Raw genomic sequence first — 55,400 nt, 5'->3', positions numbered from 1 at the left:
TTAACGAAAAAGGACAAAAAAACAGGACAAACCCCATTTCAATATGAATTGAAATGGGGTTTGTCTACGGTCTGAACTAGATGTCTTTTTATATTTGATTTCAATAGCAACAATTTTTGTGAAAAAGAACAACGTAAAAGAGTCCGGATCGACGATTGCTTGGTAACCGAAGATACAGACTCTTAGTGCATATTGATTCATATTTAAGTACAGTGCTTTAAATTAATGATTTCCTCAAATTTCGCAAATAGCGATGTCTGATCATAAAAAAATAGATGAGTTGGGCCGTCAGGAAGCCTGCTAGCACGACAGCGACCTGACCTGCGATGGAAAGGCTGAAAAAGCTTTGCAGAGCCGAGAACGCGAAAGCGCTATGGACGAAGGCTGCGGCAATTGGGACGAAGAAAAGTAATGCAATCTGCTTTGTCACAATTCCGTTAAGCTCATTGTCAGTCAAACCTACTTTTTTAATGGTCTGATAGAGGCGGATATCATACTCTAGGTCTGCATAAAGGCGGAAGTACAGGAAACTGCCTGCGGCTACGAAGAAGACTGCGCCAATCAGCAAGGCTACAAACAGAAGTGCACTGTACAGCTTCATCATTTGGTCGGCGAGTGTTCCGCTCACCGTCATCGAGTAAGGTGATTTTTCGTAGAATCTTACAATGCCATCTTTTGCGAGGCCATTAAGCATACCTTTTGTCTCTTCCATATTGGGCGTGAAAAAGCCCGTAAATTCTTGTGTGGATGCAGGTTTGATCTGTTGGTACAGTTCGTCGCTGACAACCAAGCCCTCATTGTCAATCAGTTCCCTTGGCATGGCGACATGTTTTGTAGAGGCAGCTGCATTCACACTCAGTTTTGCTTGTTTGAAGGTATACATGTGCGGCGCAAACGTTTCTGTGGAAGACGTTTTCATCTTCAATACCTGTTTGCCGGTAAGCGATTCCTCGGTTATGTCATTGCCTGATTTTTGCCGAATTGCTTTATATGCGCTGAAAGACATGACCGGCATGCTTTTAGGAGCATATTTATCGTCGGACGATGTGACATTCAAAATTTTAAGTGTTGTTTGATAAGTCGTATACTTCAGTTTTTCTTGCTTCAATGCATTGTTAATTTTATTCAGGTTCTCCTTGTGAAGCGGCTGTTGATCTCTTGCAATATAGCTGATCTCAGCAGCATAGTCCTCGTCGAATTGCTTGGAAAGTGTTTTCATCGATGAAAGTGATCCAACCGCACAAAAGGCCACAGTAGAGACGATACAAACCATGAAGAACATTCTGGCATTATCTTTGAGCCGATAAGATAAGCTTGAAATGGTAATGATGTTTGTTTTCTTCCAGAACAGAAAGCGTTTTTTCTGAAGTGACCGCATGATAAAGACGGAAAGCTGAGTGAAGAAAAAATACGATCCAACGATTGTCATTACGATGACAGGCACCATTCTGATCATTAATGAATTCATAGTTGCCGTTGCAGCGAGATAATAGCTTGCCAGCAGAAGAACCGCAGACAATAGCGAAAGAAGAACGGATACTTTCGGTTCTTTCTTAGGCTTCTGGCCTGATTGAAACAGGCTGATCAGCGAGTTCGTCCTGACAAGAAAAGCAGTAAATACAGAAATCAGGAGAAAGAGTCCGAGAAACGCCCCGATCGTCAGTACGACCGCTTTCCATGACAGATAGAACGGCAGTGAATGAATATCAAGCAGCTGAGCAGCGACCAAAAAAAATAATTTTGCGGTCAGGATCCCGGCCGCGATTCCGATCAGGATGGCACCGGTTCCGATCATCATATTTTCCATAAAAACCATAATGTTCAACTGGGTTTTCGTCATACCATGCATCATCAGAATGCCGAATTCTTTTTTTCGAGTTTTAAGGAAGGTACTGACAGAGTACAAGACAAAGAAAAAAGCAAAGAAGTACATGACAAATTCAGCCATGACCATGAGCTGGATCGCCAGGCTCTGAGTCAGCCCTTTTTTGATTCCAGGATGGAAAATAAAAAGAGCGTAAACAAAGAAAATCATGACAGAGAAGGAGCTGCTCAGAAAATACGCGGCATACGTTCTTTTGCTGCGAAGCACATTTCTAAAGGCGAACTGTGGAAAGGTCATGGCTGTCACCTCCAAGCAATGCTAGCATATCGATGATTTTCTGGAAGAAGGCCTGTCGGTTATCGCCCCGATAGATCTCATTGTACAGGTGGCCATCCTTGATAAAGATCACCCTGTGGCAATAGCTCGCCGCCACGGCATCGTGCGTCACCATCAAAGCGGTTGCGCCTTCATTTCTATTAATCGCGGACAGGGTTTCCATCACATCCCTGGATGATTTGGAATCAAGATTTCCTGTCGGCTCATCAGCCAGTATGAGGGAAGGATCATGTATGATCGCACGGGCGATGGCGGTACGCTGCATTTGTCCTCCGGATATCTCATACGTTCTTTTTTTGACGATAGAGTCAATTCCTAGTTTCTTGGTAACGGTTTGAAGCTTTCTTTCCATCTCTCTAACCGGTTCTCCATCAAGGGTAAGCGGAAGCACAATGTTTTCTTCCACCGTTAATGTGTCCAGCAGATTAAAGTTCTGAAAGACAAAGCCAAGCTCATGACGCCTGAAGAGTGCTGTTTCTTTACGGTTTAACTGATGGGGATTGCGGTTGTTGATAATCACGTCTCCGGATGTTGGCGAATCGATTGTCGCAATGAGATTCAGCAGCGTTGTTTTTCCGCTTCCTGAAGGTCCCATAATTCCGACAAATTCTCCTTTTTCAATCGAAAAGTTTATGTTTTCCAAAGCTTTATGGGAGGCTTTGCCTTCGTAGACTTTGGTAAGGTGTTTCACATTTAAAATCGGCATCTATATCACTCCTGTTCTTTTTCTGTTTTTATTGTAGCTCGGAGCAAACAGATGCTGCCATTTGGTTAGCTTACAGAAAGCTTACAGTTTTGTAAGGTTAAAACAGGATTCTAACCGTTGTGCCAGAGCCGGGAGATGAATCGATCTCAATGCGATGTCCTAGCTTCTCGCATATCTGCCTGGCAAGATACAGGCCCATTCCTGTTGATTCTTGAAAGCTCCGTCCGTTCTCTCCCGTAAAATAAGGATCAAATACACGAGGCAGGTCGCTCTTGGGAATTCCAACTCCTCGGTCAATCACTTCGATTCCTGTCCGCCCATCCTGTCTAAATGAACGGAAGGTCACTTTTTCTCCTGGTGTTTGGGTGTAACGCACCGCATTGGTGACCAGTTGGTTGAGGACGAAAGAGAACCATTTATCATCAGTAGTCACTGTCAGGCCTTGTTCTATCATTAGCTCTGGATAGACACGATTCCGTATGAACAGCCGTTTCTGGCTCGAGGCTGCTTTTTTTACGAGCAGCGAGAGATCTAGGCGCTCAGCATAAAAGTCACGGTCAAATGTATCGAGGCGTGATGTATACAATACCATTTCCAGCCCCTTTTTTAGCCGGTCGAGTTCATCCTCAATGGATTGAGAAAATTCATCGTCACGGTCCTGGACCATAAGATGGATCACGGACAACGGTGTTTTCATCTGATGCACCCACTGGTTGATGAACTGAACGTGATGATCCAACCTGTGCTTGTAGTTGTACAAGTCTTTTTTGTAGTGGCGGATCATCTCCTTTTGAAAGTTTTCAAGGCTTTCGGGCAGCGGTGAATCCTGCTGATTGTATGGTAGATCATCAAGTGAAGCAAGGGGTATCGTCAGCCTGTGATAAAACGAACGGTGGGAAAAGTACCTGTAGGTCAGATAACCCGCCAACAGACAGGAGCTCAATAAACAGGCATACAGAGTAATTTTCCAATCGGTATGACCGTCCAACCGGTAAATGGCAATGATCACCGCGAGCTGTATAAGGTAGACAAAACACAGCAATAAGTGTTCTCTAATAAAAAGCTTCATTGGCCGCTCCAATTTGGCGTAAACCGGTAACCCTGTCCGCGGATGGTCTGGATGGCATCGGTGATGTCAAGCGCTGTCATTTTCTTGCGAACCCTCGTGATATATACATTCAACGTGTTATCATCAACAAAAGTTTGGTCGTCCCAGATTTTTTCTAAGAGACGGTCGCGGCTTACGATCCGTTCAGATTTTCTCATGAGTTCATCGAGAATTTTGGCTTCTGTATGGCTGAGTTCGATCTGTCTGGACTCATACTGGACAGACAGGCGTTCTACATCAAGGGTTAAGCCATCAATCTCAACCGTGCGGCTGTTTTGACTCGAAGCATACGTGCCATAGACTCTTCTGAGCAGACTGTTGATTTTGGCCAATAGAATCTCATAGTCAAACGGTTTCGTGATATAATCATCGGCTCCGTTCTCAAGAGCCATCACCTGATCCATCTTTCCGTCTCTGGCAGATACGAACAGGACAGGGCATGTCGAAAATGTACGGATTTGCCTGCACCAATAGAAGCCATCAAACTTTGGGAGATTGACATCCAAGAGACAGAGATGTGGACTGAACTCCTCAAAATGAAGGGCAACAGCATCAAAGTCTTTGACAGCATAGGTGTCAAATCCATATTTCCGCAAAAAGTTTTCAAGCAAAGAGACAAGACGGATGTCATCTTCAACGATAAAGATTTTAAACATAGGTACTCTCCTTAAGTGATGTATAGTTAAAAGTTTACTAGAAGAAACAAAAAATTCCAAAGCATTAAATTAAAAAATCCGGATGGCGAGTGTCTTTTGATTTGTTATAATGTTCAACATATAATAAGTAAAGCGAGTGATTGGAATGGATGCGAAAGAACGAGAACTGCTGCAGCTCATTGAAAAAAATGGCCGGCTGGAAACAGCGACGATCGCCAGGCTGATGGGCATTTCAGAAGAAGAAACCATACAAATGATTGAAAAGCTTGAACATGAAAAGGTTATACTAGGCTATTCAGCCATTATCAACTGGACAAAAGGGACAGATGAAGGCGCAGTAACGGCCATGATCGATGTCAAGGTTACACCGAAGCGAGGAGTCGGATTTGATAAAGTAGCTGAGCGCATTTATCGTTTCCCTGAAGTGAAAGCGGTCTACCTCATGTCAGGTGTCTATGACTTATCCGTATCGATTGAAGGGAAATCGATGGCTGAAGTGGGGCGTTTTGTTTCTGAGAAACTATCAACCATTGATTCTGTCATCTCGACCACCACTCATTTTATACTGAAAAAATACAAGCATGACGGTCTTGTTTTCAGTGAAGATGAGGAAGATAAACGAATTGTGGTGTCGCCATGATTACAGAACAACGTTCTAAATACCTTTCTGAAACGGTAAAATCCATTAAGCCGTCCGGCATCCGCCGTTTTTTCGACCTGGCGTCATCCATGGAGAACGTTATATCACTCGGGGTTGGCGAACCGGATTTTGTGACCCCATGGAACGTGATTGAGGCAAGCTATCATTCTCTTGAACAGGGATACACTGCATATACTGCAAATGCAGGACTCCCGGAACTAAGAAAAGAGATTTCCCGCTATATGCGAAGACGGTTTGGGGTATCCTACCGGGCAGAGGACGAAATGATTGTTACGGTCGGCGCTTCACAGGCGATCGATATAGCGCTCCGTGCGATCCTTAATCCCGGTGAGGAAGTCATAGTGGTTGAACCTAGCTTCGTTTCGTATGCGCCAACGGTCACTCTCGCCGGCGGAGTTCCGGTTCCGGTTCATACGTACAGCCAGGATGAGTTCAAGCTGCAGCCTGAACACATTGAGTCGGCGGTCACCGAACGGACAAAAGCGATTCTTTTGTGCAGCCCGAACAATCCGACAGGCACCGTTCTGTCCAAGAACGACTTAGTTAAAATTGCTGAAGTGGTTGAAAAGTATGATCTGCTCGTCATTTCCGATGAGATTTATGCCGAGTTGACGTATGATGAGCCGTATACAAGTTTTTCTTCGATAGAGAGTATGCGCGACCGTACGATCCTGATTTCCGGTTTTTCGAAAGCATTTGCGATGACAGGGTGGAGGCTTGGCTTTGCCTGCGGTCCAAAAGAGATCCTCCAGGCCATGCTGAAAATTCATCAGTACACGATGATGTGTGCGCCGACGATGGCCCAGCATGCCGCGCTGGAAGCCTTGGTGAACGGACAGAAGGACGTGATCAAAATGAAGGAAAGCTACCGTCAGCGCCGCAGTCTCGTAACTCACGCCCTGGAGGAAATGGGCCTTTCCTGCCATATCCCCGGGGGTGCTTTCTACGTCTTTCCATCCATTGAAAAAACAGGCTTAAGTTCTGAAGAATTTGCCGAACAGCTCTTAATGCAAGAGAAAGTCGCTGTCGTGCCGGGAAGTGTGTTTGGAGAGAGCGGAGAAGGCCATGTGAGATGCTCGTATGCAACCTCCATACAAAAACTGGAGGAAGCGATGCGCCGAATCGACCGGTTTCTAAAGACGTTATAAAAAGGAGCTGGACAGTGGAAGCAATATCCATGTCCAGCTTTTTTGTGACTATTTTTGAGGGGGGCGCAAAAATTCATAGATCGCGGAAAAGTCTTCTTTTCCCAGGCCGTACTGGTTTGCCAGGCTGTAAATTTCTTTTGTCAGGTTGGCGATCGGCAGGGAACTGTGGTTTTGATACGCTTCACCGGTCACCAGGTTTAGGTCCTTTTGTATGTGCTCCAATGGAAATTCCACGGTGTACTCATTCGTTAGGAGCTTCTTCTTTTTGCCGGCTAGAAAAGCACCTGTGGTGGGACCGCCGATCAGTGTTTCCAGTATGGCTTCTTTCTCGAGTCCAAGAGCCTCTCCAAAGCTAACGGCTTCTGCAAATACAGCCATCGACTGTGCGAGCATCAAGTTGACAACAAGCTTCATGGACGTCCCGCTGCCGTGCCCGCCCTGATGGTGAATGGCTTTCCCCATGGCTTCTAAATACGGACGGACCTCAACGAGAGCATCCGCGTTACCGCCTACATGAAACACGAGCTCTCCGCGTTCAGCAGGAATTAACGAGCCGGCAACCGGTGCATCCAGAAATCGGATGTCATGCATGCTCGCTTCTTCTGCCATATGCTCGAGAACGTGGGATTCACCGTGCTGCAATCTACCCAGATGGATCCTTTGGGGAGATGCTTTAAAAAGCCATCTTCACCCAGGGCCACGCTTTCCACCGCTTGAGGGTTGGTGAGCATTGTAATAAGAACATCGGAATGCTTGGCCGTTTCTTTCGGTGTTTCTCCCCATTGAGCGCCCATGGCCAGTACATCCTCAGCTTTTTGCTTCGTCCGATTATACACAGTAAGCTCATGGCTTTTCGCCAGCAGGTTGCCTGCCATACGGCTGCCCATGATGCCCAATCCGATAAATCCAATCATATGATCCCTCCTTGTTTCCTCAATTCTAAACGCCATCTCGGGCAATCTCCACTCCGACGCTTTGAATCGTTTCGTCCTTTATAAAAAAAGCCTCCCTTTGTACTGGAAGGCTTTCTTTGTCTATCTATTCGACAAGCTTATTGGCTAGAAACAATATTTTCTGTTTTCTTCACTAAAAATTGCAGAGTCTGATCATACTCGCGCTTAAGGCTATCGATGATCTGCTGAACAGGGGCCACTTCCTTAACCCTGTTGACTCCTTGTCCGGCCGACCAAATATCTTTCCATGCCCTGGCATCAGAGGAATCCAGGTGGGACACATCTACGGCTTCTTTTTTCTTCAGCCGGTCAGGATCGAGTCCGGCATTACGGATACTCGAAACGAGATAGTTGGCGTTTACACCGCTGAACGCATCCGTATAAATAAGATCCTCGAAGGAGGCTTCGATCAGCATTTCTTTATATTCATTGCTGGCAAAGCTTTCAGAGGCGGCAATAAAGCGGGTACCCATGTATGCGAGATCGGCTCCGAGTGCCTCGGCTGCCAGAATATCCTGCCCGTTATTAATACATCCGGCAAGGATGGTGATTCCATCCCAAAACTCTTTTACCGCACCGATAAAGGCGATGGGATTGATGGTACCCGCATGTCCGCCGGCCCCGTTGCAGACCAGAATCAGCCCGTCAACACCGGTTTTGGCAGCTTTTTTCGCATGAACCAGATGGATGACATCCGAGAATACCAGACCTCCGTATTCGTGAACGATCTCAACCACTTCACCCGGATGACCGAGAGAGGTGATGACAACAGGAGGCTTATGTTTCCGGATAAGCTGTAAATCTTGCTTATACCTCTTATTTGTTTTATGTACGATGATGTTTACAGCCCATGGAGCAATCTTGCGTTCTGGATCCTGGGCTTTTGCTTGCTTTAATTCTTCCGTGATGCGGAGCATCCATTCATCCAGTATCTCATTCGTTCGCGCATTGAGCAGCGGAAAAGAACCGATGATGCCTGATTTGCACCCTTCAATAACGAGTTCCGGGCTTGAAACGAGAAACATGGGGGCAGAAATGACTGGCAGTTCAAGCTGATTGACGAAATGTTCCGGTAATTTCGCGGACATTGATATTCCCCTCTCTTTCATTAGCTGAAATAAATGAATGAACTCTCATTCATTTTCACAAAGCAAAACTGGCGATTTCTTATATATTTAAAGTACTTTACCCCTCGTGTTCGGTCAAGAGTAAACGGTTACAAAATTTCCAGAAATCCATTCTATGATAGAATGGGAATAAATACTAACCGAAAAAGGAATGGCCATAAAATGAGAACATTTAAACATTGCCAAAGCTGTGGAATGCCTTTCACAAGAGATGAAAAAGGAGGAGGGACAGAACGAAACGGTGAAAAAAGCAGAATGTATTGCAGTCATTGTTACGAGAATGGAAGTTTTGTAAACCCTGATCTTACTGCCGAAGAGATGAAACAGAGGGTACAGGGGAAGATTGTGGAGTTTGGTGCCCCTCGTTTTATGGCAAAGTTCTTTACAAGAAAGCTTCATCAATTGGAAAGATGGAAATCAAACTGAATCCATTCCGGAAGGGGATGATAGGATGTCCTTGGCAGGAGGCTCAGGGTTTCTGGGTGAATCTTTAGCTCGGTTTTTACTGAAAAAGAGCTATAAGGTAATTATTTTATCTAGAAAACCAACCCGGTCTGAAAATGGGCTTCGTTATGTTCAATGGGACGGCCAGCAGATTGGGGAATGGTCTGCAGAAGTGGATGGATCCTACGCGGTGATCAATTTCACCGGGAAAAGTATGAATTGCATTTATACAAAGAAAAACAGGCAAGAAATCGTTTCGTCTCGTTTGGATTCGGTAAAGGTGCTTCGGGAAGCGGTTAAGCAGTGCGGCTCTCCTCCCCAAGTTCTTATTCAAGCAGGATCACTTGCCATCTTTGGCGACACAGCACTCTTAGGTGATGAAGACTCGCCGCATGGAACAGGATTCTCAGTTGGAGTCTGTAAGCAGTGGGAAGCTGAATTCTTTAAAGAACCGATGTATGGAACAAGGCAGGTACTGCTGAGGATTGGATTTGCCTTAGGAAAAAACGGGGGGGCACTCGAACCGCTTCAGAAGCTTGTGTCTTTAAACCTGGGCGGTACCGTGGGTTCGGGAAAGCAATATATCAGCTGGCTGCATGTGGATGATTTGAACGCCATGTTTTTAGAAGCGATGGAATCGGATCGTTATTCAGGAATCTATAATGCAACCGGCCCCCATCCGGTCACGAACAAGGCGTTCATGAAAACGTTGAGGAAAGCCATGGGAAAAGGCTGGGCTCCTCCAGCACCGTCACCTTTTGTCTGGTTGGGCGCTTATACGGTTATGCGAACCGAACCAAGCCTTGCATTAACCGGCCGGAATTGCGTGCCGAGAAGGCTGCAGGAAAATGGTTTTCAATTTACATATACCGATCTGGAAGAAGCGCTGCGGGACCTCGTATAAAAAACCCGCTAAAAATCTTCGGCGGGTATAAGACGCTCTTCGAAGATTTATTATTTAAAATTAAAACAATATGACATTTGTCACCTTTAACTCATGACATATACGACTGATCATTCGCAGGCAATCCTCGTAAAATAATGCCATACAAGTGGAGGTGGCCTTACATGAGTGAAGTCGTTTCATTGAGCCGTGACACAAAATCATTTAAAAACCAAATAGCAGTTGTTGTATCATTCACGATTCATAAAGGAGAAATCGTTGCCATCCTTGGTCCGAACGGCGCAGGGAAACGACAACCATTCTCATGATGCTTGGATTGATGGAAACGGAAAGCGGTGTAGTGCTTTTTAATAGGGACCCGAGGGAAAAAAACGGAAAGAGAGAAGTTAGGAGCGATACTTCAAGCTTCAAGCTTCAAGTGAAAATCGGATTGAGGCAACGCTGAAGATAAAGGCTGGATATAAAAAAGCGACCCGAATTAAAACTTGGGTTGCTTTTTTTGATGGAATGGATTAAATCGGGGAAAGTAATCCTTCAATCTTCGCTTTTGCTTCTTCAGGTGCTACTAATTCCAGTACGATTTTCTTGAACTCAAAGCCTTCTAGATCTAAGATCAGAACATTTTTGTGGTTTGAATAGGAAAGAAACACCCATTCATTGTCATATAGGAAACGGCCGTGCTTTACGTTTTTGCCGATACCGGACGTCCCCACACGAAAGGCTAGCGGATTGATCTTAAATTCATCTATTTTTACACTTTGGATGGCTGAGAGGGGAACCTTAATTTCTTTTTTCAACGATGCCGCAGCCGTCATGCCTGTAAAATGGATAATGAGTTTATCATTCAAATACTCAATATATTTGCTCATAGTTTGAAAAACCTCCTTTTATAAGTTTGACGTTTAAAGTAGAAATATCGTTCGAAAAAAAATATTTTTTAAGTATAAAAAACAGATGCTCGTAATGTATACGGCACCTGTTTTTATCGTTTAGCTTGCTTTCTTGTCAATCCCAGCCACAAGCCTCTTTTAACTTCACTTGGACAACCACAGGATCATGATCACTCGCACGGCCATGCTGTTCCATGAACTGTGAGTTGATGTGGACGATGTCTACATTCGTGTCCTTTTTCAGGTTGTTGGTCACGAGGATGTGGTCAAGCACTTGGGCATTGCCTTGGTATGAATAAGTGTAGCGTTCCTTGTATGGAACTTCCTGAATCATATCGGAAAGTTCTTTTCCTTTTAGTTTTTCCAGAGCAGGTGTAAATTCAAAGTCATTAAAATCGCCAAGCAGTACGACATTCGCTTTCGGATCATCGGCTTTAATGCTTTTTACGAAGTTGTTGACGATGCCTGAAATCTGCAAACGCTGGAGCTCACTGTTCAATACAGGAGGCTGATTTTTGCCGAACAGCGGTTGGTCTCCGCCTTTTGAATTAAAATGATTGGCGATCACGGTTACTTTTTCTCCATTAAACATAAATTGTGCAGCCAGTGGCTTACGGCTGTTCTCAAAAGCAGGGTTGGCCGGATCGATACGCCCTGGGTTGAGTGACAGCTTGCCATTCTTGTATTGAACAGCCTCAGTCGGTGTCCCTTTCGTTCCTGGGGCAAGGGATACACGCTCAGGATTATAAATAAAGGCAACCCGGATATTTCCGCCGGGAATTCCTCCGTCCTTGTCATCGATTGGAGCAATGTCGGTGTATTGATAAGCAGGACCGCCTTTTGCTTTAATTTCATCGATGAGACGCTCTGCGCTTTCCTTTGCATCGGTTCTGCCGTCATCTACTGGCCCGTCTCCATCTTGCATTTCGATTAAACCTACAATGTCTGGGGCATTCAGATTATGAACGATGGAGCCGGCGACCCGTCCTGCTTTTTCATCGCTCGTCCCGTCTTTTCCACCTTCATTGGCAGAGAAGTTCTCTACGTTAAAGCTCGCGATCGTTAATTTCTTATGCTTTCCATGCAATTTTGTGGTTTCAGGCTTTGTTTTACCTTCCACAAGGGCAGGGAGCTGGTCTTTGTCCGTCAGTACTTTAAAGTTGCTGAAGCTGTAGCTCATGACTCCGGTAATATTGCCTTTGAAGTAATCGCCGGACTTAGCAACAAAGCTGGTGTCGTTAATGTCCACGAAGATTCGTTCAGGGTTGTAGTCTGTTTCTGAGATATTAATCGCTCCTGATGTATTAAACGGTGTATTTCCTTTGTTTTTGGTCACGACTGCGAGTTCCCCGTAGTTTTGTGGTGCAACGATTTTCGGTGTTTCCACTTCGACTCGCATGCCTTCCACACTCTCATAGAAATCGATTCCGTCTTCTTTAGGGTCAAAACGTCCAAAATTGTCATTATCAATGATGTGTGTCGGAATATGCCTCCCGTGATCTCCAAGGACCACAGGATCTGGAAGGGCATGACCACTATGCATGATAGAAACAGAGCCCCCGTTTTCAGCGTTTATTTCCGTCACGGCAAGGTCGGTTTTCAATTTCTCCGCATATCCGTCAAGCACCCACTCTTTTACCTGGCCCGTCGTTTTTACTAGATCCCCGCTTTTTAAGCCATGGTTCTTTTTATAAACCAGGATGCCTTCAGAAGTTTTCTCATCAAGGTCGGGGACAGTGTCCTGCATATAGAAGTTGTTGGCATCAACTACGTGAGTAACAACACCCTCTACATCTGCAGCCGATTGATTCGCAAATGGCGACTGGTGGGAAGCCCCTTGAATGTCGTGGATTCGAAGTCCAGTTAATGCAACCGTATATTTAAAAGTAGAGACCTCGCTATTTTTAAGCCCTTCTTTGATCGCGATCGCTTTTACCGTTGTATCCTTATTTATGGTAAGTGGTTCACTGTATCGGCTGCTGCTGGAAGTCGGATTGCTTCCGTCCAGTGTGTAATAAATCGCAGCATTTTCGGTAGCTGTGGATAATGCTGCTTTTGTTCCGCTTTTCACTAAACCTGAATCAGGTGAAGCAGTAACTGGCTCAGCTTGAGGTTCTGATGGCGTATCTCCTTGAAAAGAGAAGCTTTTGGCGTTCTTATGGCCCGGAACAGAGAAGTAGGCCATTAAATCACCCGTAATCTGCACTTTTTTGCCCAGGTTTTCCGGGTGGACTTTAAGATTTAATCCATCTCTCACCGCACCGGCCGGCAGCTGTACAGGGAGGATTTTTGCTTTGTCGGTTTCAGAAGGAGAATCCGCGATTGCAAGATTTGTGTCTTGCGAGAAAGGAGAAGAATGCTGATAAGAAATCGATGCTCCGCTTCCTCCTTTTACCGTACCGACAATGTATCCTTCAACGGTTTTATGGGATCCGGTATTATGGGAAATGGCATCGGCTACTGTGACCACATCGGCAGCAATGGCTTTACTGGAAACTATTGGAGAAAGCATGCTGGCGATGAAGAGCAGTACCATGGAAAGGCTAAACACCTTATTCAAGCTTTTTGTCTTCATGAACGTTCACCCTTTGCTTCATATTTTAAAAGCACTTTACACCCCATTGAAAAAGAGGGCGATTATTGTAAATATATCATGTAAAAAAGGTTACAAATGGCTTATAAGGAAAAATGAGGAATTATACCTTGGTTTAGAATTTGTATTAGTAATATTTACCTAATAAGTATAGACTTGGCCATAACCCTGTAGGGCGATGGGAAGAGATGGATATATTACGGAAAATTCAGTATTTGTACTAAAGAACATCTTGTATAACCCGGCTGTCTCCTTTATGCTAATAGGAACTTGAAGTTAAGAAAGGGGAATTCCCATTAAAGACCTTCATTCTTTTGGATGGTACGCTTCGCGTATTACTCCGCATCTTTCAAAAGATTTTTTTAAACCTGTACCTGCCCGCCTTTGGGGAGGATTTGCCTATCTGCTCGTGGTAGTGGCTGGATTGTTAGCCATTGGGCTTTTTGATCTGCACATCATTATCAATATCGTAATAGCAGGAGTGCTCGGTGCGAGTTTTGCAGCCATGGGTTTTCTTGGCCATGAAATTCTCCATGGTACAGTGGTGAAAACGGCATGGCTTCGAAATTTTTTGGGGGCTGTAGCCTTTTGGCCGCTGAGTACAGGGCCAAGATTGTGGAGAAAATGGCATAATATGAACCATCATGTCCATACACAGCATGATGAAAAGGATCCAGATGCCTGGCCTAATCATGAAAAATGGATACAAAATTCGCTTCTTCGTACGATCTATCGTTTACCGTTTGGAGTTCGAGCGTTTTTTAGCTTTCTGTCGTTAAGTGTCCAATTTTCAATGCATGGTTTAAAGATGTTCATCGAGTACATAAAGGACTTTAACCCCAAAAACCGTCCGGCTGTTTTGCTGCAGACGGTTTTGCCATGGGCGACATGGATAGGGATTATGTTTTGGATGGGGCCGGTTAAGTGGTTGTTTGCCTTCGTATTTCCGCTATTGATCGCCAATTTTATTGTGATGAGCTATATTTCTACCAACCACAGGCTTAACCCGCTGACCCCTGTGAATGATCCGCTCGCTAACAGTTTGACTGTTACGGTTCCTAAATGGGTGGATGTGCTGCATTTCAATTTTTCGTATCATACTGAGCATCATTTATTTCCTAGTATGAGCCCGAAATATTATCCAATTATTAAGCAGCATATTAAAAAGATGTGGCCTGAGCGTTATCACGAAATGAAAATGAGCAATGCGATGAAAGCTCTTTGGAATACACCTAGAATCTATTATAAAGATAATGAATTGATTGATCCTCATAAGAAGAATACATTCGGCACACTGGGCAACGGCCTGGATGGGGCAAAACAATCTAATCCTGAAGTGATGAAAAAAACGGTATGAATCCAAAAAAAGACCTTGGCTGCTGCGGCAGCCAAGGTCTTTTGTGATAACCATTTTGAGGTGCTGATTTCTCTCCGTTTTCTCTTTGTACAACTTTTGGTATGGAGGTAGGATAGTGTCATCAGGAGGCTGAAAACCAATGGTTCTTTTCGTTCGCCGCTATATAATAAATGACATTACCAATAAAGGAACGGCCATTTGTTGAATGTGCATGCAAACACTCCTCATCTGACATTCTTTAAGTCTCATTAACTTGAAGTATATCACTCTATTTTTAAAGTCAACTACCCACTTTTTTTGTATATGTTTTTGAAATAATAAAATAGGGTGTAGTTGTTAGTTGAAAATGAATTGTTATCTCGTTGTAATCCTCATGTCATAATGTGTTGTTAGAATTGGCTAGGAATTCATTAAACAGGAGGATGTTATTTTGAAAAAATTAGTTTCGGGAATTATTGTAGCAGGTGTACTTGCCGTGAATCCAGTAGCAGGCCATGCAGCACTTGGAGACAACACGCTTAAACCAGAAACCCATGATTCAGACGTTCAGGACCTCCAGGCTTTGTTGAAAAAGAAAGGTTATTTTACATATCATGAAACTACGAACTACTATGGACCATACACAGAGTCAGCAGTAAAGAAGCTGCAGAAAGATAAGGGAATCCAAGTTGATGGAGTCGCAGGAAATTCTGTGTATAAAGCTCTTGGTGTATTCAGCAAGCAGGCGATTGTGGATGAAGCAGAAAAATACCGCGGAACACCCTATGAGTGGGGCGGAGAAACGCCCGATGGATTTGATTGCAGCGGGTATTTAAACTACATCTTCGATAAAGCAGCAAATATAGATCTTCCACGTACCGTGAAAGAAATTCATACAGAAGGAACCTCGGTAGATTCTCCTCATGTTGGAGATATTGTCTTCTTTGATATCGAAGGGGACGGAAATCTTTCTCATGCCGGAGTTTATGTAGGGGATGGAAAATTCATGCATGCTTCATTTTCAAAGGGAGTAACAACGGCAGAATTGGACAGCTCTTACTGGGCTCCTAAATACGAAGGCGCAAAGCGGTATAGATAATATTTTGTGATCGGTGCCAGGCACCGCAATTACACAAGTGTGTAATCGTGGTGCCTGGCACCATTTTTTATCTCTGCTTAAGAAAAAGTTAAGGAAATCCTTTTATACTGGATGTATGAAAGGATAGGAATGATGTTTTCCGCCTGAATATCGCTGCTCCTGGAGCTGAACATCAGTGAAATCCTGTTGGCAGATTTGTGCAGTAGATGCCACATCCTTTAAAATAGCAGGTGTGCCGGCTTCCAATGGCGGATCCATGGATTGAAGCGGTAATGATGTTATTGTCATGCCGTGATGCATGGCCTCTGGTATAAATAAGTTTATGTGAAATGAGGGAAAGGCGTGCTCCGTATTTTAGTCGTTGAAGATAACTTGGCATTGCTTGATTCTATTGTTGAAATTCTGTCTGATGAATTTAAGGTGGACCGTGCGGCGAACGGGGAAGATGGACTTTATGAAGCCATGCAGAACATCTATGATGCCATAGTGCTTGATGTCATGCTTCCTGAAATTAATGGTTTTCAAATGATTCAGCGGATGCGGAAAGAGAATATTAATACCCCAGTCCTGTTTTTAACAGCAAGGGATTCGTTAGAAGACCGGGTGAAGGGCTTGGACTTTGGCGGAGATGATTATCTGGTGAAACCTTTTGAGTCTTCAGAACTGAAAGCAAGGCTTCGTGCCATTTTGCGGAGAAGCGGGAGCTTGACGTTAAAACAGACTCTTCGTTACAGGGGAATTGAACTGCTGGGGCCGGAGCATGACATCCTGGTTGATGGGCATGCGATTAAACTGACGATCAAGCAGTAAGAGCTGTTGGAATATATGATCCAGAACAGCGGAACAATCTTAACCAAAGAACAGATCTATGACCGGGTGTGGGGGGGTGATTCAGAAACCACCATTGCGATCGTGGAAGTGTTCATGCACCACCTTCGCAAAAAACTTGAACCATACCCGTATCAGAAAGATATTAGGACCATTCGCGGTGTAGGCTACATGCTCAAGGGGCAGTAAGGGGATATCAAAATGTTTCAACGCACACATAACAGACTGACTCTTTTGAACTCCATGTGTTTATCATTTTATTAAGCTTGCTTGGGACACTCGTATACTCCTATACAAGGATCAGTCTGTACAATGCTGCTGACCAATCCATCGATGAGGAATTGGAACATCTGCCCGGAAAAGATCACCATGAGCACCGGCCAGAGCCGAAAGACAGGGATTTTATGGCGAGGGATTCAAGGGTAACCATTTTGATTTGGGATCAGAATCACGAGCTTCTCGACGTTCCCCGTCCGCCATTCTTTGTTATGGATAACGTAGATCAGTATCGTCAGAAGAAGTTGAACAAGCTGGAATTCATCTATACGGACGAGGCGACATACCGGACCAAGTCGATTAAAGAAGAGCTTCCTCTCGTCGGAACGGTCACGGTTCAAGCGATTCGAAACGTGAAGAAGGAGGAAGAGCTGCTTCATAAACTGCTTCTTGTCATTATTGCAGGCTGTTTGTTCGGGGGAATATGTGCCATAGGGGGCGGCTACTTTCTTGCAGGCCGTGCGCTGATTCCTATAAAAAAGGCATGGGACATGCAGCAGAAGTTTGTATCGGATGCCTCACATGAACTGAGAACTCCGCTGTCCGTTATTCAGGCGAAGACCGATCTCTTATTCCGGTCTCCATCTGCTACCATTGAGGAAAAAAGCTTGGACATCTCAGCCATTTCAAAAGAGAGCAGGCGGCTGACAAAACTGGTCAGCCAGCTTTTATTGCTCGCCCGGTCAGATTCCAATCAAGTCGAATTAAAGAAGCAGACGTTTCAGCTAGATCAATTACTGAGGGAGATTGCAGATCATTACGGTGAAATTGCCTCTTACCAACGAAAAAATATCTCGCTTAACTCATCCGATCCGATCACCTTTTTGGCAGACAGAGAGCAATTCATCAGCTGATCGTTATACTGCTGGATAATGCCATGAAACATACGGGGCAAGGAAATCAAATCCTGTTAGCAGCAAAAGATGCGGCCGTTTCAATCGAACTGATGGTGAGGGATAACGGACCTGGAATCGCAGAAAGTGAAAGAGAGCGAATCTTTGACCGATTCTATCAGAGTGATAAAGCAAGATCTGATGAAGAAGGGCTTGGACTTGGTCTATCTATAGCCCAATGGATCATTGAAAAGCATAACGGCAAGGTCAGGGTTGAGAGTGAACTGGGAAAAGGGACGGCGTTCATCGTTACGTTTCCAAAATAAAAACGAAGGGCAGCTGCCCTTCGTTGTTGTATTTGTCTATTATATCGCCCAATTCCCTTTGGTGAACAAAGGGATACGTTTTCCATCCTGGTATTCAGCTTCAATTTCAAGATCAGCAGAACCAATCATAAAGTCGGTGTGCCCATGGCTGTGATTGACTCCTTTGGCTTCAAGCTCTTCTTTGCTTAACTGATCTGCTCCAGGGATATTCATAGTGATCGTGTTGCCCAATGCGAGGTGGCAGGATGCATTTTCATCAAATAAGGTGTTGTTGAACACAATTCCTGAGTTAGAAATAGGGGAGTCAAACGGAACAAGAGCAACTTCACCAAGATACTTCATTCCTTCATCGATGTTGAGGAGTTGTTTGAGCGTATCCTCGCCTTTTTCTGCCTTAACATCCACCACTTTTCCTTTTTCAAAGGTTAAGCTGAAGTTCTCGATGATGTTCCCCATGGCAGATAACGGCTTCTTGCTTGCTACGGTTCCGTTAACTCCTTCTTTAAGCGGAGCGGTAAATACTTCTTCTGTGGGCATATTTGGTATGTAAAACGTGTTGAAGGTTGAATGATGCCCCCCGCCGATCCATACATGTTCAGGATGGAGATCAATGCTGAGATCAGTGCCTTCTGATTTATAGTACAGTGTTTTAAATTTCTGCTCATTCAAATAATTAACCTTACTCAGCAGCGTTTCCCCATGCTCTCTCCATGCTGTCACTGGGTCTGGCTGATCAACACGAACCGTTTGGAAAATCGCTTCCCAAAGGGCTGCAATGGCATCGTTTTCATCTTTATCCGGAAAAACACTCTTTGCCCAGCCAGCAGTAGGAGCTCCAGCGATCAGCCACGGAACATCACCTGCAAGTCTTGCATTTGTGAATTTTTCAAGCCGTTCACCTGCGTTCTTTTGCACAAGCAATAATCGCTCGGACGGAACTCCCTGAAAGGCATTTGGATCATTGCCGGTAACCATCAGCATGCAATCATTGTTCTCGAGCAAGCTGTCATACATGCCGAGCTGCCATTGAGGAATATTATCCTTTAAAACCTCTTCGGAAGCCCCGTTTAAGTGTATTCGGCTCGTTTCTGTGTCTGTCCATTCGACAAAGACACGCTTGCATCCGTTCTTATACGCATGTTCCGTTACTTTGCGGGTGAATGGAGCGGCTTCTATATTAGAATTAATAAGCAACCGCTGCCCTTCTTGAAGATTCAGACCCACTTTAACAACCAGTTCCGCGTATTGATCCAACTTTTCTTCAAACGTTTTCATCGTATCCCTCCTATACTTTGATTTTACTACAGGTGAGGAATAACGTGGTATTATGAACCATCCAGTTTATAATATTTTGTATCGAGGCGTCTTTCTTAGGTATACTAGTTCACTAGGAAGGAGTGTCCAAACATGAAATTGGATCATACCGGAATTGCGGTGCGAAGAATAAATGAAGCGATCGATTTATACACATCTATTCTTGGTGGAAAGCTGGTCCGACAGTATACAAGCGAGAAACCAGGAGTAGAAACACATATCGCCGTTATTGAAATGGACAATCAAATCATAGAGCTTTTAGAACCCACGGGTAAAACTTCCCCGATAGAACGGTTCATCCGCCAAAAAGGAAAAGGTGTCCACCATCTTGCTTATGAGGTGGACAACCTTGAAGAAACGATAAGAGAATATGAGGATCGTGGAATCACTTTTTTAAAAGACACCTATCGGATCAATCCTTATGGAAGGAGGCTGATTTACATTAATCCGGTGCACACGCAGGGTACAATCATCGAGTTATGTGATTATATAAAAAGCAATGATTAATGCGTTTTGAAAGGCCGGATACTCTGGGAAAAACAAAAAACATTAAAGGGATCATAATGGGTTTTTACTTCTCTTAAGCGTTCGTAGTTCTTGCCATAGTAGGCATGCTCCCAATTTTTAATGTTTCGGTCCGGCCAGTTCACGTAATCTCCCTTTGTATAAGGAGAAAGAGCTTTTCGAACATGCTTCACCCAGCAGCGGTTTTCTTGCTCTTCATCACGGCGATCCCAGGAGGTGTTATATTCTTGGGCGATAATGGCGTGCCGATGGTAATAGGCAGTTTCATCTGGTTCATAGTTGTCCACAGCTCCGCCAAGCGCCTGCTGCCAAATCGTTGTGTTATTGTTCGGTGCCTTCTCCAAATAGTGTTTCATCGTTTTTATGGCTTCAGTCGGCAGGGGCTTGTACACAAAAGAGCCGGAACGTTTAAAGGGAAGGGGACGGTTTCCTTGAGAGGAATTAAAAAAGCTCACAGCTTCAATAAATGGAACACGCTCAAGCTGCTTATCTGTCGGGGATCCTGTTTGGAGAAGGGGTTCGATGAACTTTACCAATTCTTTAGGTGTACCAATGAATTGGACGGATGCTGTAATGATGCCTTTTTGTTTTGCCGAGAGTTCAATCTGTGAGGTAAGCCGCTTATCTGTAAAAGGGGCCCAGTGCTGCCATGTATCATATGCTTCTTTGAAATCGTCCCACCCCCATGTTACGGGTGCACTCTGAAAGTGAAAGCGGTAACGATGCCAAAATTTCCCTCGCCTCCTCCGCGGCATGCCCAGAACAGTTCACTGTTTTCAACCCTGTTGGCATAGATGATTTTTGCGCCGCACTTGCACGAAGGAACGACAATCTCTACTTCTTCTAAGCTGTCACAGGTTAAGCCAAATTGTCGAGTAAGCATGCCTATTCCTCCTCCGAGAGCAAGTCCGCTTAATCCTACATTGTATACGGTGCCTGCTGGAAGGGTCACCCGATCTTCCCAAAGCTGCCCATACACCAAGCCAAGTTCAGCACCGGCTTGAATCATAGCTGTTTGCTTGTCTTGGCGGTAGTGAATCCCTTTCATCTCACTCACATCAATAATGAGCCCCCTATTGACCAGGGAAAAGTTTTCGTAGCTGTGCCTGCCGCTTCTTACCCGAAAGGGGACTTGTTTTTCTCTGGCCCATCGCAGAGCATTCTTTATATCTTCCCGGTTCTGGCAAAAGACAATGATGCAAGGATACTTCTGGATGCTCAAATTTAAATTTTCTCTCGCACTGTCATAGGCCGTGTTATTTGGGGTAACAATCCGACCTGTAAGTTTAGCTTTTTTCAAAGACTTTCTCCTGTTCAAAGAATAATAGTGCAGAGTAGCTTGTCATAGTTTATGTGAACAGGAGTCAAAAGGATTGGACATAAAAACAGCAAGCCGGGCTCCGGCTTACTGTTAGAGTCAGTCAATGACCTGAATACCATTTCGGTCTTTTTCTTTGTTCAATTGATATAAACGGTACGTATGGCTGACGATGACCTTAAGCAGGGCGTAAAACGGAACAGCCAGGATCATCCCTAGGAAACCGCCCATATTGCCGGCGACAAGAAGAATCAGGATAACCGTTAATGGATGAACATCCAGCTTTCTGCCCATAATCAGCGGAGAAGTCACGTTTCCGTCAATTTGCTGGACCACGATGACCACAATGGCTACTTTTAAGGCCATGAGCGGTGACATGATCAAGCCGATGATAAAAGCGGGTATAAAGGCAATAAATGCACCTAGAAATGGAATGATATTGGTAATCATAGCGACGATGGCAAGAATTAAAGAATAATCGAGACCGATAATACTGTATCCGATATACATCATCACACCCACTAAAAAGGCTGCGGTCGCTTGACCCTGAATATAGGAGCTCAGCGCTTCGTCCATATCTTTTAAAATGCGCTTCGCTTCCGCTGCTTTTAAATAGGGAAGGAAGTTTTCTACTCTGTTGCCAAGTCCTTCGCTGTCCTTCAGCAAATAAAATACGATAAACGGAACCGTAACAATAACAGTAGCAACACTTGTAATGACTCCGATCAGGCTGCCGATTTTCGTGCCGATATTGCTTGCGAAATCCTTGGCATAATCACTTGCCTTTGAGGTAAGGCTGTCGATGGTTATATAATCGTTTTGCTGAAAACGCGAGAGCCATTCATTCTGCTTCAGGCTATTCACTTTATCGTTAAGTGAGTCAATAATTTGCGGTGCATTGTTGATCAAGCTTTTAAACTGACTCTGCAGCTGAGGCCCTAAGAGAAAGACAAGTAACGTCCCAAGCCCGATGAAAAGCAGATAGATGATCAGGATCGACAGCACTTTCGGTATTTTTCGGCGATCTAAATAATAGACGATCGGCCGTAATAAATAAAAAATAACGCCGCCGATCAAGAACGGGAAGAATAAGGTCGTAAAAATGATTTCCACGGGGCGAAAGATAAAATCCACCTTGGATGAAAGTAAAACAATGAGTAATATAATGATAATCGCATAGCCTATGCGAAAAGCTTTTGAGTTTGGCATAACATCACCTCAGATTGGATTGTTTGCAGTATGAAAGCTAGGTATGATTTTTTAGTTTTAAATATTCTCATCTTCTCTGGCCTGGCCGTTGGCACCGTATTTCTTTATTGGATGGCTCGTTTCCGATTTCCGCAGTTTTACACGCCCGTGACGCAGAATCTCACTATTATTCGTTTCTTCTAAAAGAACGCACGTTCCCCTCGCGTGGCACGGTATCGATCTGGATGCTTGCAAAAATCGATTGTTCTGAAATCTAAATCATAATCAAATGCCAATCTCACCGCCTCCTTAATACCTTATTGTTCCCTATATTGGCAGGTCTTAAAACGACAATATCAGGCCGCCGAACATATCTCCTTTTCTACGAAACAAAAAATGCAGGAAGGCTTAGGTGCCTTCCTGCTATTTAGGAGTTAAAACGGACGAAGAGGAATGAAAATCTAAACCACCAATAGAGCATAAATGAGTAGCCAATTAGAATAATGGCGGCCCATGGAGAACCGCTCACCATGCCAGTGATCAGTTGATCCCATTCCGTGTTGCCTTTAGGACGGCCCAGGGCAAACATAAAACTGATTACAGGAGTTGCGATAACAAAGCAAGATTAATAATAGTAGCTTTTATATGTACTTTTTTCAGCAGATTTATGATGGTTGCCAATAAAGTCAGCCCTATAAATGAGTAAAATAGCAGCCAGAGCCAATCAGGAAGAGTTTCATGCGCCATACAGCGTCCCCCATTAGTCAATATTCTTTCATACCCCATCTGTATCCTAAAGGAGAAAAGAAAAAATTGCATAAGAACTTTTTACAATTTTTTACAAATAATAGAGACGATTTTTGCTTTTATTGTAACTTTTTGTGAACTATAGCCTCCGGTTACTTGGCAATTTCCTCTCCGTCAATTACCATTAGTTATGAATAGGAGTATGGAAAGAGGGATGACTTTGGGATATATTGTGACAGCCGTTATTGCAGGTTTGATCGTAACAGGGCTTACCGTTGCTATTGGTCTTCAAAAGGATGAAAAATACGGGTCCTCAACGAAAAATAATCTCAGCAGGCTGACGGCCATTTACGTTGTTTTAATTATCTGTTGTATCATCGGTTTAGGCATTTATATTGGGAATCGTTAATCGAACAGAAGATGAAAAAATGAAGAGAGGGAAAAACATGAAATCTGTCATTCTTGATGTAGATACGGGAATTGATGATGCGTTGGCGATCGCTTATGCGGTCCATTCTCCGGAATTAAACATCCTCGGTATTACAACGGGTTTTGGGAATGTATCTGCTGAGGAAGCAACAAGGAATACACTCCAGGTTCTTCAATTATTAAATAGAGCAGATATTCCTGTTTATCGAGGTGCAGAACGGCCGTTTCGCAGAGAAAGCACCCGTCACAGAGCGTACGATGTGCATGGGCAGGATGGTTTGGGGAACATTCAGCTGCCGCCGCCTGAACTCTTATCATCAGGGCTGCATGCCAGTGATTTTATCATTTCGATGGTGAAAAAATATCCTCATGAGATCACTCTTATTACGGTAGGTACTCAGACCAACCTGGCTCTTGCTCTGGAAAAAGAGCCTTCCATTATAGATTTGGTGAAGGAAGTCATTATCATGGGCGGCGCAGTCACCGTCCCGGGAAATGTTACACCTGCTGCAGAAGCGAATTTTTATGCGGACGCAGAAGGGGCGGATTTTGTGCTTCAATCAGGGCTTCCGATTACACTTGTCGGTCTTGATGTGACGATGAAGACTCTTTTACAGAGACGGACTTTGGCAGATTGGGGAAGCTGCGGATTGAAAACGGGTGAAATCTTTGCTGAAATGTGCAGCTTTTATATGGATTTTTATGAAAGCAAGAATCCGGGGCTCGGCGGATGTGCTCTTCATGATCCATTAGCTGTTGGGGTCGCAGTCGATCCCTCTTTTATTATAACAACATCAATGGGCGTCCGAATTTCAAAAGAACCGGAGAACCTGGGGCAGAGTATAGGTGTGGCAGCAGATAAAGGAATCTCTGTAGGTCTTGAAGTCGATGCAGAGCGATTCAGGGCACACTTCCTCAATCGCATCCTTCCTGCCGGAAAAAAGGGGAGTCATCATGCTTGACATTAAAGAGATCTCCGCTGAACAAACGTATGAGATTAGACATAAAGTGCTTCGTCCCAATCAAACGCTGGATGAATGCCAGTTTCCGGGTGACAATGATCAGGGGACGTTCCATCTTGGGGCATATCAGGGGGATAAACTTATTTCAATCGCCTCTTTTTATCGAGAGAGTCATCCGGATATTACAGGCAGTGTGCAGTACCGCCTGCGCGGAATGGCCACCCTTGAAGATTACAGGAAAGAAAAGGCGGGAGGCAGTCTTCTGTTGCGAGCCGAAGACAGGCTGAGAAAGCAGAATGCTGATTCCTGGTGGTGCAATGCAAGAGAGGGAGTTGCCGGTTATTATAAGAAGCTCGGTCTGCGTGAATGCGGTGATGTTTTTGACCTCCCGCCGATCGGTCCGCATATCGTAATGTTTAAAATGTTAACGTAAAACGAATTTTAAGAATAGGATAAAACAAGCCAGAATATAGTGTATCAAGTGAAAACATCACTATACCTCTGCTGATCAGACATGCTGAAGGCCCACTCTTTATTCCAAAAGAAGTGAGCCTTTTTTATTTTTTTGAAAAGCAGAGGGAATTCTAAAGGAGGGAAGAAAGATGACTGTCTTTTTAGTCATTGTGAACATTGCAGTGCTATTGCTGCTTGCTGGCGGGTTGTATTGCCTTCAGCGAAGGCACGTATCCTTTTCAAAACGTGTCTTTGCGGCTTTAGCTGTGGGTATCGTGTTTGGTCTTATCCTTCATTTTATTTATGAACCTTCTTCCAAGGTGTTGGCCAGCTCGGCCGACTGGTATTCCATCATCGGAGGCGGGTATGTAAAGTTCCTCCAGATGGCCGTCATGCCGCTCGTTTTTGTTTCCATCCTGTCGGCGTTTACTAAATTGAAGCTCACGAACAACGTCGGAAAAATCAGCGGCTCGGTCATAGGCATTTTGCTCGGAACCACAGCCATCGCTGCTGCGATCGGCATTGCAGCAGCATTGTCATTTCATCTCGATGCGGTCCAGATCACGAAAGGCGCTCCTGAGCTCGCACGTGCAACAGAGCTTCAGACGACGTTTGAAGGAATCAAAGACAAGACATTGCCTCAGCAGGTGCTTGACCTCCTTCCTGCCAATCCGTTCCTTGATTTTACAGGAGCCAGGCCGACTTCCACCATCGCAATCGTGATATTTGCTGCCTTCGTAGGGATTGCCTATCTAGGGGTCAAACGAAAACAAGCGGAACAGGCAGCTTTATTTGAAAATATCGTGGAAGCCGTTCATGCTGTTGTCATGCGAGTTGTGACATTGATTCTCCGATTAACACCTTATGGAGTTCTGGCACTGATGACCAAGACGGTAGCTCTAAGTGATTTGGATGCCATCGCTAAACTTGGAAAATTTGTAATCGCCTCCTATGTCGCCCTTGCGCTCATGTTTATCATTCACTTGCTGTTTATTGCATTCTCGGGATTAAGTCCTCTCACGTATATCCGCAAGTCCATTCCTGTTCTTTCGTTTGCCTTTACTTCAAGAACGAGTGCAGGTGCACTTCCACTTAATATCAGCACACAAAAGAGCCTTGGTGTGCCTGAAGGAATCGCCAACTTTGCAGGTTCGTTCGGTCTTACGATCGGGCAGAATGGCTGCGCAGGTATCTACCCGGCCATGCTCGCCGTAATGATTGCGCCCTCGGCGGGTATTGATCCGCTGACACCCTCTTTCATAATAAGCCTGATTGTTATCGTCGTAATCAGTTCATTTGGAATTGCCGGCGTAGGAGGCGGCGCAACTTTTGCAGCACTCCTCGTTCTTTCTTCCATGAACCTTCCTGTCGCATTGGCGGGTCTGCTCATCTCTGTTGAACCGCTGATTGATATGGGAAGAACTGCACTGAATGTGAGCGGCTCAATGACCGCTGGAATCCTGACGAGTAAGGCGAGAAAAGAGCTCGATACGGAGTTGTACAACGCACCGATTATAGAACTTAAAGCAGAGGTTTAAAGCTTTAAGGCCGATTGGAGGTTCGAAGAGAACAGCAGAAAAAGCAGACGGGGGTAAGAATGCTCACCCCTGTCTGCTTTTTTTGCATATGGCTGTCTCGTTTTCTAATTAAATATAATTTGGGGTGTATATACCAGATCTGAAACTTCCTCCACGATGGAATCCTCACTGCTTTGTGAGTCAAATCCATTCCATTTCTCAAAGAGCTGAATCCTGCCGTCTGGAAGGGTTTTAGGGGTGGAGGTGCATTTGCCGGTTTTAATTTCATGTTTCTGATTGATATGGCTGTAAGTAAAATCAATGCTGCCGTCACTTTTAACAATGCCGATCATATTTCCCTTTATCACATCTCCTCCTGAATATGTAGCACTTAAGATGTCATCGTCCTGCTTATACGTAAAATACGTTTTTGAAGCCGCACCATTCTCTGAACTTTTCACGGATACAAAACGCCGACCATTATAGTTGACCATTCAACGCGTCCTCCCTTTAAAGTTTTAAAGACAATGATAGCAAAAGAATATGATTTTGAAAACAGAAAATTCTGTTTTTTTTATAAAAAAGTAAAAACAGATGTCAAAATCTTTAAGAAGGAGGAAATACTTTACTTCTGGCTGTCCTTCCTGGGTGCAGTTGTTTATAATAGATGATGGATAACTATGAAAAATGAAAGGGCAGGATGATAGAATGATAGGAAGAAACAGATTCGGAATCCGCGCTAAAATATTTGCGGGGTATCTAGTGATTATTCTTTGTCTGGTCGTTTCAATATTATCAGTCAATAATCAGATTGCCTCGATGCAAAAAGAGCGGAATTTTATTATTAACCATGACATTGAAGTGCATTCACTGACAAACGAAATTGATAAGCAGGTCCTCGACATGGAAAACGGCCAGCGTGGCTTTATCCTTACTGGGGATGAGAGTTATCTTAAACCGTATGACCGTGCTGCAGATAACTGGGAAAGCAATTATAACCGGTTAAGTGAACTGATATCCGATAAACCAACACAGCAAAAAAGACTAGCAGATATTAAAACTTCTATTCAGAACTGGATTCAATATACAGGAGAACCGTCCATTCAATTGAAGAGGGAAAACAAAGATAAAGAAGTTGTATCCTTCCTTAAAAAAGACGCTGGCAGCAAGAGCGTCGAACAGATCCGGAGCCAGTTTGACACGTTCCGGACGACTGAAAAAGGCCTTACAAAAGAAAGGGCGGACAAGCTTGACGAACAGAACAAGTTTTTGAAAACGGGGCTTTATTCTCTGTTGGTGATCGTCGTAGCAGTCTCGGCTTTCATTGCATTCTTTGTTTCTGGCTCTATTCTGAATACGATTAAAGCAGTCGTGCGTTCGTTGACAGCGATGTCTTCAGACGGTGACCTTTCCCAGCGCATTCACGTGAAAACGAGAGATGAAATACGGGAGCTTGCAGAAGCAACGAACGAACTTCTAAATAAAATAGAGCGGAGAGAATGGCTTCAGTCCAGCACAAACCAGGTGGTCGAACGATATCAGGGGACTTCGACCATTAAAGTGCTGGGAGAGAAATTTGTTACTGGTGTTGCCCATTTAACTGGAGCTTCCATGGGCGCTCTCTATATCCGGGAAGGAAACGGGGAAAAATCGGTTTTCTCAAAAAAAGGATCATTTTCAGAACCTATGGGAGAAGCAGGACGCGAGACGTTCAAGCCGGGGGAAGGCCTTGTGGGGCAATGTGTATTTGAAAAACGTATTCTCGTAATGGAAAGACTGCCAGAAAATTATCAAGTCATCGGAACGGGGCTAGGAGAGGTACGGCCGAGAAGCTTGCTGATTGCTCCGGTTTCTAACGAGCAGGAAGTGATTGCCGTTCTGGAACTGGCTTCACTTGAAGCATTCACCGAACAGCATATTGAATTGATAGAAAACGTAACCAAAACATTTGGCCTCACCATCGACAGTGTTCTTGGACGAATGGAAATTGTTCGCCTTCTGAAAGAATCCCAGGCGATGACGGAAGAACTTCAAGCGCAGTCGGAAGAGCTTCAAACACAATCGGAAGAGCTTCAGATGCAGTCAGAAGAACTTCGAATGATTAATGAACAGCTTGAACAGCGCACCTTAGAAGCAGAAGATCGATCAGCAGAACTTCAGAACGCAAAAATCCAGCTTGAAGAAAAAGCCAAGCAGCTGACCTTGAGTTCCCGTTACAAATCAGAATTCCTTGCAAACATGTCACATGAGCTGAGAACGCCTCTGAACAGCATCCTCATCCTTTCGGAGATGCTTGCTGAGAATTCTTCCAAAGGGCTTTCTTCTGAAGACGAGGAGTTTGCAAGGGTGATTCACTCCTCGGGACAGGACCTTCTAAACCTGATTAATGATATTCTTGATCTATCCAAGGTGGAAGCCGGTAAGCTTGAAATGCATTTCAGCGAGATGAACATGAGCGAGCTTCCATCACAGCTTGAGCGCAACTTTGGACACATCGCTGATCAGAAGAACCTTAAATTTGAGATCATTAAAGAACGAGATGTCCCAGATATCTTCTATACGGATGAGAAGAGATTTCAGCAGATCATCAAAAATCTTCTTTCCAACGCCTTCAAATTCACAGAAGAAGGAAAGGTTGTTTTGCATATTGAAAAGGAATCTGGTGTTCCGCTTGCTGACGGAGCGGATCACTGGCTTAAAATCACTGTTAAAGATACGGGAATAGGGATCTCCAAAAATAAACATGATCTGATTTTTGAGGCCTTCCAGCAAGGGGATGGAGCGACCGTCCGCAAGTATGGCGGTACAGGGCTAGGGCTGTCCATTTCTCTTGAATTTGTTAAATTGCTGGGCGGACGACTGGAACTGGAGAGTGAAGAAGGAGAAGGAAGCACATTCATTTTATATATTCCAAGCCTTCCGAACGGTATTGTCCCTGTCCAGGAGATGGATGAAGCAGTAAGTGAGGCTGCAGCAGCCCTATCACCATATATTAAGGAAGAAAATCAAATGATGGAGGAGCCTGGCGGCAATAACCTGCCGGTCCATGAACAGGCAAGAGCCGATATCAGTTCCTTTCAAGGAAAAACCGTACTGATTGTAGATGACGACTATCGTAACATCTTTGCTTTAAAAACAGCACTGGAAAATGAAAAAATGAATGTCATCACAGCTTCGAACGGCAATGAATGTCTTGAACTGCTGCAAAAGGAACATAACATCGATATGATCCTGATGGACATCATGATGCCGGTTATGGATGGGTATGAAACGATGAGGAGAATCCGAGAGAACGAGGAGAACTCCAGAATTCCGATTATCGCACTCACTGCAAAAGCAATGAAAAGCGACAGAGAAAAGTGTCTCGAGGCAGGGGCAACCGATTATATCAGTAAACCTTTAAAAATTGAGCAGCTGTTTTCGGTGATGAGGGTTTGGATTACGAACAAGTAAGGAAGAATAATATGAATAATCAAATGATTGTAACGGATGACGAACTCGAAATTGGATATGTGGAAAATCTGGAAGCAGACCTTTTATTGGAAGCCATCTTTCGGCTATCCGGTTTTGATTTCAGAAAATACATGAGGGCCTCGATTATCCGCCGGATTCAGAATAGAATGCGGCTGGAACGCATTCCAACGATAACAAGGCTTCATGAGAAAGTGGTTCATGAGAAAGGTTTTCTTGAAAAAATGCTCAATGACTTTTCGATCAACGTGACCGAGATGTTTCGGGATCCAGAATTCTTTAAAGCTTTCCGCCAACATGTCGTTCCTGAGCTTAGGAAGCTTCCGGAGATCCGGGTATGGCATGCAGGCTGTGCGACAGGGGAAGAAGTCTATTCGATGGCCATCTTGCTTGAGGAAGAAGGATTATCAGAAAAAACCACAATCTATGCTACTGACATGAACGAAAAAGTATTGGAGAAGGCCAAACAAGGAACTTTTTCTTTAATGAAGATGCAGACTTACACAAAGAACTATATTCAGGCTGGCGGCAAAGAGGCGTTTTCGGAATATTATAGCGCGGATGAGCATTTTGCCTATTTTCATCCTTCGCTTTTACGGAATATTAGTTTTGCTCAGCATAATCTGGTCACCGATTCTTCCTTCAATGAGTTCCATGTCATCATTTGCAGGAACGTGCTGATTTACTTTACGGCAGAACTACAAAATCAGGTTCAGGGATTGTTTTACGAGAGCCTTTGTCCGAGAGGATTCCTTGGCCTCGGTAATAAAGAATCTCTTCGTTTTTCCGAAAAAACCCCTTACTATAACGAGTTTGCTGCTGCTGATAAAATTTATAGAAAACGATAAAAAAGACGGGCGATCCTTTCGCCCGTCTTTTAGCTTTATATCCAATTATATGGCAGAGGGCACTTTGGTTCCTTCTGCCTGGATCATAAGAATACACATGTCGTCCTGCTGATTTCCAAGTTCCTCTTCAGGGATGACCAAATGGATCGGCGATTTGATGGTTTGATTCCATTTTTGCGAAGCGATGAACTGCAGTTTATCGAGCAGGATGTTCTCGTCCTCGTTCGCTTCAATGACACCGTCAGTAAAAAGAAGAAGCTGAATATCTTTTTCAAAATGAATCGTAGATTTTTTAACTTCCATTTGATCAAAAAAACCTACGGCACAGCTGCCGCGTTCCAATAAGCATTGTTCTTCCCCATCTACCAGCACGAAGCCAGGTGGATGACCCGCATTCACATATTCAACGGTTTTCCTTTGGGTATCAATGATCAAATAAATGCAGGTAAAGTAATAATTGTAAAAGTTTTTCTGATTGTATAAGAGAGCCATATACCGGTTGAGTTCTTTTATTACCCGTTCAGGATCTTCGAGTATCTTGATGGCATCTCTCATGACAGAAGATATGTACATGCAAACAAGGGATGAGGAAAGCCCGTGGCCCATCATATCAAGCAGGATAACACCATACCGGTGATCATTAAAGCGGTGCCAGTAGTACATGTCCCCGGCAAGTTTAAAGGAGGGAAGATGTGAGACATTAATCTGGATATTTTCTTGCTGAAGAGGGGGATTTAAAAGGCTCCGCTGAACCTGCATGGCAAGGTCGAGCTCATCCCTGATTTTTTTTTCTTGCTCCATATGCCAGTCTTTTTCATACTTCAACCGCAGCGCTACACGTATACGGGCAAGCAGTTCAACTTTATTTATCGGTTTTGTAATATAGTCCATCCCGCCTACATCAAGTGCTTCGGCAAGTTTGTTCGTATCCTCGAGGGCGGTGATGAAAATGATCGGAATATCTTTTAGCCGCTCAACCTTTTGAATACGTCTGCAAGCTTCAATTCCATCGATTTCAGGCATCATGATGTCCAAAAGAATCAAGTCAACATCACTTTTTTTCGGCTGCGGATTCCCCATTTCAAGGTAATCGAACAATTCGCTGGCGGATGAAAGGGAGACCGTACTCTCATAACCGGCACCTTTTAATATTTTTTCAATAACAAATAGATTTACGGAATTATCATCTACCATAAGAATAGACATGTATTCTTTTCTCCTTCAACTGGGTATGTGAAATATACTATTCTATCATTATACTGAAAACGGGCTGGGAAGGTATAATTTAATGACTATAATACCCACCTGTGCAAAATAAGTGAGGGACCAGCCAAGAATGGTTACAATAAAAAAGAGAATTCGAGAGGAGCTGATCATATGGCACTGCATTCTTTTCATTTGAAAGCAAGCTGGCCGGGTTTGCGAAATGATGTAGGTGAAATGGAAACAGGAAACCTGAAAACGAAGATCTCGATCCCTCATGAAATGGATGGACCGGGAGTGGGGACAAACCCTGATGAGATGCTGCTAGGAGCAGCGGCTACCTGTTATATTATTACGCTGGCTGCCATGATGGAGAGAAGCAAGCTGCAGAAAGAAAATCTTACAATGGAATCCGAAGGCATCGTAGACGTTACAAAAGGTGTGATTACCTACAAGAAAATTATCCATCGCCCTGTTATAGCCTTAAAAAGCGATGCGACAGAGGCGGACAAACAGCTTGCTAAAAAGCTGGCCGAAAAAGCGGAAACCTCCTGCATGATCACAAGGGCCATACAAGGAAATGTTATGGTGGAATTGGAAGCGAGCATCACAAAAGCATAACCAAAACCAGAATGCAAAGGAATGCATTCTGGTTTTTTTGCGCGTTGTTATTGATTGTCTGTCCATTCGTGTTCTAAAATGCTGAAGAGCAGAGAGTTTCTCCAACCGTTTTGCATTTTAAGATCTTCTCTGAGCACTCCCTCTTTTGTCATTCCTAATTTTTGGAGTACCTGTACAGATCCTTCATTGTCAGGGTGGCATGTAGCATAGATCCGGTGCAGATTGAGAACGGTATAGCCTAAATGGAGCAGATGCCTTCCTGCCTCTGTGGCATAGCCCCGGCCCCAGTAAGCGGGGTGTATAACATAGCCGATCTCTCCGATTTTGTTGGTGAAATCCCTGATGTTCAACTCCGCTACCCCAATTAATAACTCATCTTTTTCTTCAATGACAGCAAAAGCAAAGCGGGTTCGGGGATTGAGTTTCGTATCTTTGATGACCTGGCTTATGAATTCAAGCGTTTCTTCCTCAGTATTTGGCCCCCAAGGCTGAAAACGGCATGTGATCTCCTGGGAAGCATAGGAATGGACATCCTGCCAGTCGGTTTTTCTTAATTCGCGTAATCGGATTCTCTGATAGGTTTGTTTTTCCGTCATACAGCTTTCCTCCAATGTTAAGTGACGTGCATTAAGGTTATTCTTCCTCCATAACAGATTTTCCTTGTTTTGTAAGATGAATGGTCAATCCATGCAGGAAGATCCCCGTACTTTATCGAAGGTCTACTATAAACATAAACCAACAAAAAAAGGAGAATCGATATATGGAAAATCAAGCATTGAAATGGATGGATTATCATCTCTGGGCGAATAAGAAATGGTTTGAACATTTGAAAATGCTTCCAGAAGAAAAGGTAAAGCAAGAAATTAAAAGTGTGTTTCCTAGCTTGATGGATACATTGGTCCATATGCTGAAAACCGATCTGATCTGGCTTTGGACAATTACCGGACGAACGTACGAGGAAACGATTCATTCGCTCAATGAATGGAATGAAAAGCTGGAAGGTGTAACGTTAATTGAGATTGAAAAGTTATTTATGGAAATATCCAGTGATTATAAACGCTATTTAAACGGGATAGGGGATCCTCTTCAGATGGTCACGATTTCTCATCCGAAATTTGGAGAAGCAAAAGCGCCTCTGCAGGATTTTATTTTGCATGTTGTTAACCATGGAACCTATCATAGAGGGAACCTGACGGCGATGCTCAGACAGATGGGAGAGGCAGGCGCATCTACCGATTACATTTTTTACCTGTATGAAGAACAGAAGCTTTTTGCACGAAGCGGGGAAACGAACGTATAAGAACATATCTATTCCTTGAAGGGAATGGTATAATGAAAAGGAGTACAAATGTTCGAATCTCTGCTTCAAGGAGTGAACCATGAAACTTATTATTGCTGAAAAACCATCCCAGGCCCAAGCACTTGCAGGGCCTTTTTCTAAGGTTAAAAAACAAAAGGGCTACTATGAGATTCCGCCTCAGGAAATACTTCCTAAAGGGGCATATTTAACGTGGTGTGTTGGGCATCTGCTGGAACTCGTGCCGCCAAAGGACTATAAACCGGAATGGGAAAAATGGAAACTTGAAACTCTCCCGATGATGCCTGACCGTTTCAAATATAAAGTCTCTTCCTCAAAATGGGATCAATTTCAAATTATAAAAAAACTGGCATTTGATCCGGGAGTCACCGAGATCATAGGTGCTACCGATGCGGGGCGTGAAGGGGAGCTCATCTACAAATCGCTCCTCCTCAATATGAACTGCAGGAAGCCGGTCAAACGATTATGGATTTCCTCGTTAACGAAAAAGGCCGTCAAGGATGGATTTAACAACCTGAAAGATGGCAAGGAAACACTTCCGGTCTTTTTTGAAGCATACTCAAGAGCGTGTGCGGATTGGCTTGTCGGTCTGAACACCACAAGGGCATACACGCTCTTGATGCAGAAAAAAGGAATCAGAGAGACGTTTCCAACGGGAAGAGTGATGACACCGACAGTAGCGCTGGTCGTAAAGCGCGAGGATGAGATCGAGAAGTTTAAACCAGAACCATTTTTTGAAGTGATCGGTTCATTTGATGTTAACGGCAAGAAGTATAGCGGCAAATGGCATGACAAAGACAGCAGCCGCCTCAAAACGAGAAAAGAGGCAGAAGCCATAAAGCTGAGGACAGAAAGCAAGTCTTGCACGGTAACGGGTATTAAAAAGGAGAGAAAGGAATACCAACCACCGATGCTGTTCAACCTTTCAGCTCTCCAGGCTAAAGCAAACCAAGTGTACAAATACTCGCCGGAAAGAACACTGAACATTACGAGTGATCTTTACCTGAAAAAGATTGTCAGCTACCCACGGTCGGACAGTCCATATATTACTGAAGAAGAGGCAAAAATGATGCCGGGCATATTGGACAAGCTGGGTGGCCTTGAAGAGTATAAACATCTGCTTCCTTCACCGAAGCGATCCATCATTGGGAATGCACGTTTTGTTAATCCAGCGAAGGTATCGGACCACTATGCCATCATCCCAACGGAAAACGTAGTGAATCCCGCAAAGCTGAACAGAGACGAGCGAAACATTTACGATTTGATTGTGAGAAGCGTAATTGCCGCACATTATGACAAGGCGATCATGGACACGACAACGATCGTTACACAAGTCAATGATCGGGACGAGTTTGTGTCAAAGGGGAAACTTGTTATACAAGAAGGATGGCGCAAGGTTCTTTTTGAAAACAAGAAAAAAGAAGATAAAAAAGAGGATGATGACAACACGCTTCTCCCGGATGTAGCTGAATCTGACCAGGGAAGAGTTGAGAGCATCACGGTTCGTGAAGGCAAAACACAGCCGCCTAAACGCTATACACTTGGAAGCCTTGTCACTCTTATGAAAACAGCCGGAAAAACGATCGAGGATGAAGAGCTGAGCAAGGTGCTCGATCAAGTACAAGGTCTGGGGACGGAGGCTACCCGGAGCAGCATTATTAAAAAAATTGAGGAACTCGATTACATCAAGGTACAGAAAAACCAGGTGTTTGCAACAGAAAAAGCAAAGGCGCTGATTGCAGCAATCGGTGATGAATCCATTCTGACGTCCGCGGAAACAACGGCGGTTTGGGAACAGCGGCTCCGTGAGATCGGAAAGGGAAAAGCAGATGCGAAGCAATTTATGGAGCTGACGCGAAAAATGACGGAAAAAGTGATCAATGAAGCCATTGCAGGGGCAGCAAGCTGGAAGGTCGAGAATATTCCATTATCTAAAGCAGCGGCGGACCCTCTTGGGAAATGCCCGGCCTGCGGGAAAGAGATCCTATATATTAAGAGGAATGACTTCTATGGCTGCAGCGGTTATAAAGACGGATGCAAGTTTTCCATCTCCGGCAAGATTGCCAGGAAAAAGCTTTCTGCAGCACAGGTAAAACGTCTGCTTGAAAAAGGAGAGACGGCAAAGCTGAAAGGCTTTAAAAGCAAGCAGGGAAAACCGTTTGCCGCTGCTCTTACCCTTAATAGAGAAACGGGGAAGATCGAGTTCAAGATGTAACTCGCCAAAAAAGGATGACCGGCTTGCTGCCGATCATCCTTTTGTTATTTCTTAAATCGATAGGGAACGGTGGTTACTACGACGTTTCTTTTATACAGAAGGTAAGCCCTGATGAGCAGGCTTGACTGGTTGTGAAGAATGTTATGCCAGTTCTTTTTGGTTATGAATTGCGGAATCAGCACTGTGACCCAGTAATTTGATTCTCTAGCTTTGTGTTGAGCGGTGTCTATAAATTTAGTGAGCGGATGTATTATGCTTCGGTATTGTGAGTGCAATGTGACCAGACGGATGTCCGGCTGCCACTTCACCCATTCTTCTTCAAAACGTTTTTCCGACCGGCGGTCAAAGGCTACATGAACGGCAATGACTTGGTCAGAGAGGGTTTTGGCGTAATTCAGTGAGTTCTCAACCACGCGAGTCATCCCGGCAACCGGAACGATAATAGCGTTGCCTTCGATGGGGACAGGGCGTTGTTCTGACTCCAGACTAAGCTGGTCACTCACGTCCATGTAATGGCGATGGATTCGATGGAACATTATGATAATCAATGGCAGGAAAATCAAAATGGACCAGACTTGAATAAATTTCGTTACAAAAAAGATCATCAGGACTGTCAGGGTGATGAGGGCGCCGATTAAATTGGCCGTCAGCTTTGAAATCCAGCCTTTTGGTTTTTCTCGAAGCCATTTTAAGATCATACCGGACTGTGACAGGGTGAAAGGTATGAATACCCCAACGGCATACAATGGTATTAGGTTCTCTGTCTTCCCTTTGAACGCTACGATGAGGATGATGGATCCGATTCCCAGTGTAATGATGCCATTGGAATAGCCCAGGCGGTCACCTCTCATCGTGTACATTCTCGGCATAAATTTATCGGCCGCCAGGTTATAAGCGAGCAGAGGGAATGCAGAATAGCCCGTGTTCGCTGCAAGTACAAGAATTAAAGCGGTTGTTCCCTGGATAAAATAATAAATGTAATTGCGTCCGAACGTTTCAGCAGCAATCTGTGAAACCACGGTTTCCTCCCCTTTTGGTGCAATGCCATACCAGTAGGCAAGAAATGTCACACCGGTAAATAAAACAGCAAGCAGTAAACCCATCATGATCAAGGTTTTTGCTGCATTATTCGGGCGGGGTTCCTTAAAGTTGGGTATGGCATTTGAAATCGCTTCAACCCCTGTCAAGGCTGAGCATCCAGAAGCAAAAGCCCGAAGCAGCAGGAACAGGGTCAGCCCAGCAACAGGAGTACCGACTGGTGTGTGGGCTGATGCAGGGACATGACCGGTGGCAATATGGTAGAGGCCCACGCCGATCATAATCAGGAGAGCGACAACAAAGAGATACACCGGATAAGCAAGAATGGACGCTGACTCCGTTAGCCCTCTTAAATTTAAAATGGTGATCAGGATCACAAGGACTACCGCAATGCTGACGTTATGGGTGTGAAGGGCAGGAAAAGCGGAAGTAATGGCGTCTGTTCCTGCTGAAATACTTACGGCCACGGTTAAAATATAATCGACGAGCAAAGATCCTCCTGCTACAAGACCGTAATTGACACCCAGGTTTTCTTTGGAGACCACATAGGCTCCCCCGCCATGCGGATAGGAAAAAATGATCTGTCTGTAGGATAATATGAGTGCAAGCAATAAAATAAGGACGCCTACAGCGATCGGCAGAGAGTACCAGAAAGCTGTTGCCCCTACCGTCACAAGCACTAGAAGGATTTGCTCTGTTCCGTAAGCTACCGAGGAGAGTGCATCAGATGAAAGGATAGCGAGCGCTTTCAGTTTATTTAATTTGTGTTCCCCAGCCTCGGCAGATTTTAGAGGGCGTCCGATTAGAAATCGTTTTAAAGAAGTTAACATACATTCACCGCCAATTTAGGATTATCGTTAAACTTCCCAATTTGGTCAGTTTCTAGTCCCATTTAGGGTAAGAGGATAAAAAAAAGGGGAGCATGAAAGAAAATACCAACGCAATAAAGGAGAAATCGGTAATGAACGAAAAACAGATGGCAGGCGAAAAAGCAGCTGAATTTATAGAGGACGGTATGATACTCGGCCTGGGAACAGGCTCCACAGTCTATTATATGCTTCAAGAGCTGGGGAAAAGGGTACAAGGAGGACTGAATATTCATGGGGTTTCCACTTCGAAAGCGACAACAAATCTGGCAAAGTCGCTCAATATTCCCCTATGTTCTATCAACGATATCGACGGAATCGACCTGACCATCGATGGAGCGGATGAAGTAGATGGTGAGTTGAACGGAATAAAGGGGGGAGGTGGAGCCCTTCTCTATGAGAAGGTAGTAGCAAGCATGTCTTCCAAGGTCATATGGATCGTTGATTCGGCTAAACGGGTCGATTCACTCGGCAGATTTCCTCTGCCGGTTGAAGTCCTGCCGTTCGGGTCTCAATATCTTTTTCGTATCTTCGAAAAGGAAGGCCTTCAACCTGCCTTCCGTAAAAAAGGTGAAGCACTTTTTATAACAGACAGCGGCCATACTATCATTGATCTGAAAGTGCCACGCATGGAAGATCCCCAAAAAACAGCCTCATGGCTTGATGGGCTGACAGGTGTCATTGAACACGGATTGTTTTTGAATATGGCCGACCTGCTGATTGTGGGAGAGCCGGAAGGTCCGACAGTTGTGCACCGAAAATAAAAAAATTTTGAAAAAGCGTTGCATCAGAGTGGATAATCCTGTATATTCTATTTTAATAAAACTGAACGTGATCAAAAGCTTTGAAAGGAACATGAGTGGTCTGGCCGGTTGCACAGAGAGGAAGGGTGCTGAGAACTTCCCAACGCAGGAGATTCACTTACCATCCATGAGCTGTATTGGTGAACCAGAGTAGCCAATACCGCAGCCGCTGCGTTAAAGCGCTGGAGCCATCAATTCGTTGCAGAAACCTTTTGGTGGGAATCTGGGTGGAACCACGGGTAAAACGCACTCGTCCCTATTGCCGGGGATGGGTGCGTTTTTTCTTTTCCTTTCCCTCTAAAGATAAAAGCTGTGAACAGGACATGAATGACTCGGGACCGGTCTTACAGAGAGGGAAGGAATGCTGAGAATTTCCTGACGCAGGAGAGTGATTTACCGCCTGGGAGCTGAATGGATGAAGCGCAATCTTTAGTAGTCTATTCCGCATGCGCTGCGTTACAGCGAAATGGAGCCGTCCACTGCAATTGTGGCGGGAACCAGGGTGGAACCACGGGTAAAAGCACACTCGTCCCTTGATCAGGGATGGGTGTGCTTTTTGTTATCCAAAAAGGAGGATTTAAAATGAAAGAACATCAAATCAACATTCAATTCCCAGATGGCTCCCTAAAGGAATTTCCACACGCAGTAACAATGGGAGAAATTGCAGCTTCCATCAGCCCGGGTCTAAAAAGGAAAGCAGCAGCCGGAAGAATGGATGGCGGACTTTACGACCTTAGTTTTTCTATACAAAAGGATGCAGAGGTTGAAATTATTACTCTTGATTCCGATGAGGGAATCCGTATCATGAGACATAGCGCAGCTCACGTCCTGGCGCAGGCGGTTCATCGTCTGTATGAAAATGTAAAATCGGGCGTGGGCCCTGTGATCGAAAATGGCTTCTATTATGACATGGATGTGCCGGTTTCGATCACACTGGAAGATCTGCCATCCATTGAAGCGGAAATGAATAAAATTGTTCAGGAAAATCATAAGATTGAGCGGCTTGAGGTTTCAAGGGAGGAGGCAGAGCGATATTGGCGCGAAAGAGGAGACCATCTAAAGCTGGAATTGCTTAATGATATTCCAAAGGAGGAAGAGGTTTCATATTATAGACAGGGTGAGTTTATGAACCTGTGCAGAGGGCCGCATCTACCATCAACAGGCTTGGTCCGAGCATTTAAATTAACGTCTGTTTCAGGAGCCTATTGGCGGGGTGATTCAGAGAACCAAATGCTGCAGCGAATCTATGGTGTAGCTTTTTCCTCACAGAAAGAACTTGAAGAACATCTTCACTTTTTGGAAGAAGCAGCAAAGCGGAACCATCGCAAGCTCGGAAAAGAGCTTGAGCTGTTTATGTTTTCTGAAGAGGCTCCAGGAATGCCATTCTTTCTTCCAAAAGGCCAGGTGATGAGAAATGAACTGGAACGATTTTTAAGAGAGTTTCAGCTGAGCCATTCGTTCGAAGAAGTAAGAACACCACTTATGATGAACCAGAGGCTGTGGGAGCAGTCTGGACATTGGGATCATTACAAGGAAAATATGTATTTCTCACAGGTGGACCAGGCTGGTTTTGCTCTAAAGCCGATGAACTGTCCGGGGCACATGCTCATCTATAAAAACAAACGCCGATCGTATCGTGACCTTCCTTTAAGGCTGGCCGAGTTCGGCCAGGTACACCGGCATGAATACAGCGGAGCGCTGAACGGGCTGCTGCGTGTAAGAACATTCTGCCAGGATGACGCCCATATCTTTGCAGCCCCAGATCAGATTGAAAGTGAATTAGAGGCTGTACTTGAAGTCATCGGTGAAGTGTACCGCACATTCGGGTTTCAATTCGAGGTAGAGCTATCCACTCGTCCGGAAGATTCGATGGGAGAGGAGCACCTATGGGAAAAGGCAGAGAATGCCCTTGAAAATGTGCTGAAGAAAGCCGGGCTAAATTATCGAATTAATGAGGGTGACGGTGCATTCTACGGCCCAAAAATCGATTTCCATATCAGGGATGCCATTAACCGAAGCCATCAGTGTGCGACAGTACAGCTTGATTTTCAGATGCCTGAAAAGTTTGATCTGCACTATGTGGACGAAAAGAATGAAAAACAGCGTCCAGTCGTTATCCACCGGGCAGTTCTTGGTTCCATTGACCGTTTTTTAGGAATTCTGATTGAGCATTATGCCGGGGCCTTTCCATTATGGCTGTCACCCGTTCGGGTGAAAGTAATCCCTGTGTCATTAATCCATCACCAATCCTATGCAGAAGAAGTGGTACAGAGACTGAAGTCTGCAGGAATAAGAGTGGAAGCGGATCTGAGGGAAGAAAAGCTGGGCTATAAAATCAGAGAAGCGCAGATGCAGAAATCTACCTACATCTTCGTGGTAGGAGATGAAGAAGTAAAACAGCAGGGAGTCAATGTAAGGAAATTTGGTATGGAATCTTCCGGTTTAATGGCATTAGAAGAGCTGATCGATCAGCTGCATGACGAAATTGAAAACAGAAAATAAAGTTAAAGAGGGAATCCTTATCGTATTCGATGAGAAAGGCCCTCTTTTTTATTTGAGAACATTCACCGAAATCTTTATGTTCAAATTTACAGTCTTATTGTTCAAAACTTCGGATGTAGGTTCAAAAAAACGGATTTATGTTCAAAAACTACTGATTTATGTTCAAAACATTGATGCACGACATCATACAACAAGATTCGACATATTCATTTGAAATAGGCCAAAAGAATCACTTAAGTACAGGCGATTAATTTTCATAGACGTCCTATATAAAAAGAGATATTCACTTTAAAAATACTGGCATGCCAGCGTTTACTAGTCTTTAAAGCATAGATTTTCTATGGACAGCTGTACTTGAGAACCAACTGAGAATGGTTCTCAAGTATGATTGACGATGAGAACAGTTTTCATTTAGAGTTAGACCTGTAAATAATAATGAAAATCATTATCAATTAGGAAAGGGAGTTTTTATAGATGGCAACGAAGCAACTGTCCAAAAATGATATTTTTCTTAAACAACAGGAACATCGGGAGTCGAATGCCAGGTCGTATCCCCGCAGAATTCCGATCGCCATTGAGGAAGCGGAAGGCATTTTTGTAAAAGACGTGAATGGCAAAACCTATTATGACTGTCTTGCCGGAGCAGGTACATTAGCACTCGGACATAATCACCCGGCCGTGATCGAGGCGATTGAACAGGTCATCCGGGATAGGCGGCCATTGCACACCCTTGACCTGACCACGCCGATAAAAGAAGATTTCGTAACGGAACTGTTTGATAGTTTGCCAGCTCATTTTGCGAAGAGAGCGAAAATCCAGTTTTGCGGACCTACGGGTGGTGATGCGATTGAAGCAGCCATCAAATTATGCAAAACAGCAACGGGCAGACAGAGCATCCTTTCTTTCCAGGGAGGATACCATGGATCCACGCACGGCACGATGGCATTGAGCGGAAATCTTGGGCCAAAGGAGAGGGTGAACGGGTTAATGCCGGATGTTCACTTTATGCCATATCCGTACACCTATCGATGCCCATTTGGTGTAGGCGGAGAGGAAAGTCAGCGCATCAGTTCCCAGTACATCGAAAATCTGCTGGATGATCCGGAAAGCGGTGTTCTTCCGCCTGCAGCGATGATTCTCGAGGTCGTTCAAGGTGAAGGAGGAAGCATTCCAGCACCGATCGAGTGGCTAAAGGAAATGAGAAGAATTACCGAAGAAAGAGGCATTCCTCTGATCATTGATGAGGTCCAGACTGGAATCGGAAGAACAGGGAAACTATTTGCCTTTGAACACGCAGGCATTACTCCAGATGTATTGGTTCTTTCCAAAGCCATTGGAGGAAGCCTTCCCCTTTCAGTGGTGGTGTATGACAAAGAACTTGATCAGTGGTCTCCTGGTGCACATATCGGAACATTCAGGGGCAATCAGATGGCAATGGCAGCAGGAATGGCTTCTTTACGGTACATCAAGGAGAATAACCTCTCGGAACATGCTGAAAAAATGGGCGCTCTGCTCGTTTCAAAGCTTGCCGATATTCAACAGAGGTTTCCTGAAATCGGGGAAATCAGAGGCAGAGGTCTCATGATTGGAGCTGAAATTGTCGATCCAGAAGGAAAGAAAGCAAACAGCGGCAGCTATCCCGCTCATCCATCATTGGCCAGTGCCATTCAAAGGGAATGCTTTAACCGTGGATTGATCCTTGAGGTCGGCGGGCGCCATGGCAGTGTAGTTCGATTCTTGCCTCCGTTGATCATTACATATGAGCAAGTGCTGGAAGTAGCGGAAATCTTCAGTCAGGCGATCGAAGCTGCTGCAGGAAGGAAGTAGGCAGCATGGCAACGGTGATCAACACATTTGACCATCTATTTCTGCACGAAGGAATCAGCGGCCGGCAAGCGTATATCCAGACGGTGGATGCTGCAAAAAAAATGATAGCTGACACGATGCGCGAGATGAAGGAGCCCTATTGCGGAGAAAGTCCGGCTTCCATTGAAGCGATGATCCGGGGGATGAAGCTGGCCTCATTGGAAGGAGAGGACCTGCAAGACGTATTGAAAGATGTGGAAAAGCTGCTTTTACACAGCATTCATGTCAATCACAAAACGTGCATTGCTCATCTCCACTGTCCGCCGCTCCTACCTGCACTCGCAGCAGAAATGGTCATCAGTGCTTCCAATCAATCGATGGACTCATGGGATCAGAGCTCTGCAGCCACCTATTTAGAGGAAGAGATGATTCAATGGCTTTGCCGCAGACTTGGGCTGGAAAATCATTCGGATGGCACGTTTACAAGCGGAGGGACACAGTCCAACTATATGGGTCTGCTTTTGGCAAGAGACGAATTTTGCGACAAACAATGGAATTGGAACGTTCAGAAAAAGGGACTTCCGCCAGACGCCAGCCGACTGAGGATCCTTTGCTCAAAAGCGGCCCATTTCACGGTGAAAAAATCGGCTTCACAGCTCGGGCTGGGAGAGGATGCGGTCATTCAAGTAGAGACGGACAGCTTTCACCGGTTGTCTCTTCAAGACTTGAGAAAAAAACTAAGAACCTTTAAATCTGAGAATCTGTTGCCGTTTGCTCTTGTTGGAACATGCGGGACAACAGATTTTGGAAGCATCGATCCTCTCGGTAAAATGGCTGAATCTGCACAGGAAAATGGCCTTTGGTTCCACGTTGATGCGGCCTATGGAGGAGCACTGATCCTGAGCAGGAATGAGTTTCATAAACTGCAGGGAATCGAGAAGGCCGATTCTATTACAGTGGATTTCCATAAGCTATTCTATCAGCCGATCAGCTGCGGAGCGTTTTTCCTGAAGGAAAAGAGAAACTTCAAATACTTAAACTACCATGCAGATTATTTGAATCCTGAAGAGGACGAACAGGAAGGCTTGCTGCATCTGGTAAATAAATCTGTTCAAACGACCAGACGATTTGACGCATTGAAGCTGTTTATGTCATTGCGGTCGGTTGGTTTAGAGCCTTTTGGGCGAATGATCGACCATACCATTGAGCTGGCAGCTCAGACATCCAAGCAAATGCAGCAGTTGGGCGGTTTTAAGGTAATCAATCCGAATCCGGAAATGAATGCGATCGTTTTTCGTTATGAGCACCCTGAAGCAATGGACCACTGCAAACTTAATCGAGAGATTCATAGAGCGATGCTGCATAGCGGACAGGCTGTGCTCGCCAAAACGAATCATCGCGGGAACACTTATCTGAAGTTTACCCTGATCAATCCAAGAACAACGATCGCAGATATTAACGCACTGCTTCTAAAGATTTCAGAGTTGGGAAATTGGATACTTAGAAACGGAGGGCAACTGAATGAACAGCAAGATACAAGCAGAGCAAGCTACTATTAAAAGCTTTCTTAACTGTTTTTTACGGGAGACAAGAAATGCGGAAGGGAAACCGGCTAATGGGCAATTAATCCTTACATTGCATCATCAAAATATAGAGCTCATCATTCCGGTCAAGTATTGGTCTCCAACGGGCAGACATTTGTTTACTTTTCCGATCATGTTTCGGACGAAGGGCGGAGGCAAGCCCATTACCGCAGATTATTTAAGCCTGGCCACTCTGATTTCAAAAGAACTGCTTCTTCAGCAAGGAAGAGATGATGCAGAAGATGAGCTCGTCCTTCGGGTCATCATGAGCTGCCGAAGCATGAAGGATTATATTGAGAAACGGATAAAAGATGCAGGAAAACTGACAGAGAAGGATTTTACGTTTATTGAGGCAGAACAATCTCTTCTTCTCGGCCATCTTATGCACCCAACGCCCAAAAGCAAACAAGGAATGTCATTCTTGGAAGAGCGCATTTACACCCCTGAATTAAAAGGGGAGTTCCCGCTTCACTTTTTTAAGGTTCATCGTTGCCTTGTTCTTCAAGATTCTTCAGCAGGCCAATCTGCTGAAGAGATTGTTAGAACGATGGTACTGGATGACCCTTCCGTTCCTCATGAATTTGTGATGGAGCATTGCATGGATGAAGCTTTCTGCCTTATACCTGCCCATCCGCTGCAGGCAAGAGAACTTGTGAAACAGCCCGCTGTCCAGCAGTTTATGAAGCGAGGGGATATCATAGATATCGGTGCAGCAGGCAGCTCATATTCACCTACTTCATCTTTACGGACGGTGTACAACAAAGTATCTCGATATATGTTCAAGTTCTCCGTACCTGTAAAAATTACAAATTCCTTGAGAGCAAATAAGCCAAAAGAGCTTGAGAGAGGGGTGGAGATCTCACGTCTCTTGAAAACAGGGCTCGGAGAAGAACTGAATAAAAGGTTTCCGGCGTTTCAAATCATTAAAGATCCTGCCTACCTCAATGTCAACACGGGAGAAGAAGAAACCGGATTTGAAGTAGTCATCCGCGAGAATCCGTTCTGCGACAATGAGAAGGATGCCAGCCTGATCGCAGGGCTCTGCCAGGACCATCCCTACGGTGGAGAAAGCAGACTCTATACAATTATTAAAGCGATATCGGAAAAAGAAAACCGAAGCATGGAAGAGGTCAGCGAGGAATGGTTCCAGCGCTATTTGTCACTTGCTCTAGAGCCCATGCTCTGGCTTTATGAACATTATGGACTGGCATTGGAGGCGCATCAGCAGAACTCCATCATCCAGCTTGAGAATGGATTTCCTGCAAAATTCTACTATAGGGATAACCAAGGGTACTACTATGCTGAATCGAAGGCCCATATGCTTAGGGAACTTCTTCCGGATCTTAGTGAAAAAAGCGAGACCGTATGTTCGGATGCGGTAGCGGATGAAAGGCTCAGGTATTATCTCTTCTTTAATCACCTGTTTGGATTGATCAACGGATTTGGTACGGCCGGCTTGGCAGATGAAGAAAAGCTTTTGGAACAGTTGAGGATCTCCCTCAAAACGCATGCAGAATCAGCAGAACACTCAGGCACACTGCTCAAAAGCCTGCTCCATGAACAAGAGCTCCCGTGCAAGGCCAACCTTTTGACGAGGTTTTACGACAAAGATGAGCTGATCGGATCGCTTGAGGATCAATCGGTTTATGTAAACGTGCCGAATCCTATTTTTCAAAAGGAAGGGATGCTTCATGGTGTTTAGTTTTGAGATCTTTGATGATGAGCTAAAGAACAAGATTTCCTTCCGTCAGGTTGATTTCGACAAAGATGCCGAGCTTCTTTATCGATGGATGAATGAAGAGCATGTCATTCCGTATTGGAAGCTGAACGGACCGAAAGAGACCTATTTTCAGCATCTCCTGACAGCTCTTCATGATGAGCATCAAAAGCTGTATATCGGTTACGTTAACGACCGGCCAGTAAGCTATTGGGAAAGCTATTGGGTCAGGGGTGATGTGATGGAAGAAGCGTATGAAGCGGAACCGAATGACCAGGGTGTGCATCTTTTGATCGGTGAAACAGACTGTTTGGGAAAAGGGTATTCACTGCCGATGCTCAAGGCGATGATACGTTTCCAGTTTCAAGAGCCATTTACTGAAAAAGTGATCGCCGAACCGGACATCCGCAATAAAAAGATGATACACGTGTTTGAGAAATGCGGGTTTGTGCCAATTGAACCGGTCAAGCTGCCTGATAAAACTGGGCTGTTAATGTTCTGTGACCGGGATGAGTTCCATAGGAGGTGGAAATATGAAGACAAACATCGGCTCCAGACCCATATATGATGCAGTCGGCATCGGCATCGGCCCCTTTAACCTGGGGATGGCCGCACTTGCAGAAGGGACAGGGCTGGATTGCTTATTCTTTGAGCAAAAAAGCGAATTTCAGTGGCATGAAGGAATGCTGATTGAAGGGACGACCTTGCAGGTCCCTTTTCTGGCAGATCTCGTTACTATGGCAGATCCCAAGAACAAGTACAGCTTTCTTTCCTATCTTCAGCAGCATGAGCGGCTGTATCACTTTTATTTTTTTGAGAAATTCCATATTCCAAGAAACGAGTACAACCATTATTGCCGGTGGGCGGCGGAGCAATTGGAGTCGTGCAAGTTCAGCATGAAGGTAGAAGACGTGCTTCCCTTTGGCTCTGAAGAAGGTTTTCTTTATGAAGTTTACGTTCGGAACGAAAAAAGCGGTGAAGTGGAGACGTATCTTGCCAGGCATCTGGTCCTGGGAATCGGCACAAAACCTCAGCTGCCGGCCTTTGTGAAACAGCATGAAGGGAAAAGACTCTTTCATTCCGCCGAGTATTTGAAGAAAAAAGAGGAATGCCTTAACGCGCGTTCTGTGACGGTCATCGGATCCGGACAAAGTGCGGCAGAGATTTTTCTTGATCTTGCCCGGGAAGTGGACAGCAACACTTGCCGGCTGAATTGGCTGACACGGTCCAAAGGCTTCTTTCCTATGGAATATTCGAAGCTTGGCCTCGAATATTTTTCTCCTGATTATATCGACTTTTTTTATCACTTGCCTCAGGAGAAAAAGAACACGCTGCTGACTCAGCAGGATCTATTGTATAAAGGCATCAGCGCAGAGACCATAGGGGACATCTATGATCTGATGTATGAAAAATCGGCAGGAAACAAGACTCCGGATTTCTTCTTGCAATCCATGACAGAAGTAACTGGCTTGCAACAGACAGGCTCTACCCCATCTTTGCATTGCCGGCATTGGATGACAGAAGAAACCTTCGAGCTGGAATCAGAAGTTATAATTTTTGCTACAGGCTATAAGCCGGCAGTCCCGTCTTTTTTAGCGAGCCTGGAGGAATACATCGACTGGGATGAACAAGGGCGGTTTCAAATCGAGAGGGATTATCGTTTAAAAACACATCTGCTGACGGCAAACGAGATATTCGTTCAAAACGGTGAGATGCACACACACGGAGTCGGTGCGCCAGATCTTGGTCTGGGTGCCCACCGAAACGCGGTCATCCTGAATACGATGGCCAGGGAGACACTCTACCCGGTATCGAAAAAGAACGTTTTTCAAAGTTTTCAAGGTGAAGAGCGATGGGTTCCCATCACCCGATAGCTCGGATTGCTCTATATATTTGTGTGTTTCTTTTCGTCTTTACTGAAGTTTTGTTTTCGCCGTTCTACCCGCAGTTTTTTCAAAAAGTATTCGGAGTTTCAGATCTTCAGTTTACAGGAAACTATCTTTTCCTATGCCGGCTGTCGGTGGTTGCAGCGTCACCGGTATGGGGATGGCTCTCGAAAAAAGTGGACAGAAAAAGATTGCTGCTGATCGGACAAGCAGGTACAGGCCTGTCATGCGGCATGATGGCCTCGGCAGCCACCGAAACACAATTTGTGGTATGGTCTTTAATCTTGCTTCTCTTCAAGAGCAGCTATCTGCTTTTGTATCCCCTCTTACTTGAATCCGCTATGGATCAGAAGAGGGTGACCGCCAATTACCACGCTCTTGCACAATGTGCTGCAGCGGGTGCTGCTCTGGCCAGCTCCTGGCTGATTCAGCTTAAAGACCCTCTTTCGGTCTTCTGGTGGATTGGCGGGCTGGATCTGCTGCAGGCTCTTATTTGCATGGCTGTTTTATCCAAGACGAAAACAGAATCAAGAATACATAAGACTCCTATCCCGGCTTCAGCAAGTGCAGCAAGGAAAAGCAGGGACCTTTATTTCTTGATGAAACTCGGTATAACGGTTTTTACATTGCATTTTGCGGTTACTTTAATCAGGCCTTTGTTTACCGTCTATACCGAAGTGGAATATGGAAGCTCCTATGTGGAGAGCTCGTTCTTGTTCTTATTGCCCAGCTTTATGACTTTGGCTGCCCTGCCTGTCATGAAAAAGCTGAAATCTGAAAACTTGCGGAACGTTTATATGATATCGGGAGCTATGGTATTGATCTCAATCCTCCTGCAGGGAGGAAGTTCATCGTTCGTTCTGTTCACGGCCGGCCGCTGCTTGTTTGGTTTTTTCCTGGCGATCTGCCTGGCCAGCCTGGATATGAGCCTCTTTCAGAAAGGGAAAGAGGCAGGACATCAATATGGATGGATGTGTTCCTTTCAGAACCTGGGCTTGCTGCTGGCACCCGTCAGTGTGCCGGCATTCACTGAGAATGGAGCTTCATCTGTACCGTTTTGGGCGGCGGGAGTCGTTTTAGCTGTTCATTTGCCGGCAGCCTTTGTTGCGCTGCGAAGAAATTCGTCCTTAACGAAAGCAAAAGCAGCGTAGAGATTTCAATATAGGAGGAGAGTTTATGCTATTTAAAGAAGAACTTGGCAAACAATTGAATAAAGATAACTGGTTTCAAGCCAATCAAGAACTGTTGGCAAAAATGATCTCGGAATACATGTATGAAGATATGCTCATTCCACAAAGGGTGGAGGGCGCTCGTTATATTTTAACGGTTAACGGTGAAGTGCACTACCGGTTCGAAGCGGAAGCAAGATTGTTTGACAGCTACTCGGTCCGTGAGGCGACGATTGAACGCTACAGTGATGGAAGCTGGGAACCAGCGGAAAGTGCGGTGCAGTTCATTCTCGATATCCAGCAACTGATTGGAATGTCCTCAGAAACAGCAGGGCATTTGATTAAGGAACTCAATGCAACTCTGCTGGCAGATGTCAATCTGATCAGCAGGAAAACAAAGACATCGGACGAGCTTGCAGCTATGGACTATGCGGAGTTGGAGGGGGAGATGACAGGACATCCCTGGATTACGTACAACAAAGGCCGCATCGGTTTTGGGTACGACGATTACTTGAAGTTCGCTCCTGAAAATCAGCAGGTCACCACACTCTCCTGGCTGGCTGTCAAAAAGCATCGGGCTTCGTTTCAGTCGGTGGATGGGCTGAGTTATGAAACTCTCATTGAATCCGAACTTGATGAGCATACACGCCATGTTTTTGACAATGTGCTTCGGGAAAAAGGAGTTTCTAAAGAAGAATATTTCTATATGCCCGTCCATGAATGGCAATGGAAGAACATCATCATCCAACAGTTCCCGGAGGATCTTGCCAATGATCGTATCATTCCGCTTGGCGAAGGACCGGACGTCTATCTTCCTCAGCAGTCCATTCGGACGTTTGTGAATGCGGCGCATAAGCACAAACATCATGTGAAGCTGCCGATGAGCATCCTGAACACACTCGTATACAGAGGTCTTCCAGCAGAAAGAACCTTGATCGCGCCGAAAATTACGGAGTTCATTAAAGGCATCGCAGAGAACGATTCTTTCTTAAAAGATACATGTGGTGTGATCCTTCCGGGGGAGATCGCCAGCTTGAATGTGGACCAGACTTCCTTCCAGCAGCTGAAAGGGGCACCCTATCAGTATTTGGAAATGCTCGGTGTCATCTGGAGAGAGAGTATCTATACGTATTTGAAGGAAGGTGAAAAAGCGATCACACTCGCTGCTCTCACACACAGCGATCGGGAGGGAAAACCGTATGTCCAGAGTTTGATGGAAAAGTCCGGCCTTTCACCAGAAACATGGATCAAAAAGCTGTTCCAAACGATCCTCCCGCCGCTTCTCCATTATCTTTATCAATATGGTACGGTCTTTTCACCGCACGGCCAGAACACGATTCTGGTGCTGAAGGATAATCAGCCTCACCGGCTGGCAATTAAGGATTTTGTTGATGACGTCAATATCAGTGACCAGCCTTTTGCAGAGCTTGCAGGGCTTGAAGATGACCTGAAGGCTGTATTGCGAAGTGAGCCTCCTGAAGGTTTGACACAGTTTATCTTTACAGGGCTATTCATTTGCCACTTGCGGTATTTATCCGAACAGCTTGTAAAGAATAACTTAATGGTGGAGCGGGAATTCTGGAAGCTGCTCGCTGAAGAAATCTATGTCTATCAGGATCAGTTTCCAGCGCTTAACGGCCGTTTTGAGCGGTTTGATTTCTTTAAGCCGCAAATGACGAAGCTTTGTCTTAATCGAAATCGGATGGTCGATTACGGTTATGGTGATGGTGAAGACCGTCCTCATGCCTCGGAATTCGGCAAGGTGAACAATGCATTAAGCCTTTTTGCAAGGCAGGAAGCGAAATAAACAGGCGTGCAGTGAGAACCGGCGATCTTTCACGGAAGATCAGCCGGTTTTTTTGTTTGGCGGATCTTATTGGACGGTTCGAAAAACTGGGTTTGACATTTTCTTGAATACCAGTGTGTTATATCACTAGTACACTAGTTCATTGGAACAATGTGAAATGGAGGACTGCTTAATGAATCCTTGGTTAGGACAATTAAAGAAAGAATACAGGCTCGGAAAAGGCGGAGCGGGAGCGCTAGGTGCTTTAATCGCTCTGTTCTTATATTTGGGGCTTGGAGTCTATACCGCATGGAGGATGGGAAAACCTGAAACGTTCTTTGCCTTTTGTTCGGTTGCGGTGATGATCCATGTAGTCTATATGGCCGGGTATCTATGTGTGAGTTATTTTCTCGAACATAAAACAATGCATTTATGGCTGCAGTGCCCGCTGTCCGTCAGTAAACTGCTTTTGGCAAAGCTGGTAAACGGGTTCGGGGCGCTTGCCCTTTCGCTATTCATAACGAGCGTTGTTACACTTATCGCAGGAACGATGGTAATGGACGTTTTTGAGCTCAATCCGGATATGACATGGCCGGATGTCATTTACATCGGTACCTTTCCCGTTATTCATATCCTGCTTATTTCCTTCTACATCGGAATAGGTATAACGTTTTTGTGGGCGATTTATCTCGTAACCACCAAAACGCTCGGTAAAATAAGCGGATGGGTAATCGGGCTGGGTGTCTTTTTCTTTGGCCCATGGATCCTTGCAAAGTGGGAAGACACCAAATTATTTGATGCTCTATTCATCTGGGGTAAAGTCAACCTTAAATATAACGACTTCGTATATGGAATCTTTAAGCATGTTTATGTAGGTTATTATTTTTACCATTTGCTTCTGGCACTCCTCCTATTCCTTGCAGCCAGCTGGTTAATTGAACGAAAAGTTGAGGTGTAGCACATGGCAGACGATTTTAATGCATCCAAACCGATTTACATGCAGCTCGCTGACCGGATCAACCGCCAAATTTTACGCAAAGAGCTGGCAGTTGGGCAGAAGCTGCCGTCAGTCAGGGAGATGGCGATCCAGTCGGGAGTGAATCCGAATACGGTTCAGAGAACCTACAGCGAATTAGAAAGGATGGGTAGTGTGGAATCAAAAAGGGGTCAAGGAACGTTTGTGACGGAAAATCAGTCAGTATTAAACGAGCTTCGCCAAAATTTAAAAAAAGAGCAGATCTCGTCCTTCTTTGCTGATATGAAAGAAATGGGATTCTCAGCGGAAGAGATGATTTCCGGCTTAAAAGAGTTCATCTCAACTGAAGAAAGAGGTGAACAGCGTGATTGAATTTAAAAATGTAACAAAGACGTCCAGTTCTTTTCAAAGTATGATTGGGTGAAGTATATACTGTTTGCTAATGTCAATTTAAATCAATATTTTGATGGAACGCCTTTCATTAAAGGGATGACTTTAAATTTTTCTTTGACTGTACTAGCCGTATACTTTTTAGTGTTTATTGCGCTTACCTGGATTGTATTCAAGAAACGCGATGTAGCTGCTTAATCGACTAAAAGCTGGGCCCGACTTGGGCGCCAGCTTTATTTATCGTTTATCTTTTACCGCGTCATTTAATCTTCTTGTGTTTCCTTTGGCATTTATTAATTCAAGAACTTGATTTAATCCATCAGTAGCTTCAGCGGTATTCTGATGACCTTCGAGCCCCTTCTTCTCTGCTTTATTCTTTTCGTCCATCATTGATCAACCTCCCTCTTTATCTATTCCCGTCAGTTGCGGACCGTACACGTAGTGAGCAAGTCTAGGAAAGCTTTCGGCTCGACCGCAGACGGGTTCGCAGCGGTGCTGCGGAAGTTTTTTTCGGCTGTGAGGAATTTCTGATAAGGCCGCTGTCAATTCCATATCGAGGGCGCTGCTTGACCTCTTTAAATACTTTTCCGACGTACTCGCCGACGAGTCCAATTCCCATCAGCTGAAGGCCTCCGATGAACCAGATGGAAAGCATGATGGACGTCCAGCCCGGGACAGTGTATCCGTTAAACTTCTGAATTAAAGCAAAAATTCCAGCGAGTGCACTGAACACTAAGAAGAAAAAGCCTGAAACAGTCAGTAAACGGATTGGTTTAATGCTGAATGATGTGATGCCGTCAAACGCAAAGGCGAGCATTTTGCGCAGCGGATATTTGGATTCTCCGGCTGCTCTTTCTTTACGGTCATAATAAACTTCTGCAGAACGGAAACCCAGGAGGGGGATGACTCCTCTTATAAAGAAATTTCGTTCCCGATATCGGCTGAGTTCTTCCAAAGCCCTTTTGCTCAGAAGCCTGTAGTCAGCGTGGTTATACACAAGGTCAACGCCCATCTTTTCCATCCCCTTGTAAAACCATTGGGCAGTATGCCGTTTGAAGGCGGTATCACTTTTCCTTTCACTCCTTATGCCATAAACCACATCGTGGCCTTCACGATATTTGAGGATAAATTGCCGAATCGCCTGTACGTCGTCCTGCAGATCAGCATCAATGGTGATAATGCAGTCAGAGTAGGCTTTTGCCGTATCCATTCCGGCGAGGAGGGCGTTCTGATGTCCGGCGTTCTTCGACAGCTTGATCCCGTTGGCATGCCGATTTGTTTTATGTAAAGCAGTAATAAACTCCCATGTTCTGTCCTTGCTTCCGTCATCAACAAAGAGCATGCTGCTTTCAGGAGAGATCAGGGTTTCCGAAATGAGTTCTTTTAGGACGGATGTCAGTTCCCGTGCAGTAATCATTAATACTTCTTCTTCGTTGTAGCAAGGGACTACGATCGTCAAGACGGGCAATCGATTATTGTTCATTTAAAGTGCGAGACCTCCTTATTCCTTTTCTCCCGATATTACTCGTATTGGTTGCTTTCAATTGCGTTCGTTGTTTCTTGCAGATGGCGGAGGTGTTCATGTGCATGAAAAAGTTTTTTTGATTGCTCTTCTGACAGCCCCTCAGTGTGCCTCGATTGATGGACCATTTCATGGGCATATTCAAGCAGCTGCTTTGCTTGCTGAAATTCTTCGGGGTTGTTGTTTCCTTGTGATTCTTCAATCGCTTTTCTTGCGTTTTCTACGCTTTCCAAGGCGTGGGTGTATTGGTTCTGGTGATCCATATGCCGACTCCTCCTGATGTTTTTCTTATCCTTAACATGTGTTTTGGAGAATTTTGTTATACGCTTAAGGCTTAAATCCCATCACAAAAAAAGTGGTACAGTTACGGAGAGCGGAATAGACTTGTACAAACAGAACAAAAACAGGCGGAGGTTTGCGGTGGGGATATTACTAAAATACATGCTTTTAGGGCTGTCGTTGGCGGCACCGATTGGACCGATTAATGCTGCACAGATGGATAAGGGGATCCGAAACGGTTTCTGGCATGCCTGGATGGTGGGCCTTGGAGCCACGACAGCCGATGCCTTCTACATGGCACTCGTCTATTTGGGGCTTGTGCAATTTTTGGATGCTCCGGTCATCAAATCATTTCTTTGGCTTTTTGGCTGTTTTGTTTTAATTTATACAGGAATTGAAAGCTTTCAAAATGCTGGTGTAATGGTTCTTTCAAAAAAACAAGGAAGCGAAAAAACATGGAGATGTTTTCTTTCTGGTTTTTTCATGTCACTGACTAACCCGCTGACCATCCTTTTCTGGCTTGGGATCTATGGCTCAGTCCTGGCTGAGACAGCCGCTAAGTACCATAGTGAGAAGCTTTTTTTGATCAGCGCGGCGATCTTCAGCGGAATTTTGCTGTGGGACTTTACAATGGCTCTCGTAGCCAGCAGCTTCAGGCGTTTTCTTGCAGATTCCCTGCTTAAATTGATTTCACGCGTCTCTGGTCTTTCACTCATCGGTTTCGGCTTTTATTTTGGATATCAAGCCTTTAAATTTTTATGGAAATAGGGTTTGCCGCTGCGAAATAAAATTAAAGTTTTTGTATATATCGCATTTTTTGTCTATCTGCTTCTGATGGGATGGCATATTTATATTTTGTTTATTATGTATTTGCAATAAAGAAGGGGCTGTCCAATAAG

General features: G+C 44.7%; 46 protein-coding genes, 5 pseudogenes and 1 other annotated feature. Of the genes and pseudogenes, 32 read left to right on the top strand and 19 right to left on the bottom strand.

All coding sequences use genetic code 11. The features are described 5' to 3' along the window. Positions 1-217: 217 nt before the first annotated feature. The 4 genes from ABHN01_RS20340 to ABHN01_RS20325 form a co-directional block, all read right to left on the bottom strand. Complete coding sequence (locus tag ABHN01_RS20340; protein ID WP_429877028.1) at positions 218-2,122, bottom strand: FtsX-like permease family protein; 1,905 nt, start codon at positions 2,120-2,122, stop codon at positions 218-220. Then, positions 2,097-2,867 (bottom strand): ABC transporter ATP-binding protein, encoded by a 771-nt coding sequence (locus tag ABHN01_RS20335; protein WP_429877027.1) that lies wholly within the window; start codon positions 2,865-2,867, stop codon positions 2,097-2,099. The genes ABHN01_RS20340 and ABHN01_RS20335 overlap by 26 nt, the downstream gene beginning before the upstream one ends. A gap of 97 nt (positions 2,868-2,964) precedes the next feature. After that, entirely contained in the window at positions 2,965-3,936 is a 972-nt protein-coding gene (locus tag ABHN01_RS20330) for a sensor histidine kinase (protein WP_429877026.1), read from the bottom strand. Beyond that, a complete protein-coding gene (locus tag ABHN01_RS20325; RefSeq protein WP_429877025.1) occupies positions 3,933-4,631 on the bottom strand; it encodes a response regulator transcription factor in 699 nt (232 codons plus the stop codon). Before ABHN01_RS20325 ends, ABHN01_RS20330 begins: the two co-directional genes overlap by 4 nt. Before the next feature lie 145 nt (positions 4,632-4,776). On the opposite strand from ABHN01_RS20325, the gene ABHN01_RS20320 reads away from it, so the two are divergent. Further along, positions 4,777-5,271: an Lrp/AsnC family transcriptional regulator gene (locus tag ABHN01_RS20320; RefSeq protein WP_429877024.1), complete on the top strand. Its 495-nt coding sequence runs from the start codon at positions 4,777-4,779 to the stop codon at positions 5,269-5,271. Continuing rightward, on the top strand, positions 5,268-6,440 hold the full coding sequence (locus ABHN01_RS20315) for an aminotransferase (protein WP_429877023.1): 1,173 nt from the start codon (positions 5,268-5,270) through the stop codon (positions 6,438-6,440). The genes ABHN01_RS20320 and ABHN01_RS20315 overlap by 4 nt, the downstream gene beginning before the upstream one ends. 48 nt (positions 6,441-6,488) lie before the next feature. Here ABHN01_RS20315 and ABHN01_RS20310 read toward each other — a convergent pair. Together ABHN01_RS20310 and ABHN01_RS20305 are read right to left on the bottom strand one after the other, a co-directional pair. Beyond that, positions 6,489-7,366, bottom strand: a pseudogene (locus tag ABHN01_RS20310) (NAD(P)-dependent oxidoreductase); the annotation flags it as partial. Between the two features lie 125 nt (positions 7,367-7,491). Beyond that, positions 7,492-8,481 carry an NAD(P)H-dependent flavin oxidoreductase gene (locus tag ABHN01_RS20305; protein ID WP_290400092.1) on the bottom strand — a complete coding sequence of 330 codons (990 nt, stop codon included), beginning with the start codon at positions 8,479-8,481 and terminating at the stop codon, positions 7,492-7,494. Between the two features lie 201 nt (positions 8,482-8,682). Between ABHN01_RS20305 and ABHN01_RS20300 the strand changes: the two genes are divergently transcribed. From ABHN01_RS20300 to ABHN01_RS20290, 3 genes are all read left to right on the top strand, one after another. After that, complete coding sequence (locus tag ABHN01_RS20300) at positions 8,683-8,946, top strand: zinc ribbon domain-containing protein (protein WP_290400091.1); 264 nt, start codon at positions 8,683-8,685, stop codon at positions 8,944-8,946. A gap of 25 nt (positions 8,947-8,971) precedes the next feature. After that, the gene (locus tag ABHN01_RS20295; protein WP_429877022.1) at positions 8,972-9,868 is read left to right on the top strand and encodes a TIGR01777 family oxidoreductase; all 897 of its coding nucleotides are present in this window, start codon (positions 8,972-8,974) and stop codon (positions 9,866-9,868) included. Between the two features lie 164 nt (positions 9,869-10,032). Further along, positions 10,033-10,176 (top strand): ATP-binding cassette domain-containing protein, encoded by a 144-nt coding sequence (locus ABHN01_RS20290; protein ID WP_429877021.1) that lies wholly within the window; start codon positions 10,033-10,035, stop codon positions 10,174-10,176. Between the two features lie 204 nt (positions 10,177-10,380). Here ABHN01_RS20290 and ABHN01_RS20285 read toward each other — a convergent pair whose 3' ends face one another. Both ABHN01_RS20285 and ABHN01_RS20280 read right to left on the bottom strand, forming a co-directional pair. Further along, entirely contained in the window at positions 10,381-10,737 is a 357-nt protein-coding gene (locus ABHN01_RS20285; RefSeq protein WP_429877020.1) for a hypothetical protein, read from the bottom strand. 136 nt (positions 10,738-10,873) lie between these two features. Further along, positions 10,874-13,333, bottom strand: coding sequence for a DUF6359 domain-containing protein (locus tag ABHN01_RS20280; protein WP_429877019.1), 2,460 nt, complete (start codon positions 13,331-13,333; stop codon positions 10,874-10,876). Between the two features lie 313 nt (positions 13,334-13,646). Here ABHN01_RS20280 and ABHN01_RS20275 point away from each other — a divergent pair, with 313 nt between their 5' ends. Both ABHN01_RS20275 and ABHN01_RS20270 read left to right on the top strand, forming a co-directional pair. Next, on the top strand, positions 13,647-14,708 hold the full coding sequence (locus ABHN01_RS20275; RefSeq protein WP_429877029.1) for a fatty acid desaturase family protein: 1,062 nt from the start codon (positions 13,647-13,649) through the stop codon (positions 14,706-14,708). 430 nt (positions 14,709-15,138) lie between these two features. Continuing rightward, entirely contained in the window at positions 15,139-15,786 is a 648-nt protein-coding gene (locus ABHN01_RS20270; protein ID WP_290400084.1) for a C40 family peptidase, read from the top strand. A gap of 102 nt (positions 15,787-15,888) precedes the next feature. Here ABHN01_RS20270 and ABHN01_RS20265 read toward each other — a convergent pair whose 3' ends face one another. Further along, entirely contained in the window at positions 15,889-16,074 is a 186-nt protein-coding gene (locus ABHN01_RS20265) for a hypothetical protein (protein ID WP_429877018.1), read from the bottom strand. 54 nt (positions 16,075-16,128) lie between these two features. Between ABHN01_RS20265 and ABHN01_RS20260 the strand changes: the two are divergent. Further along, positions 16,129-16,803: pseudogene (locus tag ABHN01_RS20260) on the top strand (response regulator transcription factor). Positions 16,804-16,815: 12 nt separating this feature from the next. Then, positions 16,816-18,049 (top strand): annotated as a pseudogene (locus tag ABHN01_RS20255) (sensor histidine kinase). A 39-nt stretch (positions 18,050-18,088) separates the two neighbouring features. On the opposite strand, the gene ABHN01_RS20250 reads toward ABHN01_RS20255, so the two are convergent. Beyond that, on the bottom strand, positions 18,089-19,324 hold the full coding sequence (locus ABHN01_RS20250) for an aminopeptidase (protein ID WP_429877017.1): 1,236 nt from the start codon (positions 19,322-19,324) through the stop codon (positions 18,089-18,091). Positions 19,325-19,456: 132 nt separating this feature from the next. Here ABHN01_RS20250 and ABHN01_RS20245 point away from each other — a divergent pair, with 132 nt between their 5' ends. Continuing rightward, the gene (locus ABHN01_RS20245) at positions 19,457-19,870 is read left to right on the top strand and encodes a VOC family protein (protein ID WP_290400081.1); all 414 of its coding nucleotides are present in this window, start codon (positions 19,457-19,459) and stop codon (positions 19,868-19,870) included. On the opposite strand, the pseudogene ABHN01_RS20240 reads toward ABHN01_RS20245, so the two are convergent. Together ABHN01_RS20240 and ABHN01_RS20235 are read right to left on the bottom strand one after the other, a co-directional pair. Further along, positions 19,867-21,188: pseudogene (locus ABHN01_RS20240) on the bottom strand (FAD-binding oxidoreductase). The gene ABHN01_RS20245 and the pseudogene ABHN01_RS20240 overlap by 4 nt on opposite strands. A 117-nt stretch (positions 21,189-21,305) precedes the next feature. After that, positions 21,306-22,415 (bottom strand): AI-2E family transporter, encoded by a 1,110-nt coding sequence (locus tag ABHN01_RS20235; RefSeq protein ID WP_429877016.1) that lies wholly within the window; start codon positions 22,413-22,415, stop codon positions 21,306-21,308. Positions 22,416-23,361: 946 nt separating this feature from the next. On the opposite strand from ABHN01_RS20235, the gene ABHN01_RS20230 reads away from it, so the two are divergent. From ABHN01_RS20230 to ABHN01_RS20215, 4 genes are all read left to right on the top strand, one after another. Then, a complete protein-coding gene (locus ABHN01_RS20230; protein WP_429877015.1) occupies positions 23,362-23,550 on the top strand; it encodes a hypothetical protein in 189 nt (62 codons plus the stop codon). Positions 23,551-23,587: 37 nt separating this feature from the next. After that, entirely contained in the window at positions 23,588-24,532 is a 945-nt protein-coding gene (locus ABHN01_RS20225) for a nucleoside hydrolase (protein ID WP_429877014.1), read from the top strand. Further along, on the top strand, positions 24,525-24,965 hold the full coding sequence (locus ABHN01_RS20220; protein WP_429877013.1) for a GNAT family N-acetyltransferase: 441 nt from the start codon (positions 24,525-24,527) through the stop codon (positions 24,963-24,965). Before ABHN01_RS20225 ends, ABHN01_RS20220 begins: the two co-directional genes overlap by 8 nt. Positions 24,966-25,134: 169 nt before the next feature. Continuing rightward, positions 25,135-26,523: an L-cystine transporter gene (locus ABHN01_RS20215; RefSeq protein ID WP_429877012.1), complete on the top strand. Its 1,389-nt coding sequence runs from the start codon at positions 25,135-25,137 to the stop codon at positions 26,521-26,523. 104 nt (positions 26,524-26,627) lie between these two features. Here ABHN01_RS20215 and ABHN01_RS20210 read toward each other — a convergent pair whose 3' ends face one another. Next, positions 26,628-26,996: a n-acetylglutamate synthase gene (locus ABHN01_RS20210; protein WP_290400073.1), complete on the bottom strand. Its 369-nt coding sequence runs from the start codon at positions 26,994-26,996 to the stop codon at positions 26,628-26,630. 214 nt (positions 26,997-27,210) lie between these two features. Between ABHN01_RS20210 and ABHN01_RS20205 the strand changes: the two genes are divergently transcribed. After that, entirely contained in the window at positions 27,211-29,955 is a 2,745-nt protein-coding gene (locus ABHN01_RS20205) for a CHASE3 domain-containing protein (protein ID WP_429877011.1), read from the top strand. Positions 29,956-29,966: 11 nt separating this feature from the next. Next, positions 29,967-30,821: a CheR family methyltransferase gene (locus tag ABHN01_RS20200; protein WP_429877010.1), complete on the top strand. Its 855-nt coding sequence runs from the start codon at positions 29,967-29,969 to the stop codon at positions 30,819-30,821. Between the two features lie 45 nt (positions 30,822-30,866). On the opposite strand, the gene ABHN01_RS20195 is transcribed toward ABHN01_RS20200, so the two are convergent. Beyond that, the gene (locus tag ABHN01_RS20195) at positions 30,867-32,027 is read right to left on the bottom strand and encodes a SpoIIE family protein phosphatase (RefSeq protein WP_429877009.1); all 1,161 of its coding nucleotides are present in this window, start codon (positions 32,025-32,027) and stop codon (positions 30,867-30,869) included. A 171-nt stretch (positions 32,028-32,198) separates the two neighbouring features. Between ABHN01_RS20195 and ABHN01_RS20190 the strand changes: the two genes are divergently transcribed. Beyond that, complete coding sequence (locus ABHN01_RS20190) at positions 32,199-32,645, top strand: OsmC family protein (protein WP_429877008.1); 447 nt, start codon at positions 32,199-32,201, stop codon at positions 32,643-32,645. A gap of 47 nt (positions 32,646-32,692) precedes the next feature. Here the strand turns inward: ABHN01_RS20190 and ABHN01_RS20185 are convergent, their stop codons facing one another. Further along, on the bottom strand, positions 32,693-33,241 hold the full coding sequence (locus ABHN01_RS20185; RefSeq protein WP_290400068.1) for a GNAT family N-acetyltransferase: 549 nt from the start codon (positions 33,239-33,241) through the stop codon (positions 32,693-32,695). Between the two features lie 164 nt (positions 33,242-33,405). Here ABHN01_RS20185 and ABHN01_RS20180 point away from each other — a divergent pair, with 164 nt between their 5' ends. Then, a complete protein-coding gene (locus ABHN01_RS20180) occupies positions 33,406-33,945 on the top strand; it encodes a DinB family protein (RefSeq protein ID WP_429877007.1) in 540 nt (179 codons plus the stop codon). A 79-nt stretch (positions 33,946-34,024) separates the two neighbouring features. Beyond that, positions 34,025-36,178, top strand: a complete 2,154-nt coding sequence (locus tag ABHN01_RS20175) for a DNA topoisomerase 3 (RefSeq protein WP_429877006.1) — start codon at positions 34,025-34,027, stop codon at positions 36,176-36,178. Positions 36,179-36,222: 44 nt separating this feature from the next. On the opposite strand, the gene ABHN01_RS20170 is transcribed toward ABHN01_RS20175, so the two are convergent. Then, the gene (locus tag ABHN01_RS20170; protein WP_429877005.1) at positions 36,223-38,046 is read right to left on the bottom strand and encodes an APC family permease; all 1,824 of its coding nucleotides are present in this window, start codon (positions 38,044-38,046) and stop codon (positions 36,223-36,225) included. A gap of 131 nt (positions 38,047-38,177) precedes the next feature. Here ABHN01_RS20170 and rpiA point away from each other — a divergent pair, with 131 nt between their 5' ends. The 12 genes and pseudogenes from rpiA to ABHN01_RS20110 form a co-directional block, all read left to right on the top strand. Beyond that, positions 38,178-38,846 (top strand): ribose-5-phosphate isomerase RpiA, encoded by a 669-nt coding sequence (gene rpiA / locus ABHN01_RS20165; protein ID WP_429877004.1) that lies wholly within the window; start codon positions 38,178-38,180, stop codon positions 38,844-38,846. A gap of 342 nt (positions 38,847-39,188) precedes the next feature. Next, positions 39,189-39,422: a binding site (T-box leader), on the top strand. 45 nt (positions 39,423-39,467) lie between these two features. Further along, positions 39,468-41,387, top strand: coding sequence for a threonine--tRNA ligase (gene thrS / locus ABHN01_RS20160; protein ID WP_429877003.1), 1,920 nt, complete (start codon positions 39,468-39,470; stop codon positions 41,385-41,387). A gap of 474 nt (positions 41,388-41,861) precedes the next feature. Then, positions 41,862-43,214: an aspartate aminotransferase family protein gene (locus ABHN01_RS20155; RefSeq protein ID WP_429877002.1), complete on the top strand. Its 1,353-nt coding sequence runs from the start codon at positions 41,862-41,864 to the stop codon at positions 43,212-43,214. A gap of 5 nt (positions 43,215-43,219) precedes the next feature. After that, positions 43,220-44,752, top strand: a complete 1,533-nt coding sequence (locus ABHN01_RS20150; protein WP_429877001.1) for a pyridoxal phosphate-dependent decarboxylase family protein — start codon at positions 43,220-43,222, stop codon at positions 44,750-44,752. Continuing rightward, on the top strand, positions 44,715-46,478 hold the full coding sequence (locus tag ABHN01_RS20145; protein ID WP_429877000.1) for an IucA/IucC family protein: 1,764 nt from the start codon (positions 44,715-44,717) through the stop codon (positions 46,476-46,478). Before ABHN01_RS20150 ends, ABHN01_RS20145 begins: the two co-directional genes overlap by 38 nt. Beyond that, positions 46,468-47,061, top strand: a complete 594-nt coding sequence (locus ABHN01_RS20140) for a GNAT family N-acetyltransferase (RefSeq protein ID WP_429876999.1) — start codon at positions 46,468-46,470, stop codon at positions 47,059-47,061. The genes ABHN01_RS20145 and ABHN01_RS20140 overlap by 11 nt, the downstream gene beginning before the upstream one ends. Next, the gene (locus ABHN01_RS20135) at positions 47,027-48,367 is read left to right on the top strand and encodes a lysine N(6)-hydroxylase/L-ornithine N(5)-oxygenase family protein (RefSeq protein ID WP_429876998.1); all 1,341 of its coding nucleotides are present in this window, start codon (positions 47,027-47,029) and stop codon (positions 48,365-48,367) included. Before ABHN01_RS20140 ends, ABHN01_RS20135 begins: the two co-directional genes overlap by 35 nt. Continuing rightward, on the top strand, positions 48,346-49,530 hold the full coding sequence (locus ABHN01_RS20130) for an MFS transporter (protein ID WP_429876997.1): 1,185 nt from the start codon (positions 48,346-48,348) through the stop codon (positions 49,528-49,530). The genes ABHN01_RS20135 and ABHN01_RS20130 overlap by 22 nt, the downstream gene beginning before the upstream one ends. A gap of 25 nt (positions 49,531-49,555) precedes the next feature. Further along, positions 49,556-51,355 carry an IucA/IucC family protein gene (locus ABHN01_RS20125; protein ID WP_429876996.1) on the top strand — a complete coding sequence of 600 codons (1,800 nt, stop codon included), beginning with the start codon at positions 49,556-49,558 and terminating at the stop codon, positions 51,353-51,355. 172 nt (positions 51,356-51,527) lie between these two features. Continuing rightward, the gene (locus ABHN01_RS20120; protein WP_429876995.1) at positions 51,528-52,292 is read left to right on the top strand and encodes a hypothetical protein; all 765 of its coding nucleotides are present in this window, start codon (positions 51,528-51,530) and stop codon (positions 52,290-52,292) included. Positions 52,293-52,295: 3 nt separating this feature from the next. Further along, positions 52,296-52,682: a GntR family transcriptional regulator gene (locus ABHN01_RS20115; protein WP_290400054.1), complete on the top strand. Its 387-nt coding sequence runs from the start codon at positions 52,296-52,298 to the stop codon at positions 52,680-52,682. Between the two features lie 33 nt (positions 52,683-52,715). After that, positions 52,716-52,898 (top strand): annotated as a pseudogene (locus tag ABHN01_RS20110) (ABC transporter permease); the annotation flags it as partial. A 39-nt stretch (positions 52,899-52,937) separates the two neighbouring features. Here the strand turns inward: ABHN01_RS20110 and ABHN01_RS20105 are convergent. The 3 genes from ABHN01_RS20105 to ABHN01_RS20095 all read right to left on the bottom strand — a co-directional run bounded on the left by ABHN01_RS20105 (position 52,938) and on the right by ABHN01_RS20095 (position 54,485). After that, on the bottom strand, positions 52,938-53,090 hold the full coding sequence (locus tag ABHN01_RS20105; protein ID WP_290400050.1) for a hypothetical protein: 153 nt from the start codon (positions 53,088-53,090) through the stop codon (positions 52,938-52,940). A 61-nt stretch (positions 53,091-53,151) separates the two neighbouring features. Further along, positions 53,152-54,183, bottom strand: coding sequence for a glycosyltransferase family 2 protein (locus tag ABHN01_RS20100; protein ID WP_429876994.1), 1,032 nt, complete (start codon positions 54,181-54,183; stop codon positions 53,152-53,154). Between the two features lie 38 nt (positions 54,184-54,221). Then, positions 54,222-54,485, bottom strand: coding sequence for a hypothetical protein (locus tag ABHN01_RS20095; protein ID WP_429876993.1), 264 nt, complete (start codon positions 54,483-54,485; stop codon positions 54,222-54,224). Between the two features lie 157 nt (positions 54,486-54,642). Between ABHN01_RS20095 and ABHN01_RS20090 the strand changes: the two genes are divergently transcribed. Next, on the top strand, positions 54,643-55,269 hold the full coding sequence (locus ABHN01_RS20090) for a LysE family translocator (protein WP_429876992.1): 627 nt from the start codon (positions 54,643-54,645) through the stop codon (positions 55,267-55,269). Positions 55,270-55,400: the final 131 nt, after the last annotated feature.

This window comes from Fictibacillus sp. NRS-1165 (genome assembly GCF_050468105.1).
GTDB lineage: Bacteria > Bacillota > Bacilli > Bacillales > Fictibacillaceae > Fictibacillus_C > Fictibacillus_C terrinigri.
Note: the sequence above shows the minus strand (reverse complement) of the source record. Positions and strands in the feature narration are given on the sequence as shown.

Excerpts from the sequence above, each read along its gene's own strand:
- ABHN01_RS20340 (WP_429877028.1), bottom strand. The coding sequence starts at position 2,122 with ATGACCTTTCCACAGTTCGCCTTTAGAAATGTGCTTCGCAGCAAAAGA.
- ABHN01_RS20335 (WP_429877027.1), bottom strand. The coding sequence starts at position 2,867 with ATGCCGATTTTAAATGTGAAACACCTTACCAAAGTCTACGAAGGCAAA.
- ABHN01_RS20330 (WP_429877026.1), bottom strand. The coding sequence starts at position 3,936 with ATGAAGCTTTTTATTAGAGAACACTTATTGCTGTGTTTTGTCTACCTT.
- ABHN01_RS20325 (WP_429877025.1), bottom strand. The coding sequence starts at position 4,631 with ATGTTTAAAATCTTTATCGTTGAAGATGACATCCGTCTTGTCTCTTTG.
- ABHN01_RS20320 (WP_429877024.1), top strand. The coding sequence starts at position 4,777 with ATGGATGCGAAAGAACGAGAACTGCTGCAGCTCATTGAAAAAAATGGC.
- ABHN01_RS20315 (WP_429877023.1), top strand. The coding sequence starts at position 5,268 with ATGATTACAGAACAACGTTCTAAATACCTTTCTGAAACGGTAAAATCC.
- ABHN01_RS20305 (WP_290400092.1), bottom strand. The coding sequence starts at position 8,481 with ATGTCCGCGAAATTACCGGAACATTTCGTCAATCAGCTTGAACTGCCA.
- ABHN01_RS20300 (WP_290400091.1), top strand. The coding sequence starts at position 8,683 with ATGAGAACATTTAAACATTGCCAAAGCTGTGGAATGCCTTTCACAAGA.
- ABHN01_RS20295 (WP_429877022.1), top strand. The coding sequence starts at position 8,972 with ATGTCCTTGGCAGGAGGCTCAGGGTTTCTGGGTGAATCTTTAGCTCGG.
- ABHN01_RS20290 (WP_429877021.1), top strand. The coding sequence starts at position 10,033 with ATGAGTGAAGTCGTTTCATTGAGCCGTGACACAAAATCATTTAAAAAC.
- ABHN01_RS20285 (WP_429877020.1), bottom strand. The coding sequence starts at position 10,737 with ATGAGCAAATATATTGAGTATTTGAATGATAAACTCATTATCCATTTT.
- ABHN01_RS20280 (WP_429877019.1), bottom strand. The coding sequence starts at position 13,333 with ATGAAGACAAAAAGCTTGAATAAGGTGTTTAGCCTTTCCATGGTACTG.
- ABHN01_RS20265 (WP_429877018.1), bottom strand. The coding sequence starts at position 16,074 with ATGACAATAACATCATTACCGCTTCAATCCATGGATCCGCCATTGGAA.
- ABHN01_RS20250 (WP_429877017.1), bottom strand. The coding sequence starts at position 19,324 with ATGAAAACGTTTGAAGAAAAGTTGGATCAATACGCGGAACTGGTTGTT.
- ABHN01_RS20245 (WP_290400081.1), top strand. The coding sequence starts at position 19,457 with ATGAAATTGGATCATACCGGAATTGCGGTGCGAAGAATAAATGAAGCG.
- ABHN01_RS20235 (WP_429877016.1), bottom strand. The coding sequence starts at position 22,415 with ATGCCAAACTCAAAAGCTTTTCGCATAGGCTATGCGATTATCATTATA.
- ABHN01_RS20225 (WP_429877014.1), top strand. The coding sequence starts at position 23,588 with ATGAAATCTGTCATTCTTGATGTAGATACGGGAATTGATGATGCGTTG.
- ABHN01_RS20220 (WP_429877013.1), top strand. The coding sequence starts at position 24,525 with ATGCTTGACATTAAAGAGATCTCCGCTGAACAAACGTATGAGATTAGA.
- ABHN01_RS20215 (WP_429877012.1), top strand. The coding sequence starts at position 25,135 with ATGACTGTCTTTTTAGTCATTGTGAACATTGCAGTGCTATTGCTGCTT.
- ABHN01_RS20210 (WP_290400073.1), bottom strand. The coding sequence starts at position 26,996 with ATGGTCAACTATAATGGTCGGCGTTTTGTATCCGTGAAAAGTTCAGAG.
- ABHN01_RS20205 (WP_429877011.1), top strand. The coding sequence starts at position 27,211 with ATGATAGGAAGAAACAGATTCGGAATCCGCGCTAAAATATTTGCGGGG.
- ABHN01_RS20200 (WP_429877010.1), top strand. The coding sequence starts at position 29,967 with ATGAATAATCAAATGATTGTAACGGATGACGAACTCGAAATTGGATAT.
- ABHN01_RS20195 (WP_429877009.1), bottom strand. The coding sequence starts at position 32,027 with ATGTCTATTCTTATGGTAGATGATAATTCCGTAAATCTATTTGTTATT.
- ABHN01_RS20190 (WP_429877008.1), top strand. The coding sequence starts at position 32,199 with ATGGCACTGCATTCTTTTCATTTGAAAGCAAGCTGGCCGGGTTTGCGA.
- ABHN01_RS20185 (WP_290400068.1), bottom strand. The coding sequence starts at position 33,241 with ATGACGGAAAAACAAACCTATCAGAGAATCCGATTACGCGAATTAAGA.
- ABHN01_RS20180 (WP_429877007.1), top strand. The coding sequence starts at position 33,406 with ATGGAAAATCAAGCATTGAAATGGATGGATTATCATCTCTGGGCGAAT.
- ABHN01_RS20175 (WP_429877006.1), top strand. The coding sequence starts at position 34,025 with ATGAAACTTATTATTGCTGAAAAACCATCCCAGGCCCAAGCACTTGCA.
- ABHN01_RS20170 (WP_429877005.1), bottom strand. The coding sequence starts at position 38,046 with ATGTTAACTTCTTTAAAACGATTTCTAATCGGACGCCCTCTAAAATCT.
- rpiA (WP_429877004.1), top strand. The coding sequence starts at position 38,178 with ATGAACGAAAAACAGATGGCAGGCGAAAAAGCAGCTGAATTTATAGAG.
- thrS (WP_429877003.1), top strand. The coding sequence starts at position 39,468 with ATGAAAGAACATCAAATCAACATTCAATTCCCAGATGGCTCCCTAAAG.
- ABHN01_RS20155 (WP_429877002.1), top strand. The coding sequence starts at position 41,862 with ATGGCAACGAAGCAACTGTCCAAAAATGATATTTTTCTTAAACAACAG.
- ABHN01_RS20150 (WP_429877001.1), top strand. The coding sequence starts at position 43,220 with ATGGCAACGGTGATCAACACATTTGACCATCTATTTCTGCACGAAGGA.
- ABHN01_RS20145 (WP_429877000.1), top strand. The coding sequence starts at position 44,715 with ATGAACAGCAAGATACAAGCAGAGCAAGCTACTATTAAAAGCTTTCTT.
- ABHN01_RS20140 (WP_429876999.1), top strand. The coding sequence starts at position 46,468 with ATGGTGTTTAGTTTTGAGATCTTTGATGATGAGCTAAAGAACAAGATT.
- ABHN01_RS20135 (WP_429876998.1), top strand. The coding sequence starts at position 47,027 with ATGAAGACAAACATCGGCTCCAGACCCATATATGATGCAGTCGGCATC.
- ABHN01_RS20130 (WP_429876997.1), top strand. The coding sequence starts at position 48,346 with ATGGGTTCCCATCACCCGATAGCTCGGATTGCTCTATATATTTGTGTG.
- ABHN01_RS20125 (WP_429876996.1), top strand. The coding sequence starts at position 49,556 with ATGCTATTTAAAGAAGAACTTGGCAAACAATTGAATAAAGATAACTGG.
- ABHN01_RS20120 (WP_429876995.1), top strand. The coding sequence starts at position 51,528 with ATGAATCCTTGGTTAGGACAATTAAAGAAAGAATACAGGCTCGGAAAA.
- ABHN01_RS20115 (WP_290400054.1), top strand. The coding sequence starts at position 52,296 with ATGGCAGACGATTTTAATGCATCCAAACCGATTTACATGCAGCTCGCT.
- ABHN01_RS20105 (WP_290400050.1), bottom strand. The coding sequence starts at position 53,090 with ATGATGGACGAAAAGAATAAAGCAGAGAAGAAGGGGCTCGAAGGTCAT.
- ABHN01_RS20100 (WP_429876994.1), bottom strand. The coding sequence starts at position 54,183 with ATGAACAATAATCGATTGCCCGTCTTGACGATCGTAGTCCCTTGCTAC.
- ABHN01_RS20095 (WP_429876993.1), bottom strand. The coding sequence starts at position 54,485 with ATGGATCACCAGAACCAATACACCCACGCCTTGGAAAGCGTAGAAAAC.